Source organism: Hydrogenovibrio thermophilus (genome assembly GCF_004028275.1).
GTDB lineage: Bacteria > Pseudomonadota > Gammaproteobacteria > Thiomicrospirales > Thiomicrospiraceae > Hydrogenovibrio > Hydrogenovibrio thermophilus.
The window spans coordinates 920,004-977,674 of the sequence record NZ_CP035033.1; the positions used below are offsets into that span (position 1 = coordinate 920,004).

Annotated in this window: 49 protein-coding genes and 2 tRNA genes (2 of these 51 cut by a window edge); 34 read left to right on the forward strand and 17 right to left on the reverse strand. The window is 51.0% G+C overall.

The window, feature by feature from the left end; translation table 11 throughout:
- Nucleotides 1-221 carry the 5' portion of a hypothetical protein gene (locus EPV75_RS04270; RefSeq protein WP_029937592.1) on the reverse strand. The gene continues 64 nt to the left of window position 1, outside the view, so 221 of the gene's 285 nt are visible here — the first part of the coding sequence; it begins with the start codon at nucleotides 219-221; the stop codon falls past the left edge of the window.
- A gap of 64 nt (nucleotides 222-285) precedes the next feature.
- Between EPV75_RS04270 and EPV75_RS04275 the strand changes: the two genes are divergently transcribed.
- A complete protein-coding gene (locus EPV75_RS04275; protein WP_128384569.1) occupies nucleotides 286-600 on the forward strand; it encodes a Nif3-like dinuclear metal center hexameric protein in 315 nt (104 codons plus the stop codon).
- Nucleotides 601-764: 164 nt separating this feature from the next.
- Here EPV75_RS04275 and EPV75_RS04280 read toward each other — a convergent pair whose 3' ends face one another.
- Complete coding sequence (locus tag EPV75_RS04280; RefSeq protein WP_128384570.1) at nucleotides 765-1,472, reverse strand: FKBP-type peptidyl-prolyl cis-trans isomerase; 708 nt, start codon at nucleotides 1,470-1,472, stop codon at nucleotides 765-767.
- Between the two features lie 77 nt (nucleotides 1,473-1,549).
- Entirely contained in the window at nucleotides 1,550-2,506 is a 957-nt protein-coding gene (gene trxB, locus EPV75_RS04285; RefSeq protein ID WP_127119978.1) for a thioredoxin-disulfide reductase, read from the reverse strand.
- Nucleotides 2,507-2,848: 342 nt separating this feature from the next.
- Between trxB and EPV75_RS04290 the strand changes: the two genes are divergently transcribed.
- The 25 genes from EPV75_RS04290 to EPV75_RS04410 all read left to right on the forward strand — a co-directional run bounded on the left by EPV75_RS04290 (nucleotide 2,849) and on the right by EPV75_RS04410 (nucleotide 32,712).
- Complete coding sequence (locus EPV75_RS04290) at nucleotides 2,849-5,350, forward strand: DNA translocase FtsK (RefSeq protein WP_192894031.1); 2,502 nt, start codon at nucleotides 2,849-2,851, stop codon at nucleotides 5,348-5,350.
- 107 nt (nucleotides 5,351-5,457) lie between these two features.
- Nucleotides 5,458-6,126, forward strand: coding sequence for an outer membrane lipoprotein chaperone LolA (gene lolA, locus EPV75_RS04295; RefSeq protein WP_225972391.1), 669 nt, complete (start codon nucleotides 5,458-5,460; stop codon nucleotides 6,124-6,126).
- A gap of 15 nt (nucleotides 6,127-6,141) precedes the next feature.
- Nucleotides 6,142-7,479, forward strand: a complete 1,338-nt coding sequence (locus EPV75_RS04300) for a replication-associated recombination protein A (RefSeq protein ID WP_128384571.1) — start codon at nucleotides 6,142-6,144, stop codon at nucleotides 7,477-7,479.
- Nucleotides 7,479-7,877, forward strand: a complete 399-nt coding sequence (gene crcB / locus EPV75_RS04305) for a fluoride efflux transporter CrcB (protein ID WP_128385622.1) — start codon at nucleotides 7,479-7,481, stop codon at nucleotides 7,875-7,877. The genes EPV75_RS04300 and crcB overlap by 1 nt, the downstream gene beginning before the upstream one ends.
- A 63-nt stretch (nucleotides 7,878-7,940) precedes the next feature.
- A complete protein-coding gene (gene serS, locus EPV75_RS04310) occupies nucleotides 7,941-9,227 on the forward strand; it encodes a serine--tRNA ligase (RefSeq protein ID WP_128384572.1) in 1,287 nt (428 codons plus the stop codon).
- Nucleotides 9,228-9,465: 238 nt separating this feature from the next.
- A tRNA-Ser gene (locus tag EPV75_RS04315) sits at nucleotides 9,466-9,556 on the forward strand.
- 125 nt (nucleotides 9,557-9,681) lie between these two features.
- Nucleotides 9,682-9,758: transfer RNA gene (locus tag EPV75_RS04320), tRNA-Arg, on the forward strand.
- Between the two features lie 413 nt (nucleotides 9,759-10,171).
- Complete coding sequence (locus EPV75_RS04325) at nucleotides 10,172-11,230, forward strand: hypothetical protein (protein ID WP_128384573.1); 1,059 nt, start codon at nucleotides 10,172-10,174, stop codon at nucleotides 11,228-11,230.
- A gap of 85 nt (nucleotides 11,231-11,315) precedes the next feature.
- Entirely contained in the window at nucleotides 11,316-13,916 is a 2,601-nt protein-coding gene (locus EPV75_RS04330; RefSeq protein WP_128384574.1) for an ATP synthase subunit B family protein, read from the forward strand.
- Nucleotides 13,917-14,174: 258 nt separating this feature from the next.
- Nucleotides 14,175-14,840, forward strand: coding sequence for an ANTAR domain-containing response regulator (locus tag EPV75_RS04335; protein WP_192894032.1), 666 nt, complete (start codon nucleotides 14,175-14,177; stop codon nucleotides 14,838-14,840).
- A 33-nt stretch (nucleotides 14,841-14,873) separates the two neighbouring features.
- Complete coding sequence (locus EPV75_RS04340; protein ID WP_081836777.1) at nucleotides 14,874-16,133, forward strand: sensor domain-containing phosphodiesterase; 1,260 nt, start codon at nucleotides 14,874-14,876, stop codon at nucleotides 16,131-16,133.
- A 175-nt stretch (nucleotides 16,134-16,308) separates the two neighbouring features.
- Nucleotides 16,309-17,175: a hypothetical protein gene (locus EPV75_RS04345; RefSeq protein ID WP_128384576.1), complete on the forward strand. Its 867-nt coding sequence runs from the start codon at nucleotides 16,309-16,311 to the stop codon at nucleotides 17,173-17,175.
- A gap of 15 nt (nucleotides 17,176-17,190) precedes the next feature.
- Nucleotides 17,191-18,003 (forward strand): HAD-IIB family hydrolase, encoded by an 813-nt coding sequence (locus tag EPV75_RS04350; RefSeq protein ID WP_128384577.1) that lies wholly within the window; start codon nucleotides 17,191-17,193, stop codon nucleotides 18,001-18,003.
- The gene (locus EPV75_RS04355; protein WP_128384578.1) at nucleotides 18,000-19,211 is read left to right on the forward strand and encodes a glycosyltransferase family protein; all 1,212 of its coding nucleotides are present in this window, start codon (nucleotides 18,000-18,002) and stop codon (nucleotides 19,209-19,211) included. The genes EPV75_RS04350 and EPV75_RS04355 overlap by 4 nt, the downstream gene beginning before the upstream one ends.
- Before the next feature lie 44 nt (nucleotides 19,212-19,255).
- The gene (locus EPV75_RS04360; RefSeq protein WP_128384579.1) at nucleotides 19,256-21,022 is read left to right on the forward strand and encodes a sugar phosphorylase; all 1,767 of its coding nucleotides are present in this window, start codon (nucleotides 19,256-19,258) and stop codon (nucleotides 21,020-21,022) included.
- Between the two features lie 135 nt (nucleotides 21,023-21,157).
- Nucleotides 21,158-22,609: a circularly permuted type 2 ATP-grasp protein gene (locus tag EPV75_RS04365; RefSeq protein ID WP_128384580.1), complete on the forward strand. Its 1,452-nt coding sequence runs from the start codon at nucleotides 21,158-21,160 to the stop codon at nucleotides 22,607-22,609.
- Nucleotides 22,610-23,551, forward strand: a complete 942-nt coding sequence (locus EPV75_RS04370) for an alpha-E domain-containing protein (RefSeq protein WP_029937609.1) — start codon at nucleotides 22,610-22,612, stop codon at nucleotides 23,549-23,551. It begins immediately after the preceding gene.
- Between the two features lie 36 nt (nucleotides 23,552-23,587).
- Entirely contained in the window at nucleotides 23,588-24,688 is a 1,101-nt protein-coding gene (locus tag EPV75_RS04375; protein ID WP_128384581.1) for a zinc-binding metallopeptidase family protein, read from the forward strand.
- A gap of 3 nt (nucleotides 24,689-24,691) precedes the next feature.
- Nucleotides 24,692-25,837, forward strand: a complete 1,146-nt coding sequence (locus EPV75_RS04380) for a glycerate kinase (RefSeq protein WP_128384582.1) — start codon at nucleotides 24,692-24,694, stop codon at nucleotides 25,835-25,837.
- A 176-nt stretch (nucleotides 25,838-26,013) separates the two neighbouring features.
- The gene (locus tag EPV75_RS04385; protein WP_128384583.1) at nucleotides 26,014-26,700 is read left to right on the forward strand and encodes a response regulator transcription factor; all 687 of its coding nucleotides are present in this window, start codon (nucleotides 26,014-26,016) and stop codon (nucleotides 26,698-26,700) included.
- Complete coding sequence (locus tag EPV75_RS04390; RefSeq protein ID WP_128384584.1) at nucleotides 26,697-28,019, forward strand: sensor histidine kinase; 1,323 nt, start codon at nucleotides 26,697-26,699, stop codon at nucleotides 28,017-28,019. Before EPV75_RS04385 ends, EPV75_RS04390 begins: the two co-directional genes overlap by 4 nt.
- Nucleotides 28,016-29,515, forward strand: a complete 1,500-nt coding sequence (locus EPV75_RS04395; protein ID WP_192894033.1) for an efflux transporter outer membrane subunit — start codon at nucleotides 28,016-28,018, stop codon at nucleotides 29,513-29,515. Before EPV75_RS04390 ends, EPV75_RS04395 begins: the two co-directional genes overlap by 4 nt.
- The gene (locus tag EPV75_RS04400) at nucleotides 29,496-30,788 is read left to right on the forward strand and encodes an efflux RND transporter periplasmic adaptor subunit (protein WP_128384586.1); all 1,293 of its coding nucleotides are present in this window, start codon (nucleotides 29,496-29,498) and stop codon (nucleotides 30,786-30,788) included. Before EPV75_RS04395 ends, EPV75_RS04400 begins: the two co-directional genes overlap by 20 nt.
- Nucleotides 30,785-31,507: an ABC transporter ATP-binding protein gene (locus EPV75_RS04405; RefSeq protein WP_128384587.1), complete on the forward strand. Its 723-nt coding sequence runs from the start codon at nucleotides 30,785-30,787 to the stop codon at nucleotides 31,505-31,507. The genes EPV75_RS04400 and EPV75_RS04405 overlap by 4 nt, the downstream gene beginning before the upstream one ends.
- Nucleotides 31,504-32,712 (forward strand): ABC transporter permease, encoded by a 1,209-nt coding sequence (locus EPV75_RS04410; protein ID WP_127119962.1) that lies wholly within the window; start codon nucleotides 31,504-31,506, stop codon nucleotides 32,710-32,712. Before EPV75_RS04405 ends, EPV75_RS04410 begins: the two co-directional genes overlap by 4 nt.
- Before the next feature lie 113 nt (nucleotides 32,713-32,825).
- Here the strand turns inward: EPV75_RS04410 and EPV75_RS04415 are convergent, their stop codons facing one another.
- The 3 genes from EPV75_RS04415 to EPV75_RS04425 all read right to left on the reverse strand — a co-directional run bounded on the left by EPV75_RS04415 (nucleotide 32,826) and on the right by EPV75_RS04425 (nucleotide 38,129).
- Complete coding sequence (locus EPV75_RS04415; protein ID WP_128384588.1) at nucleotides 32,826-34,730, reverse strand: 5'-nucleotidase C-terminal domain-containing protein; 1,905 nt, start codon at nucleotides 34,728-34,730, stop codon at nucleotides 32,826-32,828.
- Nucleotides 34,731-35,142: 412 nt separating this feature from the next.
- Nucleotides 35,143-35,772: a response regulator transcription factor gene (locus EPV75_RS04420; RefSeq protein ID WP_128385623.1), complete on the reverse strand. Its 630-nt coding sequence runs from the start codon at nucleotides 35,770-35,772 to the stop codon at nucleotides 35,143-35,145.
- Nucleotides 35,772-38,129 carry a sensor histidine kinase gene (locus EPV75_RS04425; protein WP_192894034.1) on the reverse strand — a complete coding sequence of 786 codons (2,358 nt, stop codon included), beginning with the start codon at nucleotides 38,127-38,129 and terminating at the stop codon, nucleotides 35,772-35,774. Before EPV75_RS04425 ends, EPV75_RS04420 begins: the two co-directional genes overlap by 1 nt.
- Before the next feature lie 285 nt (nucleotides 38,130-38,414).
- On the opposite strand from EPV75_RS04425, the gene EPV75_RS04430 reads away from it, so the two are divergent.
- Nucleotides 38,415-41,033, forward strand: a complete 2,619-nt coding sequence (locus EPV75_RS04430; protein WP_225972392.1) for a putative bifunctional diguanylate cyclase/phosphodiesterase — start codon at nucleotides 38,415-38,417, stop codon at nucleotides 41,031-41,033.
- A gap of 18 nt (nucleotides 41,034-41,051) precedes the next feature.
- Nucleotides 41,052-41,300 (forward strand): DUF6868 family protein, encoded by a 249-nt coding sequence (locus EPV75_RS04435; RefSeq protein WP_128384590.1) that lies wholly within the window; start codon nucleotides 41,052-41,054, stop codon nucleotides 41,298-41,300.
- Nucleotides 41,301-41,351: 51 nt separating this feature from the next.
- On the opposite strand, the gene EPV75_RS04440 is transcribed toward EPV75_RS04435, so the two are convergent.
- Complete coding sequence (locus tag EPV75_RS04440) at nucleotides 41,352-43,397, reverse strand: methyl-accepting chemotaxis protein (RefSeq protein WP_128384591.1); 2,046 nt, start codon at nucleotides 43,395-43,397, stop codon at nucleotides 41,352-41,354.
- 169 nt (nucleotides 43,398-43,566) lie between these two features.
- On the opposite strand from EPV75_RS04440, the gene EPV75_RS12220 reads away from it, so the two are divergent.
- On the forward strand, nucleotides 43,567-43,704 hold the full coding sequence (locus EPV75_RS12220) for a hypothetical protein (protein WP_185748093.1): 138 nt from the start codon (nucleotides 43,567-43,569) through the stop codon (nucleotides 43,702-43,704).
- Nucleotides 43,705-43,730: 26 nt separating this feature from the next.
- Here EPV75_RS12220 and EPV75_RS04445 read toward each other — a convergent pair whose 3' ends face one another.
- From EPV75_RS04445 to EPV75_RS04455, 3 genes are all read right to left on the reverse strand, one after another.
- Nucleotides 43,731-45,113: a DEAD/DEAH box helicase gene (locus EPV75_RS04445; RefSeq protein ID WP_128384592.1), complete on the reverse strand. Its 1,383-nt coding sequence runs from the start codon at nucleotides 45,111-45,113 to the stop codon at nucleotides 43,731-43,733.
- 367 nt (nucleotides 45,114-45,480) lie between these two features.
- On the reverse strand, nucleotides 45,481-46,083 hold the full coding sequence (locus tag EPV75_RS04450) for a YceI family protein (RefSeq protein WP_029937625.1): 603 nt from the start codon (nucleotides 46,081-46,083) through the stop codon (nucleotides 45,481-45,483).
- A gap of 60 nt (nucleotides 46,084-46,143) precedes the next feature.
- Entirely contained in the window at nucleotides 46,144-46,698 is a 555-nt protein-coding gene (locus tag EPV75_RS04455; RefSeq protein ID WP_128384593.1) for a cytochrome b, read from the reverse strand.
- 134 nt (nucleotides 46,699-46,832) lie between these two features.
- Between EPV75_RS04455 and EPV75_RS04460 the strand changes: the two genes are divergently transcribed.
- Nucleotides 46,833-47,777: a LysR family transcriptional regulator gene (locus tag EPV75_RS04460; protein ID WP_127119956.1), complete on the forward strand. Its 945-nt coding sequence runs from the start codon at nucleotides 46,833-46,835 to the stop codon at nucleotides 47,775-47,777.
- A gap of 31 nt (nucleotides 47,778-47,808) precedes the next feature.
- On the opposite strand, the gene EPV75_RS04465 is transcribed toward EPV75_RS04460, so the two are convergent.
- The 3 genes from EPV75_RS04465 to EPV75_RS04475 all read right to left on the reverse strand — a co-directional run bounded on the left by EPV75_RS04465 (nucleotide 47,809) and on the right by EPV75_RS04475 (nucleotide 50,647).
- A complete protein-coding gene (locus EPV75_RS04465) occupies nucleotides 47,809-48,666 on the reverse strand; it encodes a TIGR01777 family oxidoreductase (protein ID WP_128384594.1) in 858 nt (285 codons plus the stop codon).
- Nucleotides 48,667-48,671: 5 nt separating this feature from the next.
- Nucleotides 48,672-50,006 (reverse strand): peptide-methionine (S)-S-oxide reductase MsrA, encoded by a 1,335-nt coding sequence (gene msrA / locus EPV75_RS04470; RefSeq protein ID WP_128384595.1) that lies wholly within the window; start codon nucleotides 50,004-50,006, stop codon nucleotides 48,672-48,674.
- Between the two features lie 92 nt (nucleotides 50,007-50,098).
- A complete protein-coding gene (locus tag EPV75_RS04475) occupies nucleotides 50,099-50,647 on the reverse strand; it encodes a peroxiredoxin (RefSeq protein ID WP_225972393.1) in 549 nt (182 codons plus the stop codon).
- A gap of 209 nt (nucleotides 50,648-50,856) precedes the next feature.
- Here EPV75_RS04475 and EPV75_RS04480 point away from each other — a divergent pair, with 209 nt between their 5' ends.
- Nucleotides 50,857-52,359: a sensor domain-containing diguanylate cyclase gene (locus tag EPV75_RS04480; RefSeq protein WP_128384596.1), complete on the forward strand. Its 1,503-nt coding sequence runs from the start codon at nucleotides 50,857-50,859 to the stop codon at nucleotides 52,357-52,359.
- Between the two features lie 8 nt (nucleotides 52,360-52,367).
- Here the strand turns inward: EPV75_RS04480 and EPV75_RS04485 are convergent, their stop codons facing one another.
- Together EPV75_RS04485 and EPV75_RS04490 are read right to left on the reverse strand one after the other, a co-directional pair.
- On the reverse strand, nucleotides 52,368-52,838 hold the full coding sequence (locus EPV75_RS04485) for a hypothetical protein (RefSeq protein WP_128384597.1): 471 nt from the start codon (nucleotides 52,836-52,838) through the stop codon (nucleotides 52,368-52,370).
- 16 nt (nucleotides 52,839-52,854) lie between these two features.
- Nucleotides 52,855-53,304, reverse strand: coding sequence for a MarR family winged helix-turn-helix transcriptional regulator (locus EPV75_RS04490; protein WP_128384598.1), 450 nt, complete (start codon nucleotides 53,302-53,304; stop codon nucleotides 52,855-52,857).
- Nucleotides 53,305-53,546: 242 nt separating this feature from the next.
- On the opposite strand from EPV75_RS04490, the gene ygiD reads away from it, so the two are divergent.
- From ygiD to EPV75_RS04505, 3 genes are all read left to right on the forward strand, one after another.
- Nucleotides 53,547-54,380: a 4,5-DOPA-extradiol-dioxygenase gene (ygiD, locus tag EPV75_RS04495; protein WP_225972394.1), complete on the forward strand. Its 834-nt coding sequence runs from the start codon at nucleotides 53,547-53,549 to the stop codon at nucleotides 54,378-54,380.
- Between the two features lie 156 nt (nucleotides 54,381-54,536).
- Nucleotides 54,537-55,103 carry an elongation factor P-like protein EfpL gene (efpL, locus tag EPV75_RS04500; RefSeq protein WP_029937637.1) on the forward strand — a complete coding sequence of 189 codons (567 nt, stop codon included), beginning with the start codon at nucleotides 54,537-54,539 and terminating at the stop codon, nucleotides 55,101-55,103.
- A gap of 412 nt (nucleotides 55,104-55,515) precedes the next feature.
- Nucleotides 55,516-56,808: an NAD(P)/FAD-dependent oxidoreductase gene (locus EPV75_RS04505; protein ID WP_127119948.1), complete on the forward strand. Its 1,293-nt coding sequence runs from the start codon at nucleotides 55,516-55,518 to the stop codon at nucleotides 56,806-56,808.
- A gap of 146 nt (nucleotides 56,809-56,954) precedes the next feature.
- Here EPV75_RS04505 and EPV75_RS04510 read toward each other — a convergent pair whose 3' ends face one another.
- Together EPV75_RS04510 and EPV75_RS04515 are read right to left on the reverse strand one after the other, a co-directional pair.
- Nucleotides 56,955-57,656: a hypothetical protein gene (locus EPV75_RS04510; protein WP_128384599.1), complete on the reverse strand. Its 702-nt coding sequence runs from the start codon at nucleotides 57,654-57,656 to the stop codon at nucleotides 56,955-56,957.
- Between the two features lie 3 nt (nucleotides 57,657-57,659).
- Nucleotides 57,660-57,671, reverse strand: partial view of a DUF6475 domain-containing protein gene (locus EPV75_RS04515; RefSeq protein ID WP_128384600.1) — the end only. 639 nt of this gene lie beyond the right edge of the window; 12 of the gene's 651 nt are visible here — the last part of the coding sequence; its start codon lies off the right edge, out of view; its stop codon occupies nucleotides 57,660-57,662.

Here is a 57,671-nt window from a genome sequence, read left to right on the forward strand (position 1 = left end):
CCGGTGGCGAAAACGATATACCAATAGGTGCGCATTTTGGCGGCTTGTTTGATTTCCGCTTCACTCAATGTACTTGGGTCCGGTCGATCCTTGAAGAAAATGACCATGAAGCCGACGGCGGAAATGAACCCGGCAATGTTCGCCAGATAATGATTATGTGTCAACATCGACGCGAATCCCAATGCCAGTATTATAAAATACGTAATCAATATGTTTTTCATCTTGCTCTACCTTGAGTTGGGTGATTCTGAAACCCCAATTATTTTAGTCGGTTTAAGGAGAAATATGTATAAATTGTGCTTTTTTGTCCCGGAAACACACTTGGAAACGGTCAAAGCGGCGGTGTTTGAAGCCGGGGCCGGACGCATCGGGGATTATGACCAGTGTTGTTGGCAAGTCAAAGGGGAAGGGCAGTTTCGCCCTTTGTCAGGCAGTCAGCCTTTTTTGGGGACGCAAGGAGCCCTGGAAAACGTGGCTGAGTATCGGGTGGAAATGGTCATGGAACAAAGCTGCGCTAAAACGGTTTTGAAAGCGTTGAAAGAATTGCACCCTTATGAAGAGCCGGCTTACGATGTGATGGCGTTGGTAGAGGGGTTATAGGCTTAAGATAAAATTTATCTATCGACATAGACAAACTTTATATTAGAAAAAAATAATGTAACTGGTACACTGGGAATAGTTGAAACTTCAACTAATCCTCCCTTTGTATTAGATAACCGATAATACAGCCCGGACACAGGGATCGTGTTCGGGCTTTTTTCGTTTTAGGAGGCTGGTTTTTCGGCTTTAATCAGTTCGATGGTGAAAATCAGCGTCTCATTCGGTCCGATGATGTCACCCGCACCTTTGGAACCGTAGCCCAGTGACGGTGGCACGAAAATTTCCCATTTTGCACCCGGCTTCATCATTTTCAAAGCTTCACCCCAGCCCGGGATGACATCGCCCATCTGGAATTCAATCGGCGTGCCGCGGCTGTAAGAACTGTCGAATTCGGTACCGTCAATCAAGGTGCCTTTGTAGTTGGCGGTCAAGACATCGTCTTCTTTTGGCGTTGCACCTTTGCCCGGCTCGATAATGCGGTACTGCAAACCGCTTTTGGTGACTTTCACATCGTCACGTTTTTTGTTTTTCGCCAAAAAAGCCTCGCCTTTCTGGGCGTTGTCTTCCGCGAGTTTTTTACGGGCTTCGGCCTGCTTTTGCATGACCTGTTTTTTCACTTCATTGACCGCTTGCTGCATTTCAGCGTCGGTCAAGCGTAAGGATTTGTTTTCCATCACGTCCTGCATGCCCAGAACCAGTGCCGGAATGTCGATTTCAACGCCTTGTTGCTGGAAGTTCTTGGCCAGGTCGGAGCCGAGGGCGTAGCTGGCTTTTTTGTCAACGGAGTTCAACTTGGTGTCGTCGGCCAGCGCGGTGAGACCGGTGCTGGACAGCGTCGCAAGCAGAACTGTGGTGAGTAATTGTTTTTTCATAAACGTCTCGAATAATGATTGGAAGGGTTCGAATGCCAAAACCGACCAGGCCTGGTCGGTTTTGTTATTCGATTGGATTAGCTTTGAGATTCCAGATGATCCAGGTATTTCTCGGCATCCAGAGCGGCCATACAGCCCGCACCAGCGGAGGTGATGGCTTGTTTGTAAACCTGGTCCATGACGTCGCCGGCGGCGAAAATGCCCGGGATGGAGGTTTGAGTGGCGTTGCCTTGCAAGCCGCTCTGTACTTTCAGGTAGCCGTGGTCCATGTCCAGTTGGCCGTCGAAAATGCCGGTGTTCGGGGTGTGGCCGATGGCGATGAAGACACCTGCTACGTCGATTTCTTTGGTGTCGCCGCTTTGGGTGTTTTTCAAACGCAATCCGGTCACGCCCATGTTGTCGCCCAGCACTTCTTCCAACGTACTGTTGTATTCAATCTTGATGTTGCCGTTTTCGGCTTTTTCTTTCAGTTGGTCGGCCAGAATTTTTTCCGAACTGAAGCTGTCGCGACGGTGCACAATGGTGACTTCCGCGGCGATGTTGGACAGATACAAGGCTTCTTCCACGGCGGTGTTGCCGCCGCCGATGACGGCGACTTTTTGGTTGCGGTAAAAGAAACCATCACAAGTTGCGCAAGCGGAAACGCCTTTGCCTTTAAAGGCTTCTTCGGATTCCAGTCCCAAGTATTTGGCGGAAGCGCCGGTCGCGATAATCAGCGCATCGCAGGTGTACTCGCCGCTGTCACCAATTAGCTTGAATGGGCGTTGCTGTAATTCAGCGGTGTGGATGTGGTCGAAAATAATTTCGGTGCCGAAACGCTCGGCGTGTTTTTGCATGCGCACCATCAAGTCCGGGCCGGTCAATCCTTCCACGTCTCCTGGCCAGTTGTCCACTTCCGTGGTGGTGGTCAATTGACCGCCTTGCTGCATCCCGGTCACCATGACCGGTTCCAGGTTTGCGCGGGCGGCATAAACGGCGGCGGTGTAACCGGCTGGGCCGGAGCCGAGAATCAATAGTTTGCAATGCTTTGACATAACATCCTTTCCTTTCTTATTTGTCTCTGTCCGAAGTGGGCGATACATCGCTCCGCCGGACGGGTGCTTGAATCAGGCAGAAGGTTTCGTTTGTCGTTAAAGACACCGAATTCGCCAGGCCTGACGAGGCCGTGTCGAGAGCGGAATAGAATTAACGACGGCTTCTGAAATATGCTAGAATTCTAGCAGCTTTTCAACTGGCTTTGCATAATTATATTTGCGGAAAAAACGGCAGCATTGAGTGAGTATGACTGTGTTTGCGGCGAATTGTATTTTGATAGAAATTTCTTTAAATTCGATAAAAGAATCCGATAACCTTTGAATAGGATGAAACAGTAATCGATGGGATTTAAACAACCGAAATCAGCGGACCTGGTGGACGACGTGCAAGACGCCGACGTTTCCGGCCGCCGTGTGCACTGGGTCGTGAAAGACGCGATTTTGCTGGCCTGCATCGGTTTGGCGTTTTTCCTGTTTATCGTCTTGTTCAGCTATCATCCGAGCGACCCGGGCTTCGATACCGTCAATGAAGGTCAAATGGCGGAAAACTACGGTGGCCGCACCGGGGCTTGGATTTCCTCGCTTATCTTGTATTTGTTCGGCATTTTCGGTTTTCTGATTCCGTTTGGATTGCTGTTCGCCGGTATGGTGACCCTGAAAATCCGTGCCGGCTCGGAAATGGATTACGTGCATTTCGCCCTGAGTATGTTGGGGCTGGCGCTGTTGATTGTGTCCGGCGCCGGGTTGTCGGCCTTGTATCTTGAACCGCAGAATGCCGTGATTCAACTGCCGTATTCCGGCGGCGGTGTGCTCGGTTATGAGTTCAGCGCCTTTTTGGTGGGCGGTATCGATTTATTGGGGGCGACCCTGGTGCTGTTGGTGATGTTTGCGATTGCCTTCAGCATGTTGACCAGCTTTTCCTGGATCACCATTATCGATTACACCGGGGTGATGGTCTGGAAGCTGTTGGATAAACTGAAACACGAAATGGATGCTCTGCGTTCCGACTATCAGGAAAAACGCCAGACCAGGCAGGATGATGCCTTGGTAGCGGATTCAACGGAAACCCGTGCACCGGCGATTTTGACACCGCCGAACCAAGCGGGCAAAAATGCTGACAAAACCGCGCTGGAACCGGTCAAGAAAAAGTCCAAAGTGGTCGAGGCCCTGGCGGAAAAGGTCAAGTCGAAAAGCAAACAGATGCTGGAAAGCAAAGGCGACGGTGCTGAAACGCCGCGTGTCGAACCCACGATTGATATGGATAAGTTGGACGAGTCGTCGTCTTCGGAAGAATCGTCGTCGGTCAAAGTCGGCAAGAAAGCCATTTCCAACAGTACGGTGCCGGCGGTGCGTTCCGGCGAGTTGCCGAGTGTGGAACTGTTGAATCCGGTACCGGAATATGATGAAGGGTTTTCCGAAGACGAGCTGACCACCTTGTCGTTGTTATTGGAAAAACGTCTGGAAGAGTTCGGCGTCAAGGTGAAAGTCGAAGCGGTACAGCCGGGGCCGGTGGTCACGCGCTTTGAAGTCTTGCCGGCGGCCGGGGTCAAGGTCAGCCAAATCAATAATCTCGCCAAGGATTTGGCGCGGGTCTTGTCGGTCAAGTCTGTGCGTGTAGTCGACATCATTCCGGGTAAATCCGTGGTGGGAATCGAAATTCCAAACGATGAACGAGAGGTCGTAAGCTTCCGCGAAGTGATTTCATCCGATGAATTCCAAAATTCCAAATCGCCGCTGACCGTGGCGCTGGGCAAAGACATTGCCGGCAAGGCCGTGGTGGCGGATATCTCCAAAATGCCGCACTTGCTGGTGGCGGGAACCACCGGTTCCGGTAAATCGGTCGGTGTGAACAGCATGATTTTGAGTATGTTGTATAAGAGCACGCCGGAAGAAGTGCGCTTGATTATGGTCGATCCGAAAATGTTGGAATTGTCGGTGTACGAAGACATTCCGCATTTGTTGACGCCGGTGGTCACGGATATGTCCGAAGCGGCTAATGCCTTGCGTTGGAGTGTGTATGAAATGGACCGCCGTTATCAATTGATGGCGAAGCTCGGGGTGCGCAATATCGCCGGGTACAATGCCAAAGTCAAAGGCGCAATTGAAAAGGGCGAACCCATTATCGACCCGCTGTATCAGCAACCGGCCAACTTTGGACACGAAATGAGTGAGCCGCCACCGACCTTGGAACCCTTGCCCTACATTGTTGTGGTGGTGGACGAGTTCGCCGATATGATTATGGTGGTCGGTAAGGAAGTCGAGCAGTTGATTGCCCGTATCGCCCAGAAAGCGCGTGCCGCCGGGATTCACTTGATTTTGGCAACACAACGGCCGTCGGTCAACGTCATCACCGGTTTGATCAAAGCCAACATCCCGACGCGGATTTCCTTTATGGTCAACACCAAAATCGACTCGCGTACCATTCTGGATCAAGGCGGCGCCGAGCAGTTGCTGGGCATGGGGGATATGCTGTTCATGCCGCCGGGCACCGGCAGCCCGAAACGGGTGCACGGCGCGTTTATGACGGATGAAGAAGTCCATAAGGTGGCGGAGTTCGTCAAATCGCAAGGCGAGCCGCAATACTTGGAAAGCGTGACTCAGGCCAATTCGGGTGAAAAGAATGACAGTTTGGCGGAAGATGCCGAACAAGATTTACTTTACGACCAAGTGGTGGCGTTTGTATTGGAAAACCAGCGGGTGTCGGTGTCCTTGGTGCAGCGTCAGTTTAAAATCGGTTATAACCGTGCGGCACGTATTGTCGAGGCGATGGAATCCGCCGGCGTGGTGTCGCCGATGAAAGCCAACGGTAACCGCGATGTGTTGGCGCCCAAACCGCAGGATTAATCTTTAACGAATCGTAACTTTCTTGAAAACCGCCAGGCCTTATACCCTTTAGGGTGTGATTTCCGCAGGTGGTGTTTTGAGAACTTTTGTAGGAATATGAATCGCTTATGCAGTCGAATATGCAGTGTAATCCATTGAAGCGCCGCTCAGGTGTGGCGCGGTTTTTCATCGGTCTCCTATTGATGTGGCCGATGCAGATGGCCCTGGCGGCCAAAGCCCAAGTGGCGGACTTGAACCGTTTCGTTTCGAACCTGGAAACCTTCAGCGCCAGCTTCGAACAAACTCAACCGGAAGAAAACCTGTTTGAAATGAACAGTTCCAAAGGGTATTTCGTCATGCAACGCCCGGGGCAACTGTTGTGGGTGTATGAAAAGCCGGACCCGCAGAAAATCATTTCCGACGGACGCAATGTCTGGGTGTACGACGTCGAGCTGGATCAAGCCACCGTGCGCCCACTCAGCTCGGTGGAAGCGGATTTTCCGTTGAGTTGGTTGCTGTATAAAGAACCGTTGTCGGAACGTTTCAATATCATTCCCGGAGACGTGCGCAACGGGGAAAGCTGGTTCAACCTGACGCCGAAAGACGGCACCTTTTTCCAAAGTTTGGACGTGGCGATTGCCGATGGCAAGATGACGCAGATTTGGATGTATCAATCCGTGGACAACATCACCAAGGTGAAGTTCAATAACATCCGTCAAAACCAGTCGGTGAACACCTCGGATTTCGAGTTTACGCCGCCGAAAGGGGTGGACGTCATCGGTCAGCCGGTGCGATAAAGGCCAGATAAAACGATGGAAACCCTCGTTTACCAACCGCTTTCGGACCGCTTGCGACCGCAGGCGCTGGACGAATTTGTCGGGCAGACGCACTTACTCGGGCCGGGGCGCGCCTTATCGAAAATGTTCGAATCCGGCCGCATGCATTCGATGATTTTCTGGGGGCCGCCGGGCACCGGAAAAACCACTTTAGCGCGGTTGATTGCCAAGCAGTCCGGTTTGCAGTTTTTAAGCTTGTCAGCGGTGTTGGACGGGGTTAAGGAAGTGCGGGCCGCCGTCGAGCAGGCCAAATTGCATCGTTCCCAGTTTCAGGAAGGTTCGCTGTTGTTTGTGGATGAGGTGCATCGTTTCAACAAAGCCCAGCAGGACGCCTTTTTACCCTTTGTGGAAGACGGCACTTTCGTGTTCATCGGCGCCACCACCGAGAACCCGTCGTTTGAATTGAATAACGCCTTGTTGTCGCGGGCGCGGGTGTATGTATTGCGCTCGTTGGACGACGAAGATTTAGCGGAAGTCTTGGAACGCGCCGTCCGCTTGATGAGTGATGAAATGGCGCAAACGCTGGTGTTGGAAGACGCGGCCAAGCAATCGCTGATTCAGTTTTCCGACGGCGACGCGCGACGCTTGCTGAACTTGTTGGAACAGGCGGTGGATTTTGCCGAGTTCCGTGAGGAAGAGAATTCACCAGGCCTGGTGGTTTTGACCGAAGCCAATTGCCGTGAGGTGGTGCTGGGCGGCGTGCGGCGTTTCGATAAAGGTGGCGAAGCCTTTTACGATCAGATTTCCGCCTTGCATAAGTCCGTGCGCGGTTCCGACCCGAACGCCGCCTTGTATTGGCTGACGCGCATGTTGGACGGCGGCGTGGATGCACGTTATTTATCACGCCGTTTGATTCGCATGGCCAGTGAAGACATCGGTAATGCCGATGTGCGCGCCTTGGAAGTCACGGTCAATGCGACGGAAGCCTATGAGCGACTTGGTTCGCCGGAAGGCGATTTGGCACTGGCGCAGGCGGCGGTTTATCTGGCGGTGGCTCCGAAATCCAATGCGGTGTACATGGGCTATAAAGCGGCTTTGAAAGATATCAAGGAACACGGTTCCTACGACGTGCCGCTGCATTTGCGCAATGCGCCGACCAAGCTGATGCAGAACATGGGCTACGGCGAGGGTTATCGTTATGCGCATGACGAACCCGAGGCCTACGCCGCCGGTGAAAGTTATTTTCCGGAAGAAATGCTGGAGCGCGATTATTATCAACCGGTCAACCGTGGCCTGGAAATCAAAATCGCCGATAAGATGCAGCGCCTCAGACAAATGGACGCGCAATCCCCAATCAAAAGGAGAGAGTCTTGATTCACTCGTTTCATATCTGGCAGTTGGTCGCCGTCGGGTTGGGCGGTTCCTTAGGCGCCATGGCGCGGTTTTTGGTGTCCAACCAGATGTATACCTGGTTGGGGCGGGATTTCGCCTGGGGCACCTTGACGGTCAATGTGTTGGGGTCGTTTATTATCGGGCTGTTGACGATTCTGATGATCGACAAGGTGCAGTTGTCGGTGGAAATGCGCTCCTTTTTGATTGTCGGATTCCTCGGGGCCTTCACGACGTTTTCGACGTTTTCGTTCGAAACCTATTCGTTTCTGCAAACCGGCGACGTGACCAAAGCCATGCTCAATATCGTGGTGAGCGTTTTGTCCGGTTTGGTCGCCGTGTGGCTCGGGATTTTAGCTGGCAAACATTTTTTCAGTCCGTAAAATAGTCACATATTTAAGGCACAACCCCTATTCACTTTTAATTAATTTGTTAGAGATTTTTTCATGTTAGATTCAAAATTGCTGAGAACCGATTTGCAAGCGGTCGCCGAAAAATTGAAAACGCGCGGCTTCGACGTCGATGTGGCGCGCATCGAGGCGCTGGAAGCGCAGCGTAAAGAACTGCAGGTGAAAACCCAGGATTTACAGGCCGAGCGTAACAGTCGATCGAAAGGCATCGGTAAAGCCAAAGCGGCCGGAGAAGACATTCAGCCGTTATTGGACGAAGTGGCGAATCTCGGCGAACAGTTGGAAGAAGCGAAAACCGCATCCGACGCCATTCAAGCCGAACTGGAAAATATCTACGGCGGCATTCCGAATCTACCGCATGACTCTACGCCGGTCGGTGCGTCCGAAGACGATAATGTGGAACTGCGTCGTTGGGGGCAGCCGCGTGAATTTGCATTCGAGATCAAAGACCACGTCGATTTGGCCGAAGCGCGCGGCTGGTACGATAATGAAGCGGCGGTAAAAATCACCTCATCACGTTTCTCGGTGCTGAAAGGGCCAATGGCGAAACTGCAACGGGCCTTGACGCAGTTCATGCTCGATACTCATGCCGAAGCCGGTTACGAAGAAGTCTATGTGCCGTTCTTGGTGAATCAGGACAGTTTGTACGGCACCGGCCAATTGCCGAAGTTTGAAGCCGATTCCTATAAAATCGACAAACACGAAGAGCACGACACCTCGGATCGCGATTTGTATTTGATTCCGACCGCCGAAGTGCCGGTGACCAATTTATTCCGTGACGAAATCATCGACGAAGCACAATTGCCGTTGAAGATGACCGCGCATACGCCGTGTTTCCGTTCCGAAGCCGGTTCTTACGGGCGCGATACCAAAGGCTTGATTCGCCAGCACCAGTTCGAAAAAGTGGAGATGGTGCAAATCGTCCATCCGGAGCAATCCTACGACGCATTGGAGGGCTTGACGCAGCAAGCGGAATCGATTCTGCAAAAGCTTGAACTGCCGTATCGTGTCATGGCATTGTGCACCGGCGATATCGGTTTTTCATCCGCCAAAACCTATGACCTGGAAGTCTGGTTACCGGGGCAGCAGGCGTATCGTGAAATTTCCTCCTGTTCCAACTTTGAAGATTTTCAGGCACGTCGCTTGAAAGCGCGTTTCCGTACCGGACAAGACAAGCCGCAGTTGGTGCATACGCTGAACGGTTCCGGTTTGGCGGTGGGGCGCACGTTGGTCGCAGTGTTGGAGAACTATCAAAACGAAGACGGTTCCGTCACCGTGCCGGAAGCCTTGCGTCCGTATTTGGGCGGCGCAGAGCGTTTATAAGCGCGCATCGGCGCTTTCATCGCCTATATCGAAAACCACCAGGCCTGGTGGTTTTTTTATATGAACCAAAAGGCGGCTTTCTGAGGTTTAAAAAGGTCTGGGCGTATTCGCATTGTGTTTGGCGAGAGCGGGAAAAGGGCGAAGCTTTGGCCGTCGAAAAAGTTTTGTAAAAAAAGGGTAAAAAACGCCGGAAACGCTTGCAATTATCCGGCATCCCTCTATAATACGCACCTGATTTGGTGGACTGGCTGAGTGGTTGAAGGCGGCGGTCTTGAAAACCGTTGTAGGTTAGTAGCCTACCTGGGGTTCGAATCCCTAGTCCACCGCCATTTAATTTCAAAAGTTGTGTTATTTGACAGCTTTTAAAATTGCGATGGGAAAAGGCATTAAAAGCGCTGAAAATGGCTTGACAAGATGTTCTTAACTCCCTAGAATACGCACTTCATTTCGATATGCGCCCGTAGCTCAACTGGATAGAGTACTCGGCTACGAACCGAGCGGTTAGGGGTTCGACTCCCTTCGGGCGCGCCATTATTCCAAAGGCTTGTCATTTTATGACAGGCCTTTTTTATTTTCCCTTACTTTTTCCCTTAAAAATTTACTCTGTCGCTTGTACTTCTTTTGTTCCGCGTAGGTAAACAGCTTTCGCTTTTTCAGGCTTATGCCCCGACTAGTGGAGAGGGTGATTTGTTATGCCAGCCGCTTTAATATCGTGAAAAGTAAATTTGCTTTCATTGGTGACAACCTCATTTGACCACTATAACCTTATTATAGTTTTTATATTTAGCATGGCTCCATCTCAATAATATGCTAAATTTTGACCTAAAGAATGTATTTAGCGGGATTGATGGCAGAGAGCTTAGTGGTATTTGTGTTCATAATGGAAATATTAGAATAAGGGTTCATGATTGCAAACAATCTAATCGGAAAGGCCTTTGAGTTAAATGGATACAGTAATTGAAAACAGTACAAAAATAATTGCAACGCTCGGAAAACTTTTCAAACGAGATGACTCAATGCCAGAGTTTGAAGTTTTATCAAAAGGTCTATGTGATATTGAAGTGACTGGGTTTGATAATTGGAACGGCGGAACCGATATATATGGAATATTTTGTCGTCTACCTATAGATGTCTACTCAAAATATGAACATGAAATTCAATCAATAGAGCAAAGTATCAGAAAAAAAGCTGAAATGATATTTCGGATATACCCAAACTGTTGGGTAGGAGAGGTTGTAATTTCACCAGAGCTATCAGGTGAAATGGATGGGAAGGCATATACTTTTAGTGTAGAGGAACTGTTAGAACTACTTGAGCAACAAAAAGCAATGATGATTTCTGTGTCAACTGGTGGGCCTATGATAAAAACAGTGAATTCAGAATATAAAGAAAGAGCCGAAATGATAGAAGAAGGCTTGCTAGAAAGGGGCATGGTAAATACAAACCAATTTGAAGACTTATGGACTTGGCATGGGAAGTGGAGTGATGGTTCGTTGCCAAATTATGCATCAAGAAGGAAGTTTGTTTCAGAATTATTTGGCCCAATGCTGGAAGCTGTTAAAAATTTGAAAAGCAAAGTTATAAACCCTGTATTTGAAGAGCCAACAGGTTGGGGAAGGGTCGATAGGAGTGTTGGTGAAATAAAGCTTAGATTAACGCAAGCCTCTACAGAAGAGCAATATCAAGCTATAGGACTGCTTTGTAGAGAAACTCTAATTTCTATAGCTCAGGAGGTGTTTATCGAAGAGGTGCATCCAATACTAGATGGGGTGACAGTCAGTAAAACCGATGCGAAAAGGATGTTAGAGGCTTATATTGCTCATGAATTGTCAGGAAGCTCAAATGAGCAAGTTCGAAAACACGCGAAGGCATCACTTGCCTTGGCAAATGATTTAACTCATAAGCGAACGGCAGAATATCGTTTGGCTGCATTATGTGCAGAAGCAACTAATGCTGTAGTTAATATAATCGCAATTATTTCCGGTAGAAGAGATCCCAGGTAAATTCTTGAGGAAGTCTTGACGCTCAGGTGGGGGGTTGTTAGTCTTTTAAACCTGTATATAAAAAAATCCTTGTTAAAGGTTCACTATGTTGCGCTTCTCCAAGATTCTATTCCCGTTTATTGCTATTGTACTTGCCGCTTGTAACTCTCCATCCGAGACCAAACCGTCTGGAACTTCGGCTAAAGCGTCCAAGTCTAACGCCTATACCGATCCGTTTTATGCGCCTCTGAATGGCGTGCCGCTGAGCCAATATGAAAACGAAGGTGGCGGTTTGTTGAAGGTGACGGAAAAGAACGATTTTGATTTGCTGCTGACGTCTCCGGGAACAACGACCGTGGTTGATACGCGTGGCATGGTGTCTTTAGGTTTGGAGAGGGGAACCTTGTATAAACAGCGTTTTGAAGGGTATTTATGGCGCTGGCATAAACGAAACGACCCGATGCCGTATCTTGGGCGATTGACGATTCAACAAAAGAGTGGTCGAAAAACGGTGATTACAGGGTCTTTTTGGGCGCGTTTCTATGAAGGTAAGGTTTTTGGAAGCAGTCCTGCCAACCTGGGGACGTTGCGAGAGGGGTTTGTTGAGAAGTATGACCGGAAAGGGCGCCTGGTCAGTCGGGAATACCATGTTTATCGTTACTCCTGGCGCTATTCAAGTTTAATGAAGCGCAGTAACGCTTCGAGTTATAAATATTACACTCAAAGAAGACTGCCCTTTATCGAAAAAGAAACCGGGCAGAAGCCCTATTATGGGTCGATGCTGCCGCAATACGAATTTGTTTTGCCAAAACCTCAGGTGCTTGTGAAAGCCTTTCCGGATGACCCGAAACGTTCGAGCTATATTCGTGAGGAATCTTTGGCCAAGGCGCTGAAAGCGAAGCAGATTTATCCTCGTCATTTATTGATTACCCCGCCTAAACCGGCTTATTTGGGGCGGTATGACTTATCGGGGCGGACGACTAAACGCGATCCAAATCGGAAATATTACTCTTGGGAGTCGCCGTTTGTGCGTGACTTAATCACCGAGACGACTTATTTACAATCCTACAATCGGAACACGCCGGTGTTGACGTTGCCGTCGTATCAGAAAATGGTGGCGACAATCCAACAACCGGAAAATGCCGTTTGTATGGGGAAAACCCGAGGCGTGGCGGTGTTGACGGGGCGTTGCGATGCGAAAGCTCCGGTGTTTCCGTTAACGGTTTTGACGCAAATGCCCAATGACCAGTTTTTGATTAATGTCTGGACGGATGCGAATAAGCGCTCGACCTATTTGCTGAGCGGAACGCGTGATCTGGAAAGAGGCTATTATAAGTGGTCCGTGGATGCCTTTATGATTGAGAAGCCTTTTTCAACCAAAGAGACTATGCAGGCGTTATCGACCGGCAAGGATTCGACGTCCGTGCAGTTGGCCGGGTTTGCGGAAACGAAACAAGACCAGTTGGCCTGTCGTAAGATGGTTCAGGCTGTCCAAAGTGCGGAAAACGCTTTGCAAGGTTCGATGAGGCTGGAAGAAAAGCTGGACAGCTACGAAAGAAATGTGGATATTTGGGACAATATGGGCTGGGCCGTCGAGAATATCAAGAGCGATTATTCGCCGTCCGCTTTATTCAAGAGTACGGTGTGGGACGATAGCGTTCAATTCGAAAAAGACTTCAAACAGACCGTTCAGCGTTTTACGCAAAACAAAAATGTTAATAACAGTGTGTGTCAGGCGGATAAGGCGCGAATGGAGGAGCTGACGGCGGCGCTTAACGCGCGTTCCAAGCAGATATCCAATACGCTGGATAGGCTGAATGACACTTATTATGCTCAGGCTCAGAAAAAGACTCGCGAAATTTATACTTGGCGCGGGCGACTTAAAGAAGCCAAACAACAAATGGCCATGAACCAACTTATCACCAAGATGAACCAATCCTTTGCAAAGGATGAGGCTTACCGTCGCAAGGAACGGGCGGAAATGGATCTGGCCGTACAAAGATCAAAAGATTCCGTGAAAGCGCAAATCGCCGAAGTGCAAGCACGCAATAAAGCGTATTTTGACAATCAAAAACCGGTCTATACGCAATCCATCCCGGTGGTGGTGCCGGTGAAGCTCCCGAATCGCAGTTTGGACACCACGACGGTTGCCAAAGCGCCACAGCCGGAATCCAACTCGCGCTTGTCCACAAAAGAAGCGATTGAACAGGCAAAAGCGAAAACGGAAAGCCTTAACCAACCGGTTGATGTGGCCCAAGCCGGTAAGAATGGAGCGGGAGCGGATAAAGCTCCTGAGGCATCGGGCGCGGCTTCGGAGTCTTCCGTGCGTCGCGGTGATGGCGGTGCGGCCATGTGCGCGGTGGCCAACCGAAATAGCACCAATACCCCGAGTGATGAAGCTTACTATTATCACTATGGGCGAACCATTTCCCCGTTGCAGGCCGATAAAGACGTGCGGAAAAAACTTCCCGACCATTACTCGGAGGTGCCGTCTTGTTGGCGTAATAAAGAGGGGCAAGTGGGCGCGATGGTGGTGGTTGTCTATGGTGGAGAAGATTCTAAGGGAACCCCTTACCAGCGCTATGGTATGGGCTTTGGCCAGTCAGTGGACGCGGCCGAAGTCGATGCTGTCAAAAACTTGAAGATGCGGGACTGGAACTGGACGACAGCCAAAGGTTATCAAGTGGTTTTCTCTAAAAAGTATTAATCTTTCGTTCGGTTGTGACATCGTGTTTTGATGGTGGCTCTCCTTTCAACAAAACAATCATGTTGGCGCCGCTGTTAAAACCAAGCGTTCTGGTAACAAATGAAACGTTTCCTGCACCAAGTCGGTTCATATTGTGATTTTTTTTACCTCCCAGTAAAAAACGATTCCTATAACATTATGATTTAATAAAACTAATTTTTTTTGGTATGGCATATGTTTTACCAGTTTGAATTTGGTTTGATTATAGGAGGGGCGATTTTGGCAGATCTTAAAGTGTTATTGGTCAGTGACGACGTTGACAATGCTGGAACATTGAAATCTGGCTTGAGTCAATCCGGGGCGAATTACGTTGATGTAATGTCCGTTTCGGAGGACTTGTTGTCCAAACTATCGTCAGACGACTACGGTTTATTGGTGTTGGAGTGTAAGTTTCCGACCGAACGTTTCTTTGAAGCCTTTGCGGACATTTGCGGCGCCATCGAAATTCCAATCATTTGTTTCAGTAACGAGCGCGATTCGCGTGTCATCGCCAAATCGGTGGAAGCCGGTGTGGTGTCCTACATTGTGGATGATAAAAGCATCAGTCGCATTCAGCCGATTGTGGACGTGGCCTTGGCGCGTTTCAACGAGCGTAAGTCCTTGAAGAAGGAGCTGGCGCAATTGAAAGATAAGCTGGCCAAGCGCGCCTTGATTGAAAAGGCAAAAGGCCTGTTGATTCAAGCGAAAAAAATGACCGAGGATGATGCATATCATTACATGCGCAAGAAAGCGATGAACCAAGGGCGCCGCTTGACGGATGTGGCGCAAGAGGTGTGTGATGGCTTGGCGTCTTCATCCATGGCGGCTTCCGACTATGCCGCAGGCGGTCATTTTATGGCGTCTGGCGATGATGGAATGCGTCCGGTGGCGATGGGGCAGGATTGAGTTGAGCGTCGGATTAGAAGTTGAACGATTTAAATGACAGCGAATAACACTAATTTTCATATGCAGAGCCGAGAGCCGGTTGCCGGAAGCAAAACATTGAAGCTGGAAGACAAAAAGCTGTTTTCGGTCTTTCAGCCGATTTACAGTTTTTCCAATCAGGCATGTATTGGTGTCGAAGCCTTGGTGCGCGGTCGTTCGGTCGAGACTGGGTTTCAGATTCCCGTGGATGAGTGTCTGGCTGTGCCGGAAGACATGGCGCAGGCTAAATTCAGTCATGCCTTGAATCGTCTGCATGTCGAGAACTGGCAGCAATCGCGTTTGCCGGACAGTTGGTTGTTTTTGAACCTGGATTTTGAAGGCGTTAACGACTTGAGCGAAATCTGCATCGAGCAGGTTTTGAAAGATTTGCGGGTCAAGGGGCATGAAATCGTCATCGAGGTGGTGGAAAGCGAAATCACCGACGAGAAGCTGTTTGAGGAGATTATTGCCACTTTGCGTCGTTTGGGCTGCTTGATTGCGTTGGACGATTTCGGGGCGGGGCATTCCAATGTGGACCGTATCTGGAAGGCGCAACCGGACATTGTGAAGCTGGATCGCGGCGTGCTGCTGGAAGCGTCGAAAAGCCTGCGCAGCCAAAGTATTTTGAAGAATCTGACGCGTCTGATTAAAGAAGCCGGCAGTGTGTGCTTGTTAGAGGGGATTGAAACCAAAGAGCAAGCGCTGCTGGCGATGGATGTGGGCGTGGACTTGGTGCAGGGTTTTTATTTTGCCCGCCCGAGACAGTTACTGGATCAGGTCAAAAAGGGCCAGGCCTGCATTAAGGAAGTGATTGACGAATACCCGCTGTACATTCAAGAGCAGCAGTTCATTAAGAATATTCAACGTCGTGGCTATGAAACCTTGTTCGAACGCGTCGATGACATTAACAGTTTCCGCTCACTGGAAGGTGAGATGGTGAAAAAGGTTATGGACTTGTCGTTCGTGAAACGTTATTTTATTTTGGATCAGGAAGGGTTTCAGGTCAGTGACGAGTGCAACTCGCCGGATGTCAGTGATCGAGTCGAAGTCTTGAAAAAAGGCAAAGGCCTGTGCTGGAAGAATCGCCGTTACTTTGTGAAGGCTTTTCAAACGCCGGGGCGGGTGTATGTGTCTCAGCCATATCGCTCGTTAATCGATATGCAATTGTGTTTTACCATTTCCAAACAGATTACATTGGATGAAGGTGAATTTGTCGCCTGTTTCGATGTGGTCTATCATGACAAATCCATGGAGTCGGTCCAGATTTCCGTGTAACCGCCGCCTTATTTCTTCTTTGGCGAGTCTCTTTCTTTTTTAGCGTGTTTTTGGTTCAAATTGGTGCATATTTACGGTTGATGGAAGGCTGTAAAAATTAAGTTATTGATACCGAATAGAAAATTTATTTTGGCTTGTATGTCGCTATTTACTTATATAAGTAAGAGGTGATGCAATGCAAGAGTTTATTAGCTTATACAATGAGCACAAACCGGAAATCGAGAAGTTTCTGGTGGAGACCATTTGTAACAACGCGCAGTTAATGAGCTTGGAAACAAAAGGGGCGCAGCAATTCTACACGATTTTCTCGTGTCTGGAATTGATTTACATTGCCGACTCCGAATACATCCAGACCTCTCCGAATATCTACAAAAACAAACAAAACGACGCGGCCATCGGTAAAAACCGTTCCTATCTGGTCTCGCATGTCGATCATGAAGAACAAGGCGTGTCGGTGACGTCGCCTTATATCAGTTCGGCGACAGGGGAATCCTGCGTCACGGTGATTGTCAGTGCCAATGGCCGGTTCTTCTTTTTCGATTTCAATGTCGTGTCTTTATTGATGCGCCTCGGTCTGCTGGAGCTGCACCCGGTCTTCAATAAAGTGACCAAAAGCTTTTATTTGGCCATTGGTCTGTCATTAATGTTTTTCTCAATCATGTCAATCGGTTATGCTTTTTATGACTACTTTCTGCAATGGCGTCATCCCGACACCTATACGCTGGAAAGTGTGTTCAAACCGATTGTCGCTTTAACGATGGGGTTGGCGATTTTCGATTTGGCTAAGACCCTGTTGGAACGGGAGGTGTTCTTTAAAGCCTATTCGGACAAGAAGGACGAATCCCGGTTGCTCTCGAAATTTCTGATTGCGATTATCATCGCACTGTCCATCGAAGCCTTGATGGTGGTGTTTAAAATCGCGTTGAACGATCCGACCTTGATGCTGCATGCGCTGTATCTGATTATCGGTATCGCATTGATTATTCTGTCACTGGCGTTTTATTCCCATTGGGTGAAAAAAGCGCCTGGCAAACAAAACTGATTGAAGGGGAAAGGTGTGTCGAAGCTGATCATCTTTACGGATCTGGACGGAACGCTGCTCAACCATAACACCTACGATTACGAGGTGGTGCTGCCGATGTTCGAGCGCTTGAAGCGGTTGGGCATTCCGGTGGTGCTCAATTCCAGCAAGACCTTGTCCGAACTGGAAGAGTGGAAATCCAAACTGAAACTGGACACGCCGGTCATTGCCGAAAACGGCGGTGTCATGACCGTGCCGGCCACTTCGTCGCAAGCTGCAGAAAAGGTGTTGATCGGCCATCCTTACAAAGACATTCGTTCTTATATCAAACATCTGCGCAAGCGTCACGATTGGCAATTTGAAGGTTTTGGCGACTGGACGTTGTCTCAAGTCATGAACCATACCGGCTTGCATCATAAAGAAGCCCTGTTGGCTACCGAGCGAGAAGTCACCGAACCGATTCTCTGGCAGGATTCGGACGAGAACCTGCAACGCTTTAAAGAGGCGCTCGCCGAAGAACATTTAACGTTGAAAAAAGGGGGACGTTTTTATCATGTGATGGGTAAACATGATAAGGCGGATGCCATGCATTTTTTAGTGAACAAAGAATATTTTTCCTGTGGGCGGGATTGTGTGGTGATGGCGTTGGGCGATAGCGACAACGACATCGCCATGTTGAATTACGCGGATATTCCGATTGTGATTTCCAACCCGGCCGGAAAAGGTATTGAAATACCGAGTGCGATTTACACCGATGCGGAAGCGCCGCATGGCTGGATTGAAGCGGTGGAAGCCGTTTTGGCGAAGCCCGAAAACGAATTAACCAAAAGCTCAAGGGGGAGTGTATGAGTGATTTCTTTCAAAACGGAACCGTTACGACGTTCCACAACATCACGGATCGTCCGGTTGATGACATGGAAGCGGAGCTGTGCCGTCACGGCAACAAAAAACCGTTAGGGCTGATTCTGCCGTCTTTGTTCAGCGAGCTGGAAGGCCCGGCTCTGGGCAACATTGTTGAAGAGCTGAAGAAGGTGCCGTATCTGAACCAAATCGTCATTGGTTTGGACCGGGCGGATGAAAAGCAGTTTGAATACGCCAAGGAATATTTCTCCGGTTTGCCGCAGGATGCCAAAATCATCTGGAACGACGGCCCGCGCATGCAAGCCATTACCAATAAATTGAAAGAAAAAGACCTGGCTCCCCGTGAGCGTGGGAAAGGCAGTAATGTCTGGAACTGCTTCGGGTACATTCTGGCCTCCGGCAAGGCCGAAGCGGTGGCGTTGCACGATTGCGATGTCGTCACCTATGACCGCAGTTTGCTGGCACGATTGATTTATCCGGTGGCTCATCCGACCTTCAACTTCGTGTTCTCCAAAGGCTATTACCCGCGTTACTCGGAAGGCAAGTTGAACGGGCGGGCCTCTCGCTTGTTGGTGACGCCGTTGCTGCGTGCCTTGAAAGGCGTGTTGGGGAATGACGACTTGCTGACGTATTTGGACAGTTTCCGTTATCCGTTGGCGGGTGAGTTCGCGATGGATGTGCAGTGTTTGAAAGAAATTCGTATTCCTTCCGATTGGGGGCTGGAAATCGGTGTGATGTCCGAGGTTTTGAAGAACTATTCCAACCGCCGCGTATGTCAGGTCGACATCGCCGACGTTTATGACCATAAGCACCAGGAAGTTTCGTTTGAGGACAAGCAAAAAGGCCTGTCGCGCATGAGTCAGGACATCGCCAAGTCGTTGTTCCGAAAACTGGCGGTGCGCGGACACCAATTCTCGCAAAGTACCTTGCGTACCATCCGAGCCAAGTATTACCGTACGGCGCTGGATCAGCTTGAATCCTATGCGTTCGATGCGGAAATGAACGGTTTGAAAATCGACTTGCACAGTGAAGAACAGGTCATCGAACTTTTCGCGCAGAACATTCTCGATGCCGGTAAGGCCTTTATCGAATCGCCGAGTGAAATTCCGTTCATGCCAAACTGGAACCGGGTGATGAGTGCCTGCCCGGATATTCTGGAGAACATTTACGAGGCGGTCGAAGAGGATAATAAATAGTCGACACTGAATAAGCCTGGCACAGGCAAACAAAAGGCAAAACGATGAAACAAGCGATTCTGAATCAGATAAAAGACCGATTGGTATTCTGTTACGGCGATACCGTCGGACAGGAAACCTTCGAGCGTGTCAGCGAGTTGCTGGCGGGCTCGGCAGACGGTGACTTCAACGACTCGCGCTGGTCGCAGGAAGATGTGTTGCTCATCACCTATGGCGATACCTTTTTGCGTGATGGCGAAAAACCGTTGGAAACCCTGCACGATTTCTTGAAAACCCATGTCAAGAAAGCCATCAATAACGTGCATATTCTGCCGTTTTTTCCATACAGCTCCGACGACGGCTTTTCGGTCATCGATTATCAACAGGTCAACCCCGATTTAGGCGATTGGCCGGATGTTGAAAAAATCGGTGAAGACTATCATCTGATGTTCGATTTCGTCGTCAACCATATTTCGCGTGAAAGCCTTTGGTTCACTCATTACAAGGCGGATAACCCACCGTACAACAAATTCTTCATTGAAATGAAAGGCGACGAGGACGTGTCTCAGGTCACACGCCCAAGAAACACGCCTCTGTTGGTTCCGGCTTATACCCACCATGGGCGAACGCTGGTGTGGGCGACCTTCAGCGCCGATCAGATCGATTTGAATTTCAAGAATCCCGATGTCTTGATCAAGATGTTGGAAGTGCTGTTGTTGTATTTGCAAAAGGGCGCGCGCATCATCCGACTGGATGCCATCGCCTTTTTGTGGAAGGAACTGGGCACCAAGTGTATCCACTTGCCGCAAACCCATGAGATGGTGAAGTTGTTCCGGGACGTGATGAGTTTCGTCAAACCGGAAAGCATTTTGTTGACCGAAACCAATGTGCCGCATGCCGAAAACCTGTCGTATTTCGGCCATCAGGACGAGGCGCACATGGTGTATCAGTTCGCGTTGGCACCGTTGGTGTTGCACGCCTTACACCGTGGCGAAGGGAATTATCTGACCGATTGGGCCATGTCGTTGGAACCGCCTCCGAAAGGCTGTACTTTCCTGAACTTCACCGCTTCGCACGACGGCATTGGGGTGCGTCCGGTGGAAGGCATTCTGCCCGAGCGTGAGGTGGAGGATTTAATCACCAGTATGCACCGTTTAGGCGGTTTCGTAACCACCAAGTCCAATCCGGACGGTTCGGAAAGCCCTTATGAAATCAATATCGCCTTGTTCAGTGCCTGTCGGGAGACTTATCACTCCAACGGGCCGGACCAATGGCAGGTGGATCGCTTCATCTGTTCCCAGAACATTATGATGACGTTGCAAGGTATTCCGGCCTTTTACATTCACAGTCTGGTGGCGACTCCGAACGATTTGCAAGGCGTGGAGCAAACCGGGCGGACGCGTTCCATCAACCGTCGTCGCTGGGATTACGAATATTTGCTGGCGCTGGTGGACAGCGGGCGAACCTCGAATGCCGAGGTCTTGAAACGGATTACCAATATCCTGCAACGCCGTAAAAAACACAAGGCGTTCCACCCGGACACACCGCAGAAGGTTTTGAATCTGGGCCGCGACTTTTTCGCGCTTTGGCGGGATTCCGAGGATTTGCGTTTCCCGTTGTTGGCGATTCACAACCTGACCAACGACATCAAATTGATTAATCTCAGTGAAATTGAGGGCATGGAACGTTTTTCCTATTGGGTGAATCTCCTCGATAACGGCGGGGTGTCCAATGCCGAGACCAAATACGTTTTACAGCCGTATCAGTCGGTGTGGTTGATGCCGGAAACGGTGGACGATGTCTCGGCCTTGTGGGCACCTTATACCGATTAGGCCGATTAGAGAAACTCGTCAGGCCTGGCCGGAATGTGGTTTTTGACCAGGCCTGGGCGTTTTCATTGTTTGACGGCGTCAAACGAAGTTGCACTTAAACGACTCGCATTTAAATGAAGAAGGTGGATAGAACAGATGAATAAACCGCTTTTGAACTACCCGATCAACAGTTTCTACGATGAAACCATGGAAGCGCCGGATACCCCGCGCGCTTGCGCCCGTCAGTTCATTGATCAATTGCAGGATTACAGCATCAAGGATTTTGTGGAGTTGCAGAGCAACGCCAACACCACCATTGCGGAAATGGGCATTTCCTTCACCGTCTACAGCGACAAGGGCAATATCGACCGCCTTTGGCCGTTTGACGTCTTCCCGCGCATCATCGATGCCGATGAATGGGAAACGGTGTCCAAGGGTCTGAAGCAACGTTTGACTGCCTTGAATATGTTCATCGAAGACTTGTATAACGACCAACGCATCATTAAAGCGGGCATCGTGCCGGAAGAAGTGGTGTTGTCCTCTAAGGATTACCGCCCGGAGTGCAAAGGCATGAAGCTCAAACATGGCGCCTGGGCGAGCATTTGCGGCTCCGATCTGGTGCGCGGTGGCGACGGCACCATTTATGTGTTGGAAGATAACTTGCGGGTGCCGTCCGGCGTGTCTTACATGCTGGAAAACCGGGCGGTGATGAAGCAGGTGATGCCGGAAGTCTTTCATGACATCAACATCATGCCGATTGACCATTACCCGACCAATCTGTTGTCGATGTTGAGTTCATTGTCGCCGAACGAGTCGCCGATTCCGGAAGTGGTGGTGTTGACGCCGGGCATTTTCAATTCCGCTTATTACGAACACGCTTATCTGGCCCACGAAATGGGCGCGGAGCTGGTGGAAGGCAGCGATTTGGTGGTGTTGGAAGACGACTGTGTTTACATGAAAAACATCGACGGCTTGAAAAAAGTCGATGTGATTTATCGCCGTATCGACGACGCCTTCATCGACCCGGAAGTGTTCCGTGAAGATTCCGCTTTGGGCGTGCGCGGTTTGATGCGCGCCTGGAAAGCCGGAAACGTCGCCATCGCCAATGCACCGGGTTGTGGCGTGGCGGACGACAAGGTGGTGTATTCCTACGTGCCGGACATCATTCGTTTCTATCTGGACGAGGAACCGCTGGTGCAGAACGTTCCCAGCTATCTGTGCAGTGTGGAAAAAGACAGACAATATGTGCTGGAGCACTTGAATGAGTTGGTGGTCAAACCGGCCAACGAATCCGGCGGTTACGGGTTGTTGATTGGGCCGAAAGCGTCGGAAGAAGAAATCGAACAATTCCGCCAACTGATTCAGGAAAATCCGCGCAATTACATCGCTCAACCGACCTTGAGTCTGTCGACGGTACCGACCTTGTGCGATGATGCGGTGGAACCGCGTCATGTCGATTTACGACCGTTCATCTTGCAAGGACAGAAAAGTTATGTGACGGCCGGCGGCTTGACGCGTGTGGCGTTGACCAAAGGGTCGTTGGTGGTGAATTCTTCCCAAGGTGGCGGCAGTAAAGACACCTGGATTGTCAAATCGGAGGAAGGCTAAATGTTGTCGAGAGTAGCGGAAAGAGTTTATTGGTCGGCGCGTTACATTGAGCGTGTCGAAAACACTGCGCGCTTGGCGCGAGTCCATTCCCAATTGATGTTCGACTTGCCCAAAGCGGTGAAGTTGAACTGGTACACGCTGGTGCAGATCACCAGCAACGAAGCCTATTTTGAAGAAAATTACGACGGGCGTAACGAAAAAAATTGCATGACCATGCTGCTCAGCGACCGGAATAATCCGACCTCGTTGATTTCATCGCTTTGGTGGGCGCGGGAAAATATGCGCACCACCCGTGACATTCTGCCGCGTGAAGCCTGGATTCACATCAATGAACTGTATTTGATGGTGAAGGAAAACCAGGAAGATTTTCAGTCCCGCAGCAAGCGTAATCAACTGTTGGCGAAAATCATCAAAGCCTGCCAGGCCTGGTCGGGGATGATGTCCAGCACCATGAGCCAGAACACCACTTATCGGTTCCTGAAACTGGGTATGGGCATTGAACGGGCGGACATGACCACGCGGATGTTGGATGTCGGTGGCTTTTTCGTGGCGCAGGCCAGCGACGAAACCGAAGAGCAACCTTACGACAGCATTCTATGGGCGAACCTGTTGAAATCGGTCAGCGCTTATTTCATGTATCGTCAAAAGGTGCAGGTGGACATTCGGGGGCAGCAGGTGGTGGACTTTTTGATTCACGACCCGGAGTTCGCCCGTTCGGTGAACTATTGCATCGACATGGTTAAAGGCATTGTCGACAAGCTGCCGAACACCGACGGCTTGATTGCGGACTTGGAGGCGCTGGAAGCTTTTACCCGTGAAAACGAATCCTTTGAAGTCGGTTCGATGGCCTTACACGATTATCTGGATGCAGTACAATTGAAGCTTTCGTCCATTCACACGAAATTCTATGAGATTTGGTTCAACCCTAAAGAAGTCGCTTAGAATCGTGCGCCCCGATAAGGATTTGGAAGCAATTTAATGAAACGCATGTTTTGCAAATGCGGGCAGGAGATATTTTTCGATAATCTCTACTGCGCCGCTTGCGGTCGTGATTTGGCCTATGACCCGACCATCGGCACCATGTGGAGTGGTGAAGTACGGAGCGATTCGCGCTTTTACCCGCACACCACCAATGGTACCAAGTTGCCGAGTTTTAAGATTTGCAATCACCGCTATTCGGTGGTGAATTGCAATTGGCTCATCAGTCCGGAAGACGAAGGCAGTTGTCAGTGTGTGTCCTGTCGCACCACGCGGACGATTCCGGATTTGAGTTTGCCGAAAAATCCCAAGCGCTGGCGTATTCTGGAAAGAGCCAAGCGGCAATTGATGTACACCTTATTGGATTTGAAGTTGGTGGACCCGCAAGGCGCACCGGGGCATAACGTCTTGCGCTTCGACTTTCTGGAAGATCAACGCAGTAACCCGAATGTCGCGCTGGAACATGTGTTGACCGGCCACAGCAATGGATTGATTACCTTGAATGTCGCGGAAGCCGATGAAGGCTTTTTGCATGTGATGAAAGAACAGATGGGTGAACGCTATCGCACTTTGCTGGGGCACTTTCGTCATGAGGTCGCGCATTATTTCTGGCATGAAATCATTGAACAGGAAGGGCTGTTGGAGGCCTTTCGGGAAGTGTTCGGCGATGAACGCGCCGATTACGACGAATCCCTCAAAGCCTATTATGAAAAAGGATCGGTGTCGCACTGGAAAAGCCGTTACATCACCCCTTATGCCAGCAGTCACCCGCATGAAGACTGGGCGGAAACCTGGGCGCATTATCTGCACATGGTGGATACGCTGGAAACCGCGGTCAGTTATAGCCTGAGTGTGTATGAACCACGCCGCAACGATTTCGACGATTGGTTCAGCGAATGGAAACGGGTGTCGCAGGTGATGAACGCTCTGAACCGCAGCATGGGGCTGGCCGATCCGTATCCGTTTATTTTATCGCCGGTGGTACAAGGCAAACTCCGTTTCATCGATGAAGTGGTGGACGCTCATTTTTACAGACAATCGTTAGAGGAGAATGCTCGTGAAAACCAAACCAGTCGACAACATTCGCTGGACGGGATCTAAGCTGTGAAGACCGTTCTCGTTGCGCCCGATTCGTTTAAAGGCTCCTTATCCGCGGTGGACTTCTGCCGCATCGTCGAACGCGCCGGCCAGGGGGTGGCCGATGGCCTGAATTTCATTTCCCGCCCCATGTCCGACGGCGGGGAAGGCTTTGTCGAATCCATCACCTTTGCCGGGTTGGCCGAATCGCATGAAGTGATTGTACAAGACCCGTTAGGCCGCCCGGTGGCCGCCAAATTCGGTTGGCAACCGGACTCAAAAACCGCCATTGTCGAGATGGCACAGGCATCCGGGTTGCCGAGATTGGCGGAACACGAGTTGAACCCGATGGCGGCCTCCACTTACGGCACCGGCCAGGTCTTGGCGGCGGCGATTCGACTGGGCGCGGAAAAAATTATTCTCGGGTTGGGCGGCAGTGCCACCAATGACGGCGGGGCCGGCGCTTTACAGGCGCTGGGGTTTGATTTCCGAAATGCACAGGGCGACTCGCTGGCGTTCGGTGGCGGGGCTTTGGTCGAGCTGGACCATATTGAACGAAATGCGCCAGGCCTGGTGAAAACGGATTTAAATCAGATTGAATGGGTCATTGCTTGCGACGTGTCCAACCCATTGTTGGGCGAGCAGGGGGCGACAGCGGTGTTTGGGCCGCAAAAAGGCGTGGATGAAACCACCGCACCGATTTTGGAAGCCGGGTTGAAACAGTTGGCTAAAGTGATTGAAGCCGACTGGGGCAAACGCATCGAGCATTTGCTGGGTGCCGGTGCGGCCGGCGGAATGGCCGGAACCTTTGTCGGTTTGCTGGATGCTCGTTTGGCGTCTGGCTTCGATTTACTGGCGGAACTGCTGTCTTTGAATGAAGTCCTTCGGGACGGCGATGTGCATCTGGTGATTACCGGCGAAGGCAAAATGGACGAGCAAACCCGCTTCGGAAAATTGCCGAACCGTATCGCCGAACTGGCCGGGGATTATGATATTCCAACCGTGGGTCTCTGCGGCAAATTGGAAGCCACGACACAGGACTTACCGGCGTTTTTCGAACTGCGCTCCATTCACGAACTGGCCCCATCTGACGCCGATTTGCTAACTTTACTGCGCTTGTCGGCACAGAATTTGGAAACCACCATTCACACCCATCTGAAAAACTGGTTGTAAGGGCTTATCTAACTACGTTTTTTCGTCCAGTTGGCATTCGGATTATTCGCCGGATGCGGCTGGTTTTTCTATTTTTATCTTTGTGCGTTTGCTGTTAACCCATCGTTAACCCGAGTTGTTCTATACTATCTGAAAAACGGCCAGGCCTGGCCGTCAAAGCAAGGTGCCGATTGAAAATGTTGCATGTGTTACTGGTGGAAGACGATTTGGATTTGGCGAATACGCTGGTGGATTATCTGGCGTTGGAGCAAATCGAGTGTGACCATATCGCCAATGGTTCGGCGGCGGAAAGCCTCATCAACGACAACCGTTACGATGCGTTGATCCTTGACGTCAATCTGCCGGGGCAAAGCGGGTTCCACCTATGTGAAAAAGTGCGAGCCGACGGTAACGATACGCCGGTATTGATGCTGACCGCCCGTGATGCATTGCATGATAAGTTAACCGGCTTTGAGGTCGGCAGTGACGATTATTTGGTCAAACCGTTTGAAATGGCGGAACTGGTGGCCCGTATCAAAGCGTTGGCGATGCGCCGCAGCGGTCAGGCCAAGCGCTTTCAGGTCGCAGATTTGATGATGGACATTCAACAACATCAGGCGACACGGGGGGCGGTTGCTCTTCGTCTGTCGCCCACAGGCTGGAAGTTACTGGAAACCCTGATGCGCGCCAGCCCGAAAGTGGTGTCCAAACAGGCGCTGGAGCATGCTTTGTGGGGCGATGAAGTACCGAATACCGACAGCCTGAAGGTGCATTTGCACAAACTGCGCAAGCAGGTGGATTTACCAGGCCTGGAGCCGTTGATTCATACGGTGACGCATCATGGTGTGGTGCTCAAATCCGGCAGCGATAAGGAAACGGGATGAAAGGCTTTAACCTCAGTTTGAAATATTATCTGGCCGGCACCGTCCTACTGATTGGTGTCGGGCTGGTGGTCGGGTACACCTTTTTGGCCGGTTCCTTTTTCCGTGAAGGCATCGATACCTATATCGTCAGTCAAATGGACGGCGTGGCCAAAAATTATCGCCAGCAACCGGCATTGTTTGAACAATCCCCACTGGATGACCTGTTTTATGTGTCATCCGATTGGCAGGCCTTGCCCGGCGAATTTCAGCGGTCGTTTTCCGCCAAAGACATCGAATCCAATCGTTTGTATAAACACAAAATCGTCTCTGAAGAGCGTGCATCACGCCGTATTCTGTTCTTATTGAAAGCCACGAATGGTGACCAGCTTCCGGTGTATGTCGGCAAATCCATGAAGCCGTCGGAAGTCCCGCAAATCGGTCGTCAAAAGGCCGGTCGTTCCTTTACGTTTTTGCACGTGACCGGGGGCGTGATTCTGGTTGGGTTGATTGTTGTACTGTTTTTGTTGTTGAAATCGTTGGGACGTCCCATTGAACGGTTGGGGCAATGGGCAAGGTCGGTGTCGCCGGAAACCGTCAAGGAGCCCCTGCCGGATTTCCGTTACCGCGAACTCAATCAATTGGCGACGCTGATTCAGCAAGGCCTGCAACAAACGCACGCTACCCTGGAAAGGGAACAACAATTTTTGAATTACGCCAGCCATGAACTGCGCACGCCGATTTCGGTGATGCGCAATAACATCGAGTTACTCTACCGAATGGACAATGAGCGGTCGGAAGCCGAAACCCGTGTGCTGAACCGATTGTACCGCGCCGGTTTGACGATGACCGATTTGATCGACACCTTGCTGTGGTTGAGTCGTGAAGAAGTTGAAGCCATTCCGGTGGCGAAAGTCCACTTGGATAACGAGGTGATGGAAGCGGTCAACAGTTTGCGCTATTTGACGGAAGGCAAACCGGTGACGCTTCATGTCGACACCGAACCTTTCGTCGGACGCTGGGCAAAAGTGCCCTGTCAGATTGTTTTGACGAATATGGTTCGCAACGCTTTCCAACACAGTTGGGAAGGTGGGGTGACCATTCGCCAAACGCAAGCCATGGTCGAAATTCGTAATCGGCTGGTGGAAGCGGAAGACGGTCGAGAACCGGCTGAACTGGGCTTTGGTCTGGGGCTTTTCTTGATTGAAAAATTGTGCCGACAATTTGGTTGGGGCTTGCAGACGACCATGGTCGATGGCGAGCATGTGACGCGAGTCGACTTTGAATCGTCTGCCCTTAAAGAATCGGAATGGCCAAACAGTTCATCAGAGGATACAGCATGAAACGGACATTGATTTTTTTCTGTATGAGCACCTTGGTCTTGTCCGGCTGCTCAAGCATCGGTTCGCGAGAGGTGCCGAAAGAAACCGCTCCGGCTGACTGGCACAGTCAGTCAGAAAAGGCGCCGGTTGAAGCGCAGACGCCGGAACAGGCGCAGCGGGCCGCGCAAATACCTTGGTGGACAGAGCTCGATGATCCACTGTTGAACCAATTGATTCAGGAAGCGATTCAGTCGAATCCGGACGTGTTGACCGCTCAGTCCGCCATCCGGGAAGCCCGGGCTTACCGTAAGCAGGCGCGGGGCGCCTTGTTTCCGAAGGTGACGGCCAGCGGGGGTGTCGGTTCCAGCCGTAATCACGATACCGATGTCACCACCGACACCTATTCCGCCGTGTTGGACGCCAGTTGGGAGCCGGATGTATTTGGTGCCAATCGTAGCGCTCTTTCCGCCGCCGATGCTCAGGAACTGGCTTCCCAGGCCGATTATGCCGATGTTTTGATTACCTTGAGTGCCGAGGTGGCGACCAATTATGTGGCCTTGCGGGGGTATCAGGCGCAATTGGCGGTGACGGAAGACTCCCTGAAAACCTGGCGGGAAACCGTGCAGTTGACCGTTTGGCAACAAATGGCGGGGATGGTGACACAACTGGATGTGGAGCAGGCCAAGCGCAGTTATGAACAGACGCTGGCGTCGATTCCGTCATTAAGACAAAACATTATTGAAGCTCAATATCAGATTGCGGTGCTATTGGGGCGTCAGCCGGAGAATTTGCCTGATGGTTTGGGGAAATCGGCGCCGTTACCCCTGTCTCCGGAATCGGTATTCCTACCGATGCCGGCAGACGTTTTACGTCAACGGCCAGATGTCCGCGCCGCCGAGCAACGCGTGATTTCAGCCATGGCGCAAACCGATGTCGCCAAAGCCAATCGCCTACCGAGTTTTGCACTCGGGGGCAGCCTGGCTTGGAATTCGACGAATTTGAGCGATTTGTTCAGCGTGGGGTCGTTGGTCTCGAGCTTGACAGCCGGTGTGGCGCAAACAGTGTTTGACGGCGGCCAGTTGGCAGCTCAGGTGGAAATACAGCAGGAAGTGGAACAGCAGGCTCTGCTCAGTTATCAGAAAACGGTGCTGGCCGCGTTGCAGGAAACCGAAAATGCTTTATCGAATTTGCACAACAGTCGCGAAACCTATAAAGCTTTGAAACGGGCCTTGAATACGTCGTTGTTGGAAGAGAAACTGGCGATTATTCAGTATGAAGCGGGGGAGGCCAATTTCACCGATGTATTGGATGCCCAAAGAACACGATTGACTCTACGAAAACAAAGTATCGAGGCCCAGGCAACGGAACTGGCACAAGTTATCACCTTATCGAAAGCGGTCGCCGGAAACTGGGCGATGAAACAAGCGCAACAACAAAATCAGGCCCAACAACATCAGACCGAACCAAATGATGTGAATCAGAGTGGAGGTTCAAGCAATGCAAACAACAAACCATAATGATATGGACAATTTAAAACAGCAGTTGAACCTGGATAAGTCGCCGAGCGCCAAGTGGTGGCGATGGCTGATTCTGTTTGTCTTGCTGTTGGCCGGAGGGTATGCGACCTGGTTCTTCGCATTGTCCAAACCGTCGGCCGGCCCGGTTTACGATACCGGAAAGGTGACAACTGGGGATATTCGCGCGACCGTTTCCGCCACCGGTACCTTGCAACCGACCAATGAGGTCGAGGTGGGCAGTGAATTGTCCGGCACCATCGACGAAGTATTGGTCGATTACAATGATGAGGTCAAGGTCGGTCAGTTATTGGCGAAGCTGAATACCGATAAGTTGGAGGCACAGGTGTTGCAATCCAGAGCCGCTTTGCAGGTGGCCGAAGCCGGTGTATTGGAAGCGGAAGCCACCTTGCAGGAAAGTCTTGCTCAAAACGCGCGTTTGGAAAATATTCGTAAACTGACCGACGGCAAGTTGCCGTCCAAAGCCGATTTGATTTCTGCGGAGGCGTCCATGAAACGGGCCAAGGCCGCGAAGCAGACCGCCATTGCCCAAGTCGATCAGGCCAAGGCCAGTTTGGAGCAGAATCTGACCGATATCGCCAAGGCCAAAATCGTTTCGCCGATTAACGGCATTGTCCTGATTCGTTCCATTGAGGTCGGGCAGACAGTGGCTGCGTCCATGACGGCACCGGTTTTGTTCACACTGGCCGAAGATTTGACCAAAATGGAGCTGCAGGTTGATGTGGATGAAGCCGATGTGGGTCAAGTCGAAGCCGGACAAAAAGCGACTTTCACGGTCGATGCCTATCCGAACCAAAAGTTTCCGGCCAAAATCAAGCAGGTACGTTATGGCGCGGAAACCACCGATGGCGTTGTGACTTATACCACTTTATTGGAAGTCGCCAATCCGAATTTGAAATTGCGTCCGGGCATGACGGCCACGGCCGATATTCTGGTGAAGGAAAAGAACGGCATTATGATGGTGCCGGTGGCGGCCTTACGTTTCACACCGGAACTGTTGGGCAATGAATCCGATAAGGCGGAAAAGAGTGTGATGGAATCCTTGATGCCGCGTCCACGCCGCCGCAGTGGGATGAACATTAAAAAAGAAACCGTTGAAGCCGGATATCATCGTATCTGGCGTTTGGTGAATGGTCAGCCGGAACCACTATTGATTAAAACTGGCGAAAGCAGTGGACGAATGATCGAAGTGACGGAAGGCGATGTGAAAGTCGGCGACGAGGTCATTGTCGGGGTCGAGGTGCCGTTGCAATGAGCGTTGACCATGAAAGCGAACCTCAAGCGCTGATTGAGTTCCAGGGCATCGTCAAGTCTTATGGCAAGGGCGCGTCCGAATTCAAGGCGTTGAAGGGCGTGGATTTCAAGATACAGGAAGGTGAATTCGTTGCCATCATGGGCCCGAGTGGTTCCGGAAAATCAACGGTAATGAACACCTTGGGGTGTTTGGATACGCCGACGTCCGGCCATTATTTGTTTCAGGGCATCCATGTGGAAGCCTTAACCCGTGATCAGCGAGCGTTATTACGCCGTCATTATCTGGGGTTCGTTTTTCAAGGGTTCAATTTGTTAGCCCGAACGTCTGCGTTGGAAAACGTTGAATTGCCATTGGTGTACCGAGGCATGAAACGTTCGCAGCGTCATGCCGAAGCTCGACGGGCATTGAAGCTGGTGGGGTTGGATGGCTGGGAAGACCATGCGCCGGGCGAATTGTCCGGTGGGCAGCAGCAACGTGTTGCCATTGCCCGGGCATTGGTGACCAACCCGAAAGTTTTGCTGGCGGATGAGCCGACCGGGAACCTGGATACGGCGCGCAGTCGTGAAATCATGGAACTGCTCAGTCAGTTGAATCGGGAACTGGGCATTACCGTTCTGATGGTGACTCATGAACCGGAAATGGCGGCTTATGCCAGCCGCTTGATTCATTTCGTGGATGGAAAAGTGGAACAGGATCAGTATCAGGAGCAATCAACATGATTTGGAATGCTTTTTTACTGGCGGTCAGGGAAATTCGCCGAAACATGATGCGTTCGGCCTTGACGATGCTGGGCATCATTATTGGTGTGGCGGCGGTGATCACCATGGTGACGCTGGGGAATGGCGCCACGGCGAAAGTGGCGCAGGAAATTTCCAGCCTTGGAAGTAACCTGCTGATGGTGCGCCCTGGGCAACGAATGGGGCCGGGTCGAGACAGCAGCGGCGCCAAACCCTTTAAGATTGAGGACGTGGAGGCCATTCGCAATGAGGTGGTGTCCGTCGTGGCGGTGGCGCCGACGGTCAGTGCCAGTGTGACAGCGGTGCGCGGTAACGAAAACTGGTCGACCTCTGTGGTCGGTACCAATAACGACTACTTTATTACCGGGAACTGGGAGTTGGCGGAAGGCCGGTTGTTTTCCGAAACGGAGCTTAAAGCCGGCAAAACGAGCTGTGTCATTGGTAATACCGTTTCCAAAGAATTGTTGGGCGGTGAAGACGCGTTGGGGAAAAAGCTCCGGCTGGGCAGTTTTTCCTGCGATGTGATTGGCGTTTTGGAGCCGAAAGGCCAGTCGATGATGGGCAACGACCAAGACGATGTCATCATCATGCCGACAAAAACGGTTCAGCGCCGTTTGACCGGGAATCAGGACGTGCGCATGATTCGAATCTCGGTGAAACCGGACATCGATACCGATGTCGTGAACCGGGCCATTACCTTACTTTTGCGCGATCGTCGCCATTTAAGCGATAACGAAAAAAATGATTTTTCGGTGATGGATACACGGGAAATTACCAACACTCTGACCGGCACCACCCGCGTCATGACCATGTTGCTCGGCGCTGTGGCCGCGGTGAGTCTGGTGGTCGGTGGTATCGGTATTATGAACATCATGCTGGTATCGGTCACGGAACGGACTCGAGAAATCGGGATTCGTATGGCGATTGGCGCCTTGGAAAGGGAAGTTCTGTTGCAATTTCTGGTGGAAGCGGTGGTGCTGTCGTCGCTGGGGGGATTGATTGGTATTGTGTTGGCCTTAATCGCATCGGCGTTGGGCAGTATGTTGATGGGGATTCCGTATATGTTGGATTACGGCATTATCTCGCTGGCATTTGTGTTTTCGGCGATGGTGGGGGTTGTGTTCGGGTATTTTCCGGCACGCAATGCGGCGCGCTTGAACCCGATTGATGCCCTAAGGCATGAGTGAAATTTTGGTTAAGAAGCCAAAATAAAAAGCCCGCGCCAGACAGAAACGACGCGGGAAACAACGGTATCTTGAATCCAGTCTTGGAGGCCATCGTTGAAAATGGCGGCGGGTGATTAAATCAATTTGCCGGCATAATCTTCGATGCCCGGGTTATCGGCAATGCCTTTCAACGTCGGGTGATTGACTTTTTTAAGTTTCATGTCCGAACGCTGGCCGCGTAAGTGGTCGGCGACCACATCCCAGATCAAACGACCGTCACCGACTTCCTCCACTTGCCCCCAGCCAGCGACGGTGTAGGTTTTATTCGGTTCAATCGGTGTGCCGTCGTCCAGTTGCATATGGGTAATACGTTGGCCGAGCGAGGCCTTCGGTTTGCAGGTGTAATCCATGCCGCCGAGTCGAACCATGTCACCGCCGGATTGCAGGTAAGGGTCTTTCTGGAAAATGTTCTCACATACGCCTTCCAAGGTGTCTTTGATTTGCGCACCGGTCAATTCGGCTTTGTAGGTTTCCCCATAGGTCATGGAGGTTTCGTCCATCACGCGTTCCATGGTGATGGTTTCGCCCGCCAGCACCGAGGTGCCCCAGCGCACACCCGCGGACATGGCGATTTGGGTGTCGTGTTCTTCGCGCAGGGCGTTGACGATGATTTGGTCCCAAGTGCCCATAAAGTTACCGCGACGGTATAAGGTGTCTTCGGCCACGGCCAATTCTTCGCTGAGAATCTGCTCGTAGGTTTTGCCGAGGCGTTCCGGGTTATAGGCGTATTTTGGGTTACGCGATTCGACAATCGACTTGGTGTACTGCGTTTGACGCAGATTGGTGATGAACTGGTCCACACCGGCATCGGCCGCCAACTCGTTGGAGAAGACCGGCAGCAGGCGATAATGCATGCCGCGCAATTTGCCGTTTCGGATATCCAGGTCCATACAGCCGACGAACTTGCCGTTGGAACCGGCGTTGGTCACTTGGCAAACATGCCCGTCCGGAGCTTTCACCGGAATGGCTTTTGGAATGCCGTCGTGCGTGTGGCCACCGAAAATGGCGTCGATGCCGTTGACGCGTGATGCCATTTTGATGTCCACGTCCATGCCGTTATGAGAAATCATAATCACCGCCGCGACTTTTTCGTTTTCGCGGATGTGATTGACCGTTTCCTGCATGGAATCCTCCCGCAAACCGAAGGACCAATCCGGGAAGTTGGCGCGCGGGTTGGCGTTGGCGGTTCTCGGGAAGGCTTGGCCGATGACGGCGATACGTTCGCCGTTTACCACCTTGACGGTGTAAGGCTTGAACGGCAGGGCGCTGTCTTCGTCGTATAAACCGATGCCACCGTGTTTTTCGGTCATGTCACGATAGGCATCGCCGAACAGTGAATCTTCTTTGATGCGCATGTTCTGGGCCAGAAATTCGCCTTTGAATTTCTGAATATTGGTCAACACCTCGTCTTCATGATAGGTGAATTCCCAATGCCCGGTCATGATGTCCACGCCGATCAGGTTCGACGCTTCCACCATGTCTTGACCACGTGTCCAAAGCGCCGTGCCCGAACCGTGCCATAAATCTCCTCCATCCATTGTCAGGGTATTTTGCTGGCCACCCGCTTGCTCTCTGAGTTTGTCAAGTAGGGTTTTGAGATGGGCGAAGCCGCCCACTTTGCCATATTGTTCCGCCGCATCCTGAAAGTTCAGGAACGAAAACGCATGGGCCAAGGGTGTGTTGTCGGCAATGTTCAGTTCTTTCAGAAGTTTGTGGCCGACCACGTGTGGCAGTTGACCGTAAGCGGGACCGACGCCGAGGTTGACGTTGGGTTCGCGGAAATAAACCGGTTTCAATTGCGCATGGGAGTCGGTGATGTGCAAAATGCGAGCGGTGCCTTGCATGGGCACCTGATAGATGTCTTTTGAAATGGCCGTTCCTTTGGGTTGGGAAGACATCGCCAGGCCGGTGCCGGGTAATAGGCCTGCGGCGGCGGCCATGGACATAACGTGTAAAAACTCGCGTCGATTCAGAGACATGGATTGACTCTCCTTTGTTGAGGGCAATTCGGTTAACCTTTAGTGGATTCTGGCAACGCCAAATTCGTCAGATCAAGGCGTGAAGTTGCAGGAATGTCTAGACCTTGCAAGACTTCACAACGTGGAGGTGACCGAATTTGGCTAAGCCCCTTCGGGCGGAACTAGAAGACGACATCTTAGTTGTTGTGACTGGTAACTAAGGTCAGCGAGCCACGCCTAGAATATGCAGTCCTTTAGTTCCGCAGAATTTCACTAAGGATTAATCGAGTTGCCCTTTAATATTCACTTATGGGATTTGAAACTCAAAACCAGTTTACGAATTTCTCATGAAAACCATATTGGGAGGGTTCCTAAATCGATTAGGGTTTTCCCTAAGTTTTTGAAGATTGAGCCATTTTGGGTGGGAAAACGATTAGCTTTCCGATGATGGGACGGGGTGGTCTTTACCAGCTTCGATGGCGAGCCGAACCAGTTCGGTGACGGTTTTGACGTCGAGTTTCGACATTAGGTTCGCACGATGCACTTCGATGGTTTTGATGCTCAGGCACAATTGGTCGGCGATGATTTTATTGGGGTGACCTTGCAGGACGCCGGTCAATACTTGGGATTCGCGTTTGGAGAGCTGTTCGAAGCGGTTTTGCAAGGCATCGGTCTTTTCCTGATGTTTCTGCAAATCGTCGTAATGGTGAATCGCCAGTTGGATACGTTCCAGCATGTGTTGGTCGTTATAGGGTTTTTCGATGAAGTCGAAGGCGCCTTCTTTCATGGCACGAATCGCCATCGGCACGTCGGCATGACCGGTGACGATGATGACCGGAAAATCCGGGTCAATGTGTTTGATGGACTGATGCAGTTCCATGCCGTTCAGGCCGGGCATTCGTACGTCGAGCACCACGCAACCGGGCAGGCCTGGTGAAAATGCGTCCAAAAAGGCCTGGCCGTTTTCATACAGGCGGGTTTGCAGGTTGACCGATTCCAGCAACCATTCCAACGACTCCCGTACCAGACGATCGTCGTCCACAACATACACGCAAGGTTCCATCACGCGTTTTCCTCCGAAGTGTTTTTGCGAGCCTTCCCAGCTTCGCACAAGGGTAATTCAAACATAAATTGCGCGCCTTCGTGAGTGTTGCAGACGTGCAATTGGCCGTAATGCGCCTCGACGATGCTGCGGCAAATCGCCAGCCCCAGGCCCATGCCATCGGATTTCGAGGAATGGAAGGCATCGAAAACATGGGGCAAATCTTTTTCCGGAATACCGGGGCCGGTGTCGGACACCAGAATGCGCGCGGTATCGGTTTGAGGATGAATGTCAACCGATACACAGCCGTTTTCCTCGCACGCATCAATGGCGTTGCGAATCAAATTCAGCAAGACCTGTTCGATTTGAACCGGGTCGCCGACGACACAGACATCGCCCTGCAAGGATGGCGGAATCAATGTTACGGTATGTTGTTTGGCTTCCGAGTCCAGCAATGACAACACGCGTTTCAAAGTGGCATTGAGTTGGAAGGCTTCTTGGCGTCGTGCGCCGGTTTGCACGAATTCGCGCAGACGACGGATGATGTTGGTGGCGCGATCAAGGCTTTCCAAAGACCGGGTCAGGCCGGTTTTGAGATGTGACGGTTGGCTGTCGTCCAGACGTCTCAGGCTACCGCTGATGTAATTGGTGGCGGCGGTCAGCGGCTGGTTGATTTCATGCGCCAGACCGGAGGCCATTTCGCCGACGGTGAACAGGCGGGTGACTTTGCCGAGTTGGGTGCGATATTTGTCATGCTCGGTTTCGATGTCCTGACGCTCGATGCTGGAGCCAATCCATTGGGTGATGAGGCGCAATAACTCTTCGTCCACTTCGGCCAGTTGCCATTGTGCGATGTTCTGCCCCACGAACACCAGCACGCAGTGCGGTTGACCATTGACCTGTACGGTGAAAGTGATGACCTGGCCGGCGCAAGGCGTGTCGGAAAATTGCAGAATGGCTTGGCTTTTGAATTCCGGCAAGTGACTTTCCAGACACTGTTTCAGTTTGGACTCTTCGGGGATGTCCCCGTCGGAAACGCACAACGACAGCGCCGGGTGTGGGCCGTCGGGCAGTTTGTACAAAAACGCGGCGTCCATGCGGAAATGGCGGCGCGCCAATTGAATCAAACGCAACAGTTTTTCCGATTGGGGGAGACGAGTGTCGACGGAAATTTCGTAAACTCCTTGCAGCGCGGCGCGGCTGCGACGTAACGTATCTTCCACCTTTTCCCGGGCTTCGATGTCTTGTTCCAGCGCTTGGTTGACTTGCGAGAGTTCCACCGTGCGGTCGGCGACTTCTTTTTCCAGGTTGTCGCGGTGTTTGGCGAGTTCGGATTGGGAAACCGCCAGTTTCCGGTTGATGCGGCTCATGCGCGCGGAAAAAGCCGACAACATCAGAATCAATACCACAATCAAGCCGACGGCGAGGCCGTGTTCCTGCAAGATGGCCTTGAGACTGATCTGCTTGCTCGGCTCGTAAGGTGGCAGCTTCAGGGCGCGAAGCAAACCATGCACGGTGGTGAAGTCTTCGGCGCGGGTCCAGCCATAGTGCGGGTTATAGGTGCCGGGCGCGGTGCTTTTCGGCATGGCTTGCAGGGTGCGGGAAACCTGGCGGGCCAGCGCAATATCGGTGTGTGCCAATCGGATCATCGACCATTCCGGATAGAGAATGCTGCTGTGCAGCAACGGGTAAGGGCCGGTGTGCTGCGGGTGGATGACTTTGATTTGGTTGGCGGGCAGTTGGTTTTGGTCCAACAGCGATTCGATCAAACCGGAACGGATAATGCCGATATCGGCTTCTTCATTGATGATGGCGCGAATAATCGCTTCTTGAGACCCGTTGGTGAACAGCAGGTTGAAAAAGTCTTTTTTGGGGGCGATGCCGGCCAGTTGCAGTTCTCGCCAGATCATCTGGTAGCCGCCGAATTCCGACGGCGACACCGCCATGACGCTTTGACCCTTCAAGTCGGACAGGCGTTTCAGGTCACTGCGGTCGGCCCGGGTGATGAGTGCGGCACCGAAATGACTGTAAGGCCGAGTCTCATAACGGGTTTGCAGCGTGGCGATGGGGTGGACATCGTCGGTTTTTTCCAGCGCGACGATTTGCGACGGATTGGTGATGGCGAAATCGAGCTGTTGTTTGTTAATGGCGTGGGTCAGGCATTCCGGTCCCATGGATTTGATGACGAACTGGTGGTTGGGAATTTCTTTGGAAAGCCATTGTGCGGTCTTCGCCCAAAAGGCTTTGTCGGCTTCGGTATTGCGCAAATTCAACACGCCGATGTCGACGATGTCGGCCCGAACGGCGGACAACGGCATCAGCAGGGTGATGGCTAATAACCCGATTGAAATGCGTAATGGAAAGGGAGAGTGAAGCAAGAGGTTGGCCTTTTTAAAATGGTTCAATGTCGTCGTATTTGCTTTTTTTAGCATAGCTATTTTTTTCAGGACGGCAAGGTGGTTTTTGACCAGGCCTGGGCAGAATGCTGATTGATCGTGGCCCAAATCCAAGGATAGAAGCCGTTTATGTTGTTCTTAAAAATAATTGATTTAGCTTAAGTTTTATTTGATAGCTGGCGGGCATCTATTGCGTTATACTCGTTGCAAAATATACTACGTATTTTTGATAGAACAATTGATGAAACAAGATTGAACAGGCCCGATGTGAACCCACTGACTCCCCATAAAACCAAACACAAAAAGAACCTGAAACAGACCATGTTGGCAGGGGCGTTGATTACCGCTCTGGCGGTTTTCATCATCACCTTGTTTGCCGCATCACAGATTTTCACCCAGCGTTTCAGTGAGCAAAGCGTGGAAAACGCTGAAAGCCTGAGTCAGCTGTCGTTCGATAACATGTATCAGCTGATGAGCAAAGGTTGGAACCGTGAACAATTGCTGAAATTCCGCGCGGATTTGAAGCAGACTTACCAGGACCACGACATGACCTTTTCGATTTACCGTTCGGATATTGTCAATCGTCAATTTGGCTTTCTGGCGTCGGACGTGTCGGACAGCATGCAGCCGTTTTTTCAGGAAGTGTTGAAATCGAAGAAGCCGATGCAAATCAAACAGGACGAGTGGGTGCGCAGCTTCCGACCGTTGGTGGCGCAGAACGCCTGCCTGCAATGTCATACTCAAGCGAAGGTCGGGGATGTGCTGGGGGTTATGGGCATCGAGCAGAACATCGGGCAGGTGTTGAAGCCGGCTCGCAACGAATTTTTGGTTTGGATGCTGTTATTGATGCCGATTCCGGTGTTATTGGCACTGTGGGTGGGGCGACGTTTTTCGAAAAGCCTGTTGCGCAGTGTGCATGATTTGAACCAGCAGGTGGTGTCCATCAATCAAATCGACGATTTGAAGAAGTTGGCGCACGGCAAATCGGTGTTCGATTACACCGAGTTCGACCAGCTGAATGACAGCTTGAATCAACTGGGCGACAAGATTAAGAACATCGCCATTGACCGCGACATTCTCGACTTTGAAATCCAGTTGCTCGACAAACTGGTGCTGTCGTCGGAAATTGTCAAAGACTGGAAACAACACATCTGTTTGTTGATGGAGGAAATCAACCAGATTCTGCCGTTGTACACGTTGTTCGTGGTGTTTCGAACCGATGATGCTGAACAATATGTCATTGAAGTTTTCTGGTTGGGAAAACCGGAAAAAGCCATTGAAAAAGAACTGGAAGTGCATGCCAAGCAAATTCTCAGCGAAGTGTCGATTTTCGAACAGGGCTCGGTCTTCAAGGTCAATCACAGCTATGCCACCAAAGAGCCGCTGGCGGTTGAGAACCGCATCCAGACGCAAAGCAAGAGTTTGATTCTGGATACGCCGAAAATCGGCGGAGTGGTCGGTTTGGGGGTTAAGACTTTCCCGCCGAAAGATTCCTCCCGTTCCGTGGTGGTGGAAAGTATTTTGACGACTTTGGTCAACGTCATTGGTTCCATCAAGGCCATCAATAAATTCACCAAGGAGCTGGAATATTACGCCACGCGCGACCCGTTGACGCATTTGTTCAATCAGCGGGTGTTTCATGAGATGTTGGCCTATGAGGTGGGGCGTGCACACCGTCATCATTACGATTTCGGTTTGATGTTATTGGACTTCGATAATTTCAAATTGATTAACGACCAGTTCGGTCATGCGTTTGGCGATGAAGTGTTGCAGCAGTTCGCCTTGGCGGCCAAAAATGCTTTGCGGGAAGGGGATATTTTCGCACGTTACGGAGGGGATGAATTCTGTGTGATTTTCCCGGAAACCGGTTTCGCGGAAGTGCAGGAACTGGCGCACAAGGTACTGGACGCGACACACGGCATCGAATTGCTGGCACCGAGCGGCCAGCCGGTACACATTACCTGTTCCATCGGTATCAGTATGTATCCGGATCATGCACACGACAAGGAAGATTTGTTCATGGTGGCGGACAACATGTTGTACCGTGCCAAGGGTAGCGGCAAAAATGCCATTTCGTATCCGCAGGAAGCCGATTTGGTGGAGGTATACAAGGAATCCAACGACCAGAGTCTGTTCATCATGAAAGCGCTGGAAACCGGCGAACCGATCGAACCGAATTATCAGCCGATTGTCAGTATGGAAACCGGCGAAATCGAAGTGCATGAACTTTTGATGCGGTTGCGCCAAGATGACGAACTCATCAGCGCCGGGCGCTTTATTGAAACCGCCGAACACATGGGCTTGGTGAATCAGATGGACATGATTCTGATCGATAAAGCCTTGGCGGATGCCAACCGTTCCGGTTATGAGGGTGTGTTGTTCATTAACCTGTCGCCGAAAGCGATTGTGGCCAGTGAGTTCATTCAACGGATTCAGGATTTGACTGAAAGCTATCAAATTGACCACGAACGCATCGTGTTTGAAATCACCGAACGTGAGACAGTGCATAATGTCGCCTTGCTGGAGAAGTTCGTGCGTGAACTGCGCTCGGAAGGCTTCCGCTTCGCCATTGACGATTTCGGTTCCGGCTTTTCGTCTTTCCAATATTTGAAGCGCTTCCCGGTGGATTTCATTAAGATCGAAGGCGAGTTCATCAACAATATGTCCAAAAACGAGATTGACTTGGCGTTTGTGGAAAGCGCGGTGTCGATGGCGAAATCCCTCGGCATTGAAACCATTGCGGAATTCATCGAGAACGAGGAAACCCTCGACTTAGTCAAAAGCCTGGGCATTGATTATGCGCAGGGCTATTTGTTGGCCACGCCGCAACCGGATTTTTCCAAACAGTTGGATGCGGACATCAAAACACGGATTCAAACCCTTTAAAACAACAGGAGAGACGTGATGGCGTTGGCGACGATACAAGCGTTTTTGGGCTGGAGTGTGCTGTTGAATTGGGCGGTGTTGATTGTATGGGCGGCGATGTTTATTGGCGCCCACGATGTGATTTATCGCTTGCATACCCGATGGTTCGAGTTGGATCGGGCCGCGTTTGACCGTATTCACTATATCGGGATGGCGATTTATAAGCTGGCGATTATTTTGTTTTGCCTGGTGCCGTATTTATCGCTGTTGATTCTGCAAAGCCGTTAAGGGCAAAAACCGCCAGGCCTGGCGGTTTTTACAAACAGTTCGGTTCAAGGGTTAGTCGATTTTGTTGTCGGCACCGGTCTCGTCGCTTAAGTGTGGTACCGAATCGCCGCTGACTTTGAAGAAGTCCACCTGGCGGCTCATCTGATAGGCCGCTTCTTTCATTTGCTGCGCGTTCTGCGCGGTTTGCTCCACAATCAAAGCATTTTGCTGGGTGTCTTTGTCCAGGCTGACAATGGCCTGGTTGATGTGCTCCACCGCCTTGGCCTGTTCTTCGGACGAGGTGGTGATTTCGGAAATGATGCTGGTCACTTTGGTGATGACTTCGTTGATTTCACTCAACGATTCCTTGGATTGATTGACGTAATCCGCGCCTTCGTGGATTTTTTGCACGCTGTCTTCAATCAGGGTTTTGATTTGGCGGGCGGCATCAGCCGATTTTTGCGCCAGGTTGCGCACTTCACCGGCGACCACCGCAAAACCACGCCCGTGCTCGCCGGCACGTGCTGCTTCCACGGCGGCGTTCAGGGCTAAGAGGTTGGTCTGGAAAGCGATGCTGTCAATCAGGGTGATGATGTCGGCAATCTGGTTGCTGGATTTGGTGATCTGATCCATCGACTGAACCGCCACTTCATTGATTTGAGCGCCTTTGTGGGCTTTTTCCTGCGCTTGACGCGCCAGGGCATTGGCATTGCGGGCCGAATCGGTGTTCTGGCGGACGGTGGCGGTGATTTCTTCCGTCGAGGCGGAGGTTTCTTCCAGCGTGGCGGCTTGGTTCTGGGTTTTTTCCGAGAAAGCCATGGCGCTTTGAGCCAGTTCTTCCGACATGCGGGAAACGCTTTCGGCACTGTGGTTAATCTGCAAAATGGTGGTGCCGACTTTGTCACAGGTGGTGTGCAGTGCGGAATCCAGGCGTTTGAGGTCTCCGGTCAATTGAATGTCGCTTTTCGGGTCGTAGTTCCCGGAAGCCTGACGACTCAATGCTTCGGAAATATGAGTGATGGCTTCTTCCACCGAGTCCAGTGACTGGTTGATATTGTGTTCCAGTTTTTCGAATTCGCCTTTGACGTCGATGCTGATGCGGCGGTCGAATTTACCGGTGCTCATTTCCGACATCACCAGGTTGATTTCTTCAAAGGACAGTTTCAACGAGTTTACCACCGACTCGGTGTTTTCCAGAATGTGTTTGAAGCGTCCTTCCAGCCCGTTGATGGTTTGGACATCGAACACGCCCTTCATTTCGGTGTGAATCGAGACATCGGTATTGCCGCGAGCGACGTTGGCCATGACCGATTGAATTTCTTCAATGGTGTTGGCGAGAAACTGAATATGGTGGTTGAAGTCGGCGGAAATGCGACCGATTTCATCGTTCCCGCGGATGGAAATGGTTTGTGACAGGTCGCCGTCGTTACTGACCCGCTGCATGATTGAGGACATTTCTTTCAACGGACGGTTAATGGCGTTGAAGACCCAATAGGCGACCCCGATACTGATGGCGATTAAAAACGCCAGAATCGCGAAATGGCTGATGAGTGTGGCGTAGAAGGCTTCGTTGACGTCGTCAATGTAAATCCCGGTGCCGAGAATCCAATTCCAGCCGGGAATTTCTTTCACGAACGACATTTTCGGTACCGGTACGGTTTGGTTGGGCTTGGTCCAGAAGTATTCCACATAGCCCTGACCGGATTTTTCGGCGGTTTTGGCCATATTGACGAACAGCAAATTGCCTTTTTTGTCTTTGTATTCGCTCAGGTCGGAACCGTCCAGGCTGGGTTTCAACGGGTGCATGATCATGTTGGGATGAAAGTCGTTAATCCAGACGTAGTTGTTGCCATCGTAGCGAAACGAACTGACGATGTCCTTGGCCTCTTTCTGGGCGGCCTCCATCGTGAGCTTGCCTTCTTTGACCTGGTTCTGCAGGGCATGGATTTGCGATGAAATCCCGGTGATGATGGTTTCCACGCGCTCTTTTTTGGCATCCATCATGATTTGTTTTTCGGTGATGCTGTCGTAGATGGTGATGAATGACATCCCGACCAGGGTCACCAATACTAACAAGATGAGTTTTGCTTTAATCGTCAGATTCATTAAACCGTTCATTTGCCTGCCTCTATTACTCTGTCTTGGGTGTGCGTAATTTTTAGTATGTTGTTTTTATTAGGTTTTTTTGGGTCGCTAAAAGTTTAATTTATTAATGTTTATAAGGTTTTTCGTCACTTTCTTTATAGCGCAACTATTTTTGGAAAACAAAGCCTTTCGGTGTTTTTGAGTGAAAAAAATCGTTTTAAGTCAAAATGTTACAGAGATGTCATCTTTTTGGTTCGAGTTTGGAGGTGACGGTAAAAATGGAAGCGGGAATGGTTTTTATTCAGAAAAGGTCAAAAACGCCCAGGCCTGGGCGTTTTGAAAGCGTTTAAATCATTAATTGATGAATCAATGCTGGGTGTTTTTGGGGGAACGGTTTGGCCGTTTTCCGGATGGGTTTTGGCCGGAACGATTTTGAGACGGCTTACGGTTGGACGCGGGTTTGCGTCTTCGGGAAGGCGCCGGTTTTTTGTTGGATGGGGTGTCGTTTGTAGCACCTTCATTCGCTGTTTGGCCTTGAGGAGCGTTGGGTTTTTTGGGCTTCTTCGGTTTTTTTGGCTTTTTCGGACGGTGGTTCAAACGGGTTTCCGGCAAGTCGGTTTCGGGTTCAAAACCGTCTTCAATATGACGTGGAATTTGTTTTTGAATCAGGTTTTCGATGTCGGAGAGTTGTTTGATTTCGTCGGCGCTGACCAGTGAAATGGCTTGCCCGGTCGCGCCGGCGCGTCCGGTACGCCCAATGCGGTGAACGTAGTCTTCGGCCACATTGGGCAGGTCGAAATTGATCACTTGCGGCAATTGATCGATGTCCAGCCCGCGTGCGGCGATGTCGGTGGCGACCAGTACCTGAATCTTGCCGTCTTTGAACTCGCTCAAGGCGCGTGTTCGGGCGGCCTGGCTTTTGTTGCCGTGAATGGCAGCGGCGCGGATGCCTTTGGTTTCCAGCTGACGAGTTAAGCGGTTCGCACCGTGTTTGGTGCGCGAGAAGACCAATACTTGAAACCACTTATGTTCTTGAATTAAATGAACCAGCAGAGCGGATTTACGGTTTTTATCGACTGGGTAAACTTGTTGGGTGACGGTTTCGGCGGTGGAGTTGCGGGGTGTGACAGAAATTTCCACCGGGTTGGTAACGAAGCTTTGCGCCAGCTTCCGAATCTCATCGGAGAAAGTGGCGGAGAATAATAGGTTCTGACGGTCTTTCGGTAACAGACGTGCAATCCGTTTCAAGTCGTGAATGAAGCCCATGTCGAGCATCCGGTCGGCTTCATCCAATACCAGTATTTCCAATTGATCGAATTTGACGGCGTTTTGGCTGTGCAAGTCGAGCAGACGGCCGGGCGTGGCAATCAGAATGTCCACGCCACCGCGCAGGCGCATCATTTGCGGATTGATTTTGACGCCGCCGAATACCACGGTGGATTTGAGCGGTAAATGTTGGCCGTAAGTGGCCACGCTGTCGGCGACTTGTGCCGCCAGTTCACGTGTGGGGGTCAGAATCAAAGCGCGCGCTTGGTTGGCTTTAGGAGACGGCCCTTTTGATAAGCGTTCCAATATCGGCAACGTAAAGCCGGCGGTTTTGCCGGTGCCGGTTTGGGCGGCGGCCATGACGTCGCGGCCCTCCAGTACGACAGGGATGGCTTGCTGCTGAATCGGGGAGGGCGTTTCATAGCCTTGCTGTTGAATGGCGTCAAGAATGGGGGCGGATAAACCAAGGGCGTTAAAGCTCATAAAAGATGGATCTCATAAGGGTTGCGTAAGGCGTTGTTTCGGTCAAACAGAGTCAAACAGAAATGAATCGAGGCATTTGCATCGAAAAGGGAACCTAGCTTACCCTAATTTGAGGAATAAAGCGATGTTTAGTTCGATGGCGCTTTGATTGGGAAAGTATTAAGTTGTTGATTATCGGGGAGATACAAAAGTCACCAGGCCTGGTGAAAAGGTTACGTGTTGCGGTGATGGGTTGTTGAAGGCGATAAAAAATCCGCTGGTTCGGGGGAAGCCAGCGGTAACGTCTTAGGAGACTCTTTTATGTATTATTCGATTCGATTAAAGCTTGTAACGTGGCTCTCTAAAGAAAGTCTTTACGATAAAGCCCTTACTGACGAACGCCTTCCAAGTTGAGCTGGAAATAGACTTCCGTGGAGGCCGGCCCGAGGTTATACGTAATGCCATAATCCGCCAGTTTGATTAAGGTGGTTCCGGTGAACCCGGCACGGTAGCCGCCCCAAGGGTCTTTACCTTCGCCGACTTTGCTGGCTTGGATTTCAATCGGTTTGGTGACGCCGTGTAATGTCAGGTCACCTTTGACGGTCAGAGTTTTGTCGGCGTTTTCGGTGATTTCCGTACTGACGAAGGTCGCTTTCGGGAATTTCTTCACGTCCAAGAAGTCACCGCTGCGCAAGTGCTTGTCGCGCTCGGCATGGTTGGTGTTGACACTGTCGGTGTCGATGCTGACATCCACTTTACTGTTGGATGGCTTTTCGGAATCGTACACGAAAGTGCCGCCAAACTGGTCGAAACGACCGGTCAACCAGCTGTAGCCCAAGTGTTGGATTTTAAAATTCACCGAGGCGTGCATGCCTTTGGTGTCGATTTGATAATTGGCCGGTGCGGCGACAGCCGTAGCCGACAGCCCCAGAGAGGCGATGGAAAGGCCGGTGGCCAGGAAAGTGCGTTTAAGCCAAGTTAGGGTGTTCATAAGGATTCTCCTTTCAAGAGTGTTTTAAGATAAAGTTGTGTTGGATGGTTAATAAAGTCGTCATTCGTCGGTGGCTTTCAGCATGCGTTTCAAGGTGACGTCTTTGTCGATGAAATGATGCTTCAGCGCCGCCAGCATGTGTAAGCCTGCCAGTGCGATTAAGGTAACGGCAATCCAATAATGGAATTCGCCGGCAATATCGGCCTGGTTTTCAATGCCCAGCGGATAGGCCGGCACCGTAAACCAGTTGAATACGTCGATGCCGTGACCTTCAGCGGTGGAAATAAAATACCCGCTCACGCCCAAGGCGAACACCAGCAGGTACAACAGTGCATGGGCGCTGTGGGCCGCGAAGGTGACGAACCGGGAATGATTGGCCGGTGGTTTTGGGGTTGGATTGCCCCAGCGCCACACCAGACGCAACGCCATTAGGCCGATCAACAGCACACCGAGGCTTTTATGGATCGCCGGGGCGTCGTGATACCAGGGGCTGTAAAAGCTCAGGTCCACCATCCACAGGCCGAGTGCAAACAAGCCGATGATGCCCACGGCAATCACCCAATGCAGTGCGATGCTGATCCAGCCATAGCCTGAAAAACTGTTGGTTAATTTCATGTGTCTGCCTTTGTGTCGGGTTCGTGTTTGTATTGCGTTTCAACGTTATGAATAGCGTACATTTTTGTTGTATGGTTTAGAATGGTTAAATAATAAAAAGACTTTTTCCAAATAAAGAACAATCGAGCAGGCTTATGAAAAACCGTCACGACAGTTTGGAAGGCATCAGTACCTTTGTGCAGGTGGTGGAATCCGGCAGTTTTACCGAAGCGGCGTCGGTGTTGGGGCATTCGGTGTCGTATATCAGTAAGGAAGTCACCCGTTTGGAAGAGCGGCTGGGCGCACGCTTGTTGAATCGCACCACCCGCAGTTTGAGTTTGACCGACATCGGACGGGTCTATTTCGAAAAAACACGCGGCCTCTTGATGGAAGCGCGTGAAGCCGAAATGAGCATCGACACCTTGCAGCAAAAGCCGGTGGGGCGTTTGAAAGTGAGTTTGCCGGCCAGTTTCGGCCAATCGCACCTATTGCCGGTGGTGGCGACGTATATGCAGCGTTATCCGGACATCAAACTCAATGTGGATTTCAGCAGTCGTCTGGTGGATTTGGCTGGCGAAGGTTTTGACCTGGCGGTGCGGATGGGAGAGTCGAAGGATTCCAACCTGATTAGCCGCAAAATACTCTCGTTTCGAATGATTACGGTGGCCACGCAAGCGTATCTCGACGAACACGGTACACCGCAGCACCCGAATGACTTACGCACGCATCAGGCGGTGAAGTACCTGTATAACCAGGTGCCGATTACCTGGGAATATGTGAATGAAAAAGGCGAGGTCATCAATGTCGATATCGGGCATATTGCCGAAACCAATAACCTGCAGATGCAGCAGACGTTGGTCAGTGCCGGCGTCGGCATCGGGCGTTTGCCGGAATTTCTCTGTCAGCCTTTGATTGAGCAGGGTGAACTGGTTGAGGTGTTGGCCGAATACGAACTGCCGCCTCATGGTGTGTATGCGGTGTTTCCGCATCGTCACTATTTGTCGGCCAAGGTTCGCGCTTTTGTGGATTTATTGACCGAACATTTCAGCCCGAAAGGTAAAAAGGCGGCTATAAAATCGTCGTCATCCATTCACGAGTAAAACACGCCTTATGACCAGGCCTGGCGGTTTTTCAGAAAAGGTTTTCAAGTGCCTTATCAAGCGTTGGGTATTGGAAGCGGAACCCGGCTTTGGTCAATTGGGTGGGCACCACGGCTTGGCTGACGGTGAGCACCTGCGCGCCGTCGCCGAGCAGTAACCACAGTTGCCAGCGGAAAACCGGCAACCAGAAAGGGCGGTGTAGCTGGCGGGCCAGTTGGCGGCCGAATTCGGCCTGCGAAACCGGTTGCGGGCTGGTGAGGTTGAAGGTGCCGTGCATCTCCGGATGGTCGAGCGCAAATAAAAAACCTTGTGCCAGGTCATCGATGTGGACCCAGGAAAAACATTGCTGGCCACCGGCAATGGGGCCGCCCAGCCCCAGTTTAAACGCGGGCAACATCTTCTTCAAAGCGCCGCCATGCGCGGCCAGGACCACTCCGAATCGAAAGGTGACCAGCCGTTCCGGCGCAGCGAGTTGTTGTGTGGCTTTTTCCCAGGCCTGGACCAAATCGCCGAAAGCGTTCTGTCCGGCGTCGGTGTGGGATTCGTCCATGGGATGGTCGCAATCGGATTCCGGATAAAAGCCGATGGCGGAGGCGGCGATGACGCGCTTCGGTGGCTCATCCAGCGATTGCAGCACGTCGGCCAAGCGTTGGTTTAAATCCACGCGGCTGGACCAGATGCGTTTTTGGTGTGTGGCGGTCCAACGCTGGCCGATATTCGCACCGCTCAATTGAATCAGACAATCGAGGCCATTGAGTTCGGAAGCCAGATCAAATTCCGGATCGAACGCCTCATGGCCATAAGCCTTGACGGCATGCCCGCCTTGTTCGAGTCGCGGTTTTAAATAGGAACCAACCAGGCCGGTGCCGCCCAGAATTACGATGCGCATGCGGATTACTCCGTGTTGTTTGCGTTATTTTCCGGAGGGTCCGGTACGAATTTCAGCACATTGCCGTTGATGCAGTAGCGCTTATGGCTCGGCGGCGGGCCGTCATTGAACACGTGGCCTAAGTGGATGCCGGAACTGGCACTGCGGACTTCAATGCGGTGCATGCCGTGGCTGAAATCTTCATGTTCGGTGATGGCGCCTTCTACCGGGTTGAAAAAGCTTGGCCAGCCGGAGCCGCTCTCGAATTTGGTATCGCTGCGGAACAACGCCGCACCGGTGATGGGGTCCACAAAGGTGCCGGGGCGTTTTTCATCGAGATGCGACCCGGTAAAGGCTTGTTCGGTGCCTTGTTCAAAGGCGATACGTCGTTGTTCCGGTGTCAGCAAACGGAAGCCGATCCATTTCCAGAAACGGGCTTTGTCACCGTTGTAGCCGGTGAAACGTGAGACTTCTTTGCCATCTTCAAACAACACGATGGTCGGTGTCGCAAACAGGCTTTTCTCCAGTGTCCAACCTTCCGGTGGGTTTGGATTTAACGTGGTGGTCACGTCCACATCGGTTTGCCAGTCGTCGAGGATTTCCGCTTTGAATTGCTTACAGAAAGCACAGTCTTCAGCCTCGAACACCACCAGCTGACGCGTTTGGTTGAGGTCGCTGCCTTGCAAACGCGGTGCGGACGGTTCGCTTTTCGGCATCGGTGACTTACCGTCGCCGGGGTATTTCACCCCGGTTCCGCCCAGGCCGCAGTAGCCATTGGGATTTTTCTGCAAATAGTTCTGGTGGTATTCCTCGGCGGTGATGTAGTTATGAAGTGGCGCGATTTCGGTGGTGATTTTCGAGTAACCGGCTTGAGTCAGAGCGGTTTGATAAGCCGCTTCGGTTTGTTTGGCGATGGCGGTTTGGGCGTCGTTATGGGTGTAGATGGCACTGCGGTAATTGGTGCCGACATCGTTGCCCTGGCGGTCGCCTTGAGTTGGATCATGATTTTCCCAAAAATGAATCAGAATGGTTTCCAGGTCGACTGTTTGAGGGTCGAAGGTCACCTTGACGACTTCCGCATGATTGCGTTGGTCGGTTTTACCGTAACGGATTTCTTTTTCCAGGCCGAGTACGTCGTAATAACCGGCGTTTTCGGCATCGCCGCCGGCGTAGCCGCTTTCGACGTCAATCACGCCGGGAATTTCGCTCATGCGTTTTTCGGCACCCCAGAAACAACCCATTCCCAGAACGATGTAATCCGTGTTTTCGGCGGTTGGTGTGTTCATTTCCGGCTCCTTGGCACAGGCACTCACCGACAGGGTGGCGGCGAGAGCCAGTAGAGTTAACAGTTTGCGTAACATGGCGGTTCCTTTTTCTGTATCCGTTTACTCATTAGACCGCGGCAAGCGTGAAATCTTTCCCCGGATTCATTGAGGAACCCTGACGAATGAATTTAAGGTGACCCTTCCTGCAACGTTTTCAAATCCTTTAATACGATGGCGACGTGCGCTTCCGGGTCGACATCACGATAAATTCTAACGATTTTTCCATTCGGGTTGATGATGAAACTGTGACGTTTCGCCAGTTTGAATAAAAAATAGTCGCCGAGCGAACCATATTGTTCGGCCACTTTGCCGTCCGGGTCGGACAGCAGGTTAAACGGCAGTTGGTGTTTTTCGGCAAAGGCTTGGTGGCTGGCGGAATCGTCCAGGCTGACACCGAGAATCACCGCCTGACGTTGAATCAAGCGGTTGATATTGTCGCGAAAACTACAGGCTTCGGTGGTGCAGCCGGGCGTGTCGTCTTTTGGATAAAAATACAAGACGACCCATTGACCCCGGTAATCCGATAAACGGACAGTGTCGCCTTTTTGATTGGTTAAGGCGAAATCCGGTGCACTTTCGCCGACGGCGAGTGACGCACTCCAAGCGAAAGGAGTGAAACAAAACGCCAGGAAAAGCATTGTCAGGGGTGTCCAGTAAAGCGCGAATCGTGGTGTCATCCGATGGCCTCTTTGTAATCGGTAGGAATGAATATAGGTTCCATCTTACAGGTTCGGTGGCCGCTGTAAAGAGGAGAAGTGGGTCATAATGGGAGCAAGGGGACATAATGGTTTTTTGTTCGCGATGAGACAAAAATTGTTATACTTAAAACCACGAATGATTTGAAGCGTTTGAAACGTTTTTCAATTTAAAATCAAAGGGTTTGGCGATGATCAAAGCAAGGGTGAATCCCAATTCCGGATGGCATTGGGTGTATTACTGGGCCATTGCCTTGATAGGCGCGGGCGCCCTGTGTTTTCAATTGTATGTCGGGGTTGAGCAAACCGAAAAACGTTTCGACCAGAAAATTCAAACCCTGTCGGAAGGCGTGCGCGGTTCCTTTTACGATATGGAACGTCACCTGAAGGAAAGTTATAACTTTCTGTTATTGCACTATGGTCAAAACCCGCAATTGACTGAGTTGGTTCACCCGCAAAACCGCCAGGCGCTCTACGATTTTCTCAAACCGGAATACGATGCGATGCGGCAGTTGCAACCGAATCTGTTCGTCATGCATTTTATCGACCCCAATAATGTCACCATCCTACGGATGCACCGTCCTGAGTTCGCTGGTGATGATTTAACGGAAGTGCGCCCGATTGTGGTGGCCGTCAATCAAAGCCGTAAACAGGCCAGTGGCTTTGAAACCGGCCGTAATGGGTTTGCGTATCGCATCACCAGTCCGTTGTTTGACGCCGATAAACATTATCTCGGCGTATTGGAATTCGGTGTACGCCCGGAATATTTCATCCATCGTCTGAATCATCAGTTTGCCATTAAATCGCAGGTACTGGTCAAGTCCGAGAAATTGCAGCCCTTGGAACACAAAGCAACGTATCCGATTGTCGGTGACTATTCAGTGGTTTATACCGATCCGATTTTCAACCATCTGCCCGTGGACGAAAACAAAGTTTCTCAACTGATACACCGGCATGATCGGACCTATCTGGTGGTGACCGGTGTGCATCTCGGGTCTTTTGATGGTGAGCCGGTCGCCAAGTTTCAGATGCTGGAAGACATCACCGACTTCTATCAAACCCATTTGCGAAACCTTTGGGGGCAAATCATTTTAGGTGGCTCGGCCTTGCTGGTGTTCCTGGTATTGCTGTATCTGATCTTGCGCAGTTACAGCCGTCGCTTGGTGGCCACCTTGGATGAAATCGATGTGTTGCAGCACAAAAACAAAGTGATTAAACATGCCAGCGAAGTGGATGAATTGACCAAGGCCTATAATCGCCGTTATTTCAATAAGCAGTTGTATTGGTTGATTCAGCAGCTTGACCGTCGAGAACCGGTGTCGATTTTGTTTTACGACATTGACCATTTCAAGAAAATCAACGACACCCACGGTCATTTGGTGGGAGACGAGATTCTCAAAGGCTTGACGCGTTTTGTGCGCAACCATATTCGGTCCGACGACGATTTGATTCGGTGGGGCGGTGAAGAATTCGCGGTGATTCTGCGTAAAGTGGGATTGCGTGAAGCGGTTGAAAAGGCCGAAGCTTTACGCCTCGGTGTTGAACAGATTACCTGGACGCATGACATCAAATTCACCATCAGTATCAGTGTGGTTCAACTGCACGCTCAGCACACACCTAAAGACGTACAGGGACAGTTGGACAAGCTGCTGTATCAAGCCAAGCAATCCGGACGTAATCGCGTCGAACACTGAGGCATTCTTTACAAACGTTTTTCCGTAGCGGGGACATTGTTTTGATTGGTATCCGGTCGGCTTAACCGTCGACCGTCGCGGGCATTCAATGTCATGAGATAAAAATTGACCAGGCCTGCGGTCAACTCCAGCATTTGAACACCGTAAAACAGTTCGTCGAACTCACCGATATCCGCTTTGTGGGCGAGAAACACCGCCGACGGTAACAGAATCAGCAGGCCGTTCAATGCAATGATGGGCATGCGTTTCAGTTTGCGGTCAACCAACGGATTAAGGCGACCGCAACTCAAGCGAAAACCGCTGATTCCGGCGGTGATGATTGACGGAATTAAAATCGCCATGCCATAGAGAATAAACGTTTTGACGGCTTGAATGTCAGCCGGATTCCCCAGTGTTTCCGACACAAGAGTGCTGCTCCAAAAAATCAAAATTAAACACCAGGCCAAGCTGGCGCTGGTAATGTGTATCCATCGTGTCATGACGTGCTCCTTTACGTTAACCCGGCGGTGTTTCATGTAAGTCTTTCAGTTTTTCCAATACCATGAGCGTTGTGTGCAGATCGGTTGCGGAAAATGCGTGTTCGATGTCTTCCAGGTGGGTATACCAACGGTTCTGTATTTGGTGATAACGTGCTTCGCCTTCGTCGGTGAGCCGGTAAAGCGGAGAGCGCTTGTTCATCGGGTTGGGGTGTTTTTCCACCAGGGCTTCGGCTTCCAACAGGTTCAATTGTTTCAACGCGCCTTGGCGGGTGACGCCCATACTGTTCGCCATTTGTGGGGCCGTCATCGGATGGTCGGAAAATATCAGGGCGCCCAGCATTTGCCACCGTGCACTGGTGAGATCGAATTGCCCGGTCAAACCGTCTCCCCAATGAAGCAGTTGCCCGTTGGCGCGAAAAATCTGAATAACGGTATCGGTAATGAGCGTTTGTTTGCTGTTCGGCATGTGGCCTCCTAAATGCCATATTGACAACTAGTTTACATAATGAAAACTAGTTGTCAATATGGGCGGTATTTTGGGATCTATATGTCAATAATGGCTTTAAGGTGAGGGTTATTAAGTCTTATTTGGAAAGACTGTTGTGCCGAATAGCCACTTTATTCCGGTGTCGTTTTTTGGCGTAATAGGCTCAACTAAACATCACTCAACATAACTCCATAAACCCAGAAAATATTTCGAGAAAGCCCATGAGTCACTATTCCTTGCAAACCCTGATGAACTATTTAAGTCGGTTCGAAAAAACGCCGCAAACCATGCCGGTTTTGTTTATTGGGCATGGCAATCCGATGAATGCGGTCACGCAAAACGATTTCACCCGTAATTGGCAAGCCATCGGTCAGGCATTACCCAAACCGAAAGCGATTTTATCGATTTCGGCACATTGGATTACGCCGGGCAAAACCCAGGTGTTGACGACGGCCAAACCGGAAACCATTCACGATTTTTATGGGTTTCCACCCGTCTTGTTCGAGCAACACTATCCGAGTGATGGCGCGCCGGCCTTGGCCGAACAGACCCAACAGCTGGCACCCGACACTGTGAGTCTGACCGACGACTGGGGCTTGGATCACGGAACCTGGTCGGTGTTGTTGTCGATGTTTCCGAAGGCGGAGGTGCCGGTGTATCAACTCAGTATCGACTACCGAAAACCGCCGGCGTTTCATTATGAATTGGCGGCGCGCTTGAAGGACTTGCGCGAGCGGGGCGTTCTGGTCATGGCCAGCGGAAATGTGGTGCATAACCTGTCGCAGGTGCAATGGCAGGAAAAGCCCGCTTTTGACTGGGCGTTGGAATTCAATGAACGGGTCAAGGCGGCGGTGTCGGATCGGGATGATGCGACTTTGATTGATTTCAAAGGCTTCGGTACCTTGGGCAAACAGGCGCATCCGACCTATGATCACTATCTACCGCTTTTGTACAGCCTCGGTCTTCGCAATGCTCAGGATGAAGTGTATTTCTTCAATGATGTTATCGACATGAGCTCGGTGTCGATGCTGTCGTTCGTGTATTTACCGAATTAACTAAAAACCACCAGGCCTGGTGGTTTTGGTGGTTCCAGTTCGATTTGACGTTCTTTTTAGTTGTCGCTCGAGTATTCGAGAAAATATAATGCTGGAAACTCGCCGTGATTGTTACATTGAAATCGGCGGCGAATCCAAAAAGAGTGAAAATGAAATATGCCAAAAGCGAATGAACTGAAAAAAGGCATGGTGGTTGAGATCAACGACCAGCCGTATGTGGTGAAAACCGTCGATTGCAAAAGCCCGTCATCACGTGGTGCGGCGACTTTGTATAAAGTGCGTTTCAATAACGTTAAAACCGGCCAGAAGTTGGACGAATCCTTCAAGGGCGACGACTTTTTAAAAGAGCTCGATTGCCAGCGGGTGCCGGTGCAGTTCAGTTACATGGACGGTGAAAACTATGTGTTCATGAACTTGCAGGACTTTTCGCAATATACGTTGTCGCCGGAAGACTTGGAAGGCCAAACCGGGTATTTGTATGAAGCGCTGGAAGGGATTGAAGCCTTGGTGCTGGACGAACAGGTGATTGCGATTGAATTGCCGATTGCCGTCGCACTGGAAATTGTCGAGACGGCGCCGGGCATGAAAAGTGCATCCGCCACCAGCCGAACCAAACCGGCGACTTTGAGTACCGGCTTGGAAATCCAGATTCCGGAATACATCGAACCGGGTGAAACCGTAAAGGTGAACTCCGAGACCGGCAAGTACATGAGTCGCGCTTAATCCGCTGAAAATACCGTCGACCGTCTTCGAAATTTTTTATATTAGAGTTTGCTTAAAAAGTGTTGATTTAGAACGATTTTTTTGCAAACTTCTTGCACAATTCTGCTTTCGCATTGTTTTTTCTATCTTTTTATCTGCACATTTCGGTCTGATCTTGATTTCACAAAACCGTTTATTTCCTTTGCATTGATAGGGTTTATTCAGCATAAATAAAAACTATTTGCATCTAAAATGGCGCCAAGGCTAAGTTGTTTATCGTATCTTTTTGAAATTTGAAACTGTTTGAAAAGGTGCGAACGTTTGGTTGCGCACGATAAGCACTTTAGACAAGGCGTTGCGTCTCAACCCTCATCCCGCGCCTGTTGAATCGGCCAGCGGGAAACATAACCATAATCAAAGAGGAAAACGGTATATGAAACGAAGAGACCTGTTAAAACTGGGCGCCCTGGCGGGCGCCAGCTTACTCACCGGTTGCAGTACGGCCGCCGCAGTCCGTTCCGGACCGGCTTCGGCTGGGCGAGTGGTCGTGGTCGGTGGTGGGCCGGGCGGTATTTCCGCCGCTCAGAACATCAAGAAAGCCAATCCGAATATTGAGGTGACGCTGGTCGAAAAGAACGCCGATTATTCAACCTGCTTCGGCAGTAACTGGGTGCTGGGCGGAATTGTCGGCATCGACGACATTACGTTCAATTATAAGACGCTGCAGCAAAAGCACGGCATCAACGTTGTGCACGATGAAGTCATCGGTGTCGATCCGGACAAGCAGTTGGTGCGTTTGGCCATGGCCTCGAAACCGTTGGCTTATGACCGCTTGGTGGTCTCGCCAGGCATTTCGTTCAAGTGGGATACCATCGAAGGGTTGGACGAATCGACGGCGTATCAAGTGCCGCATGCCTGGAAAGCGGGTTACCAAACGTTGATTTTGAAATCTCAGTTGCAGGCGATGCCCGACAATGGTGTGATGGTGATGGCGGCGCCGCCGAATCCGTTCCGTTGCCCTCCCGGGCCTTATGAGCGTGCCAGTATGATTGCGACCTTCATGAAGGCACATAAACCGAAAGCGAAATTGATCATTCTGGATTCAAAAGACAAGTTCTCGAAACAAGGTATGTTCACCGCTGGTTGGGAAGAATATTACGGTTATGGTTCGGATGATGCAATGATTGAATGGGTCTCAAAATCGAACGGCGGTGAAGTGACTCGTGTGGACCCGAAAACCAAGGAAGTGGTCACCGCCAATGGTCAGACGATTAAAGCGGATGTGGTGAATTACATTCCGTCGCAAACCGCGAACACGACGGCGAAACGCATGGGCTTGACCGATGCGTCCGGCTGGTGTCCGGTGAATCAGGAAACGTTTGAATCCACTTTGGTGCCGAACATTCATGTGTTGGGGGACGCCAGTGTGGCCAGTCCGATGCCGAAGTCCGGTTTCTCGGCGAATTCGCAAGGCATGGTGTGCGGAGCGGCTGTTGCCGCTTTGTTGGCCGGTCATCAGCCGAATGCCAATGCGACGATGGGGAATCAGTGTTATTCATTGGTGACGCCGGATTACGGCATTTCCGTGGCGGCAGGTTATAAGTTAGAACAAAGCAAAATCGTTAAAACCAGCGGTGGTCTCTTCCCGAAAGACGGCAGTTTTGCCAAGGAAGCGCGTTCGGCGCACGGTTGGTATGCCGGGATTACCGGTTCTTTGTTCAAGTAGACTCGCGAGCTTCCTAAGCCACGCTTTCCGTGTTCGGAAAGCGTTTTCAACACCCGCTTCGGCGGGTTTTTTTAGGCGTGAAAAATGTCGAGAAACCGCCAGGCCTGGCGGTTTTTGATAATGGGGATACGTCGTGGCCGGGCGGGTTATTCGTGGGTGATTTTCACCGACTGATAGAGTTGCGGGTCTTGCGCTTTCTTTTTCAACCAGTTGTTGGCGGCACTTTGCACGGAGCGCTCAATGGCGGCGCGTTTGCCGGTGCCGGGTTGGCCCGGCTGGTTTTGCACCTTGTCTTTGGTGTTGCTGACCCAAAAGCGCCAATAAGCCACCAAGTCGCTGTTCCAGAAACGGTCCGGATTGGCGGCGACATAATGCAGGAATTTATCGAAGCTGGCGCTGGCCGCTTCCGGTGACAAGCCTTCCTCTTCGGCGTATTGCAACATGGCTTGACTGTTTTCTCGAATCAGTTGACTGAGTTTTTTGTTCAGAATCGAGTCGGTGCTTTGGAAGCGCTTGAGGTGTTTCTTAAGGTTGTCGTCCATCAAAGCCTCGCTCACCGGCAGTTGCGCATCGGCGGGCAGGGTCAAACCGGTTTGTTCCTGATAGGCTTTCGGGTTGATCTGGAAGATGCAGTAGTCGTCCAGATTGCGTTTTACCTGAATGATTTGCCGTTCTTCCAGTTTCAACAATACTTTATAAAGTACTTCGTCACGCCAGAAAGCAAAGAGCTTTTCCAGTTCGTCGGTTTTAATCGGTGATTGGGTGTAATTGTATTGTAGCCAGCCGAGAAAAATCGCTTCATGCATGGAAAGCTTTTCCGCCACTTCGGTTTCAAAACGAATATTCATGCTTTATCCTGCGGA

Coding starts and splice junctions, on each gene's coding strand:
- EPV75_RS04275 (WP_128384569.1), top strand. CDS start 286: ATGTATAAATTGTGCTTTTTTGTCCCGGAAACACACTTGGAAACGGTC.
- EPV75_RS04280 (WP_128384570.1), bottom strand. CDS start 1,472: ATGAAAAAACAATTACTCACCACAGTTCTGCTTGCGACGCTGTCCAGC.
- trxB (WP_127119978.1), bottom strand. CDS start 2,506: ATGTCAAAGCATTGCAAACTATTGATTCTCGGCTCCGGCCCAGCCGGT.
- EPV75_RS04290 (WP_192894031.1), top strand. CDS start 2,849: ATGGGATTTAAACAACCGAAATCAGCGGACCTGGTGGACGACGTGCAA.
- lolA (WP_225972391.1), top strand. CDS start 5,458: ATGCAGTCGAATATGCAGTGTAATCCATTGAAGCGCCGCTCAGGTGTG.
- EPV75_RS04300 (WP_128384571.1), top strand. CDS start 6,142: ATGGAAACCCTCGTTTACCAACCGCTTTCGGACCGCTTGCGACCGCAG.
- serS (WP_128384572.1), top strand. CDS start 7,941: ATGTTAGATTCAAAATTGCTGAGAACCGATTTGCAAGCGGTCGCCGAA.
- EPV75_RS04325 (WP_128384573.1), top strand. CDS start 10,172: ATGGATACAGTAATTGAAAACAGTACAAAAATAATTGCAACGCTCGGA.
- EPV75_RS04330 (WP_128384574.1), top strand. CDS start 11,316: ATGTTGCGCTTCTCCAAGATTCTATTCCCGTTTATTGCTATTGTACTT.
- EPV75_RS04340 (WP_081836777.1), top strand. CDS start 14,874: ATGACAGCGAATAACACTAATTTTCATATGCAGAGCCGAGAGCCGGTT.
- EPV75_RS04345 (WP_128384576.1), top strand. CDS start 16,309: ATGCAAGAGTTTATTAGCTTATACAATGAGCACAAACCGGAAATCGAG.
- EPV75_RS04355 (WP_128384578.1), top strand. CDS start 18,000: ATGAGTGATTTCTTTCAAAACGGAACCGTTACGACGTTCCACAACATC.
- EPV75_RS04360 (WP_128384579.1), top strand. CDS start 19,256: ATGAAACAAGCGATTCTGAATCAGATAAAAGACCGATTGGTATTCTGT.
- EPV75_RS04365 (WP_128384580.1), top strand. CDS start 21,158: ATGAATAAACCGCTTTTGAACTACCCGATCAACAGTTTCTACGATGAA.
- EPV75_RS04370 (WP_029937609.1), top strand. CDS start 22,610: ATGTTGTCGAGAGTAGCGGAAAGAGTTTATTGGTCGGCGCGTTACATT.
- EPV75_RS04375 (WP_128384581.1), top strand. CDS start 23,588: ATGAAACGCATGTTTTGCAAATGCGGGCAGGAGATATTTTTCGATAAT.
- EPV75_RS04385 (WP_128384583.1), top strand. CDS start 26,014: ATGTTGCATGTGTTACTGGTGGAAGACGATTTGGATTTGGCGAATACG.
- EPV75_RS04390 (WP_128384584.1), top strand. CDS start 26,697: ATGAAAGGCTTTAACCTCAGTTTGAAATATTATCTGGCCGGCACCGTC.
- EPV75_RS04395 (WP_192894033.1), top strand. CDS start 28,016: ATGAAACGGACATTGATTTTTTTCTGTATGAGCACCTTGGTCTTGTCC.
- EPV75_RS04400 (WP_128384586.1), top strand. CDS start 29,496: ATGCAAACAACAAACCATAATGATATGGACAATTTAAAACAGCAGTTG.
- EPV75_RS04405 (WP_128384587.1), top strand. CDS start 30,785: ATGAGCGTTGACCATGAAAGCGAACCTCAAGCGCTGATTGAGTTCCAG.
- EPV75_RS04410 (WP_127119962.1), top strand. CDS start 31,504: ATGATTTGGAATGCTTTTTTACTGGCGGTCAGGGAAATTCGCCGAAAC.
- EPV75_RS04415 (WP_128384588.1), bottom strand. CDS start 34,730: ATGTCTCTGAATCGACGCGAGTTTTTACACGTTATGTCCATGGCCGCC.
- EPV75_RS04420 (WP_128385623.1), bottom strand. CDS start 35,772: ATGGAACCTTGCGTGTATGTTGTGGACGACGATCGTCTGGTACGGGAG.
- EPV75_RS04435 (WP_128384590.1), top strand. CDS start 41,052: ATGGCGTTGGCGACGATACAAGCGTTTTTGGGCTGGAGTGTGCTGTTG.
- EPV75_RS04440 (WP_128384591.1), bottom strand. CDS start 43,397: ATGAACGGTTTAATGAATCTGACGATTAAAGCAAAACTCATCTTGTTA.
- EPV75_RS04445 (WP_128384592.1), bottom strand. CDS start 45,113: ATGAGCTTTAACGCCCTTGGTTTATCCGCCCCCATTCTTGACGCCATT.
- EPV75_RS04450 (WP_029937625.1), bottom strand. CDS start 46,083: ATGAACACCCTAACTTGGCTTAAACGCACTTTCCTGGCCACCGGCCTT.
- EPV75_RS04455 (WP_128384593.1), bottom strand. CDS start 46,698: ATGAAATTAACCAACAGTTTTTCAGGCTATGGCTGGATCAGCATCGCA.
- EPV75_RS04460 (WP_127119956.1), top strand. CDS start 46,833: ATGAAAAACCGTCACGACAGTTTGGAAGGCATCAGTACCTTTGTGCAG.
- EPV75_RS04465 (WP_128384594.1), bottom strand. CDS start 48,666: ATGCGCATCGTAATTCTGGGCGGCACCGGCCTGGTTGGTTCCTATTTA.
- msrA (WP_128384595.1), bottom strand. CDS start 50,006: ATGTTACGCAAACTGTTAACTCTACTGGCTCTCGCCGCCACCCTGTCG.
- EPV75_RS04475 (WP_225972393.1), bottom strand. CDS start 50,647: ATGACACCACGATTCGCGCTTTACTGGACACCCCTGACAATGCTTTTC.
- EPV75_RS04480 (WP_128384596.1), top strand. CDS start 50,857: ATGATCAAAGCAAGGGTGAATCCCAATTCCGGATGGCATTGGGTGTAT.
- EPV75_RS04485 (WP_128384597.1), bottom strand. CDS start 52,838: ATGACACGATGGATACACATTACCAGCGCCAGCTTGGCCTGGTGTTTA.
- EPV75_RS04490 (WP_128384598.1), bottom strand. CDS start 53,304: ATGCCGAACAGCAAACAAACGCTCATTACCGATACCGTTATTCAGATT.
- ygiD (WP_225972394.1), top strand. CDS start 53,547: ATGAGTCACTATTCCTTGCAAACCCTGATGAACTATTTAAGTCGGTTC.
- efpL (WP_029937637.1), top strand. CDS start 54,537: ATGCCAAAAGCGAATGAACTGAAAAAAGGCATGGTGGTTGAGATCAAC.
- EPV75_RS04505 (WP_127119948.1), top strand. CDS start 55,516: ATGAAACGAAGAGACCTGTTAAAACTGGGCGCCCTGGCGGGCGCCAGC.
- EPV75_RS04510 (WP_128384599.1), bottom strand. CDS start 57,656: ATGAATATTCGTTTTGAAACCGAAGTGGCGGAAAAGCTTTCCATGCAT.